General features: G+C 69.4%; 40 protein-coding genes (1 of these 40 cut by a window edge). 11 read left to right on the top strand and 29 right to left on the bottom strand.

The annotated features are described in order from the left end of the window. Positions 1–158: 158 nt before the first annotated feature. The 12 genes from AB0B96_RS32540 to AB0B96_RS32485 form a co-directional block, all read right to left on the bottom strand. On the bottom strand, positions 159–1,667 hold the full coding sequence (locus tag AB0B96_RS32540) for a S1 family peptidase (RefSeq protein ID WP_350945726.1): 1,509 nt from the start codon (positions 1,665–1,667) through the stop codon (positions 159–161). Between the two features lie 257 nt (positions 1,668–1,924). Next, a complete protein-coding gene (locus tag AB0B96_RS32535; protein ID WP_350945725.1) occupies positions 1,925–3,460 on the bottom strand; it encodes a S1 family peptidase in 1,536 nt (511 codons plus the stop codon). A 169-nt stretch (positions 3,461–3,629) separates the two neighbouring features. Then, complete coding sequence (locus tag AB0B96_RS32530) at positions 3,630–5,132, bottom strand: S1 family peptidase (RefSeq protein WP_362904923.1); 1,503 nt, start codon at positions 5,130–5,132, stop codon at positions 3,630–3,632. A 374-nt stretch (positions 5,133–5,506) separates the two neighbouring features. Beyond that, on the bottom strand, positions 5,507–6,679 hold the full coding sequence (locus AB0B96_RS32525; protein ID WP_362904928.1) for a glycine C-acetyltransferase: 1,173 nt from the start codon (positions 6,677–6,679) through the stop codon (positions 5,507–5,509). Between the two features lie 61 nt (positions 6,680–6,740). Further along, positions 6,741–7,769 carry an L-threonine 3-dehydrogenase gene (tdh, locus tag AB0B96_RS32520; RefSeq protein WP_362904921.1) on the bottom strand — a complete coding sequence of 343 codons (1,029 nt, stop codon included), beginning with the start codon at positions 7,767–7,769 and terminating at the stop codon, positions 6,741–6,743. 425 nt (positions 7,770–8,194) lie between these two features. Then, the gene (locus tag AB0B96_RS32515; RefSeq protein ID WP_362904919.1) at positions 8,195–9,292 is read right to left on the bottom strand and encodes an SPFH domain-containing protein; all 1,098 of its coding nucleotides are present in this window, start codon (positions 9,290–9,292) and stop codon (positions 8,195–8,197) included. Positions 9,293–9,367: 75 nt separating this feature from the next. Beyond that, positions 9,368–9,805 (bottom strand): NfeD family protein, encoded by a 438-nt coding sequence (locus AB0B96_RS32510; protein ID WP_350945720.1) that lies wholly within the window; start codon positions 9,803–9,805, stop codon positions 9,368–9,370. A gap of 157 nt (positions 9,806–9,962) precedes the next feature. Then, positions 9,963–11,099 (bottom strand): fumarylacetoacetase, encoded by a 1,137-nt coding sequence (gene fahA, locus AB0B96_RS32505; RefSeq protein ID WP_350945719.1) that lies wholly within the window; start codon positions 11,097–11,099, stop codon positions 9,963–9,965. Then, positions 11,099–12,196 carry a hypothetical protein gene (locus AB0B96_RS32500; protein ID WP_362904916.1) on the bottom strand — a complete coding sequence of 366 codons (1,098 nt, stop codon included), beginning with the start codon at positions 12,194–12,196 and terminating at the stop codon, positions 11,099–11,101. Before AB0B96_RS32500 ends, fahA begins: the two co-directional genes overlap by 1 nt. A gap of 149 nt (positions 12,197–12,345) precedes the next feature. After that, entirely contained in the window at positions 12,346–13,515 is a 1,170-nt protein-coding gene (locus AB0B96_RS32495; protein WP_362904926.1) for a homogentisate 1,2-dioxygenase domain-containing protein, read from the bottom strand. Positions 13,516–13,742: 227 nt separating this feature from the next. After that, on the bottom strand, positions 13,743–14,195 hold the full coding sequence (locus AB0B96_RS32490) for a DUF1801 domain-containing protein (RefSeq protein WP_362904914.1): 453 nt from the start codon (positions 14,193–14,195) through the stop codon (positions 13,743–13,745). Positions 14,196–14,377: 182 nt separating this feature from the next. Next, positions 14,378–14,734 carry a VOC family protein gene (locus AB0B96_RS32485; protein WP_362904912.1) on the bottom strand — a complete coding sequence of 119 codons (357 nt, stop codon included), beginning with the start codon at positions 14,732–14,734 and terminating at the stop codon, positions 14,378–14,380. 178 nt (positions 14,735–14,912) lie between these two features. Between AB0B96_RS32485 and AB0B96_RS32480 the strand changes: the two genes are divergently transcribed. After that, positions 14,913–17,720: a LuxR C-terminal-related transcriptional regulator gene (locus AB0B96_RS32480; RefSeq protein WP_362904910.1), complete on the top strand. Its 2,808-nt coding sequence runs from the start codon at positions 14,913–14,915 to the stop codon at positions 17,718–17,720. Positions 17,721–17,758: 38 nt separating this feature from the next. Here AB0B96_RS32480 and nhaA read toward each other — a convergent pair whose 3' ends face one another. The 3 genes from nhaA to AB0B96_RS32465 form a co-directional block, all read right to left on the bottom strand. Next, the gene (gene nhaA / locus AB0B96_RS32475) at positions 17,759–19,072 is read right to left on the bottom strand and encodes a Na+/H+ antiporter NhaA (RefSeq protein ID WP_362904908.1); all 1,314 of its coding nucleotides are present in this window, start codon (positions 19,070–19,072) and stop codon (positions 17,759–17,761) included. Positions 19,073–19,333: 261 nt separating this feature from the next. Beyond that, complete coding sequence (locus AB0B96_RS32470) at positions 19,334–20,146, bottom strand: SAM-dependent methyltransferase (RefSeq protein WP_362904906.1); 813 nt, start codon at positions 20,144–20,146, stop codon at positions 19,334–19,336. 124 nt (positions 20,147–20,270) lie between these two features. Next, positions 20,271–20,903, bottom strand: coding sequence for a helix-turn-helix domain-containing protein (locus AB0B96_RS32465; protein ID WP_362904904.1), 633 nt, complete (start codon positions 20,901–20,903; stop codon positions 20,271–20,273). A gap of 234 nt (positions 20,904–21,137) precedes the next feature. Here AB0B96_RS32465 and AB0B96_RS32460 point away from each other — a divergent pair, with 234 nt between their 5' ends. Beyond that, on the top strand, positions 21,138–21,503 hold the full coding sequence (locus AB0B96_RS32460) for a response regulator (RefSeq protein ID WP_362904903.1): 366 nt from the start codon (positions 21,138–21,140) through the stop codon (positions 21,501–21,503). 95 nt (positions 21,504–21,598) lie between these two features. On the opposite strand, the gene AB0B96_RS32455 is transcribed toward AB0B96_RS32460, so the two are convergent. Continuing rightward, positions 21,599–22,258, bottom strand: a complete 660-nt coding sequence (locus tag AB0B96_RS32455) for a response regulator transcription factor (protein WP_362904901.1) — start codon at positions 22,256–22,258, stop codon at positions 21,599–21,601. 175 nt (positions 22,259–22,433) lie between these two features. On the opposite strand from AB0B96_RS32455, the gene AB0B96_RS32450 reads away from it, so the two are divergent. Continuing rightward, positions 22,434–24,290 (top strand): DUF4118 domain-containing protein, encoded by a 1,857-nt coding sequence (locus AB0B96_RS32450; RefSeq protein WP_362904899.1) that lies wholly within the window; start codon positions 22,434–22,436, stop codon positions 24,288–24,290. Between the two features lie 87 nt (positions 24,291–24,377). Here AB0B96_RS32450 and AB0B96_RS32445 read toward each other — a convergent pair whose 3' ends face one another. After that, the gene (locus AB0B96_RS32445; RefSeq protein WP_362904897.1) at positions 24,378–25,124 is read right to left on the bottom strand and encodes a HAMP domain-containing sensor histidine kinase; all 747 of its coding nucleotides are present in this window, start codon (positions 25,122–25,124) and stop codon (positions 24,378–24,380) included. A gap of 482 nt (positions 25,125–25,606) precedes the next feature. Between AB0B96_RS32445 and AB0B96_RS32440 the strand changes: the two genes are divergently transcribed. After that, positions 25,607–26,917, top strand: coding sequence for a hypothetical protein (locus AB0B96_RS32440; RefSeq protein WP_362904895.1), 1,311 nt, complete (start codon positions 25,607–25,609; stop codon positions 26,915–26,917). 22 nt (positions 26,918–26,939) lie between these two features. Here AB0B96_RS32440 and AB0B96_RS32435 read toward each other — a convergent pair whose 3' ends face one another. From AB0B96_RS32435 to AB0B96_RS32415, 5 genes are all read right to left on the bottom strand, one after another. After that, on the bottom strand, positions 26,940–28,616 hold the full coding sequence (locus AB0B96_RS32435; protein ID WP_362904893.1) for a hypothetical protein: 1,677 nt from the start codon (positions 28,614–28,616) through the stop codon (positions 26,940–26,942). A gap of 601 nt (positions 28,617–29,217) precedes the next feature. Beyond that, the gene (locus AB0B96_RS32430) at positions 29,218–29,433 is read right to left on the bottom strand and encodes an EF-hand domain-containing protein (RefSeq protein WP_362904891.1); all 216 of its coding nucleotides are present in this window, start codon (positions 29,431–29,433) and stop codon (positions 29,218–29,220) included. Positions 29,434–29,716: 283 nt separating this feature from the next. Then, complete coding sequence (locus AB0B96_RS32425; protein WP_350945704.1) at positions 29,717–30,073, bottom strand: four-helix bundle copper-binding protein; 357 nt, start codon at positions 30,071–30,073, stop codon at positions 29,717–29,719. Between the two features lie 329 nt (positions 30,074–30,402). Continuing rightward, entirely contained in the window at positions 30,403–32,679 is a 2,277-nt protein-coding gene (gene secD / locus AB0B96_RS32420) for a protein translocase subunit SecD (protein WP_362904888.1), read from the bottom strand. A 209-nt stretch (positions 32,680–32,888) separates the two neighbouring features. After that, positions 32,889–33,278: a hypothetical protein gene (locus AB0B96_RS32415; RefSeq protein WP_362904886.1), complete on the bottom strand. Its 390-nt coding sequence runs from the start codon at positions 33,276–33,278 to the stop codon at positions 32,889–32,891. Between the two features lie 116 nt (positions 33,279–33,394). Here AB0B96_RS32415 and AB0B96_RS32410 point away from each other — a divergent pair, with 116 nt between their 5' ends. Continuing rightward, positions 33,395–35,056: an alpha-amylase family protein gene (locus AB0B96_RS32410; RefSeq protein ID WP_362904884.1), complete on the top strand. Its 1,662-nt coding sequence runs from the start codon at positions 33,395–33,397 to the stop codon at positions 35,054–35,056. A gap of 139 nt (positions 35,057–35,195) precedes the next feature. Here AB0B96_RS32410 and AB0B96_RS32405 read toward each other — a convergent pair whose 3' ends face one another. Beyond that, positions 35,196–35,837, bottom strand: a complete 642-nt coding sequence (locus tag AB0B96_RS32405) for a TetR/AcrR family transcriptional regulator (protein WP_362904882.1) — start codon at positions 35,835–35,837, stop codon at positions 35,196–35,198. A gap of 77 nt (positions 35,838–35,914) precedes the next feature. On the opposite strand from AB0B96_RS32405, the gene AB0B96_RS32400 reads away from it, so the two are divergent. Next, positions 35,915–36,649, top strand: a complete 735-nt coding sequence (locus tag AB0B96_RS32400) for an SDR family oxidoreductase (protein WP_362904880.1) — start codon at positions 35,915–35,917, stop codon at positions 36,647–36,649. Between the two features lie 79 nt (positions 36,650–36,728). Here the strand turns inward: AB0B96_RS32400 and AB0B96_RS32395 are convergent, their stop codons facing one another. Continuing rightward, on the bottom strand, positions 36,729–37,385 hold the full coding sequence (locus AB0B96_RS32395; protein ID WP_362904878.1) for a TetR/AcrR family transcriptional regulator: 657 nt from the start codon (positions 37,383–37,385) through the stop codon (positions 36,729–36,731). Positions 37,386–37,443: 58 nt separating this feature from the next. On the opposite strand from AB0B96_RS32395, the gene AB0B96_RS32390 reads away from it, so the two are divergent. Both AB0B96_RS32390 and AB0B96_RS32385 read left to right on the top strand, forming a co-directional pair. Further along, a complete protein-coding gene (locus AB0B96_RS32390) occupies positions 37,444–38,274 on the top strand; it encodes an SDR family NAD(P)-dependent oxidoreductase (protein WP_362904876.1) in 831 nt (276 codons plus the stop codon). A gap of 255 nt (positions 38,275–38,529) precedes the next feature. After that, a complete protein-coding gene (locus AB0B96_RS32385) occupies positions 38,530–38,853 on the top strand; it encodes a nuclear transport factor 2 family protein (RefSeq protein WP_362904874.1) in 324 nt (107 codons plus the stop codon). Positions 38,854–38,912: 59 nt separating this feature from the next. Here the strand turns inward: AB0B96_RS32385 and AB0B96_RS32380 are convergent, their stop codons facing one another. Then, the gene (locus tag AB0B96_RS32380; RefSeq protein ID WP_362904872.1) at positions 38,913–39,329 is read right to left on the bottom strand and encodes a VOC family protein; all 417 of its coding nucleotides are present in this window, start codon (positions 39,327–39,329) and stop codon (positions 38,913–38,915) included. A gap of 668 nt (positions 39,330–39,997) precedes the next feature. On the opposite strand from AB0B96_RS32380, the gene AB0B96_RS32375 reads away from it, so the two are divergent. Then, positions 39,998–40,216, top strand: a complete 219-nt coding sequence (locus AB0B96_RS32375; protein ID WP_362904870.1) for a helix-hairpin-helix domain-containing protein — start codon at positions 39,998–40,000, stop codon at positions 40,214–40,216. A gap of 81 nt (positions 40,217–40,297) precedes the next feature. Here the strand turns inward: AB0B96_RS32375 and AB0B96_RS32370 are convergent, their stop codons facing one another. Further along, the gene (locus AB0B96_RS32370; protein WP_362904868.1) at positions 40,298–41,806 is read right to left on the bottom strand and encodes a glycosyltransferase family 39 protein; all 1,509 of its coding nucleotides are present in this window, start codon (positions 41,804–41,806) and stop codon (positions 40,298–40,300) included. Positions 41,807–42,133: 327 nt separating this feature from the next. On the opposite strand from AB0B96_RS32370, the gene AB0B96_RS32365 reads away from it, so the two are divergent. Next, entirely contained in the window at positions 42,134–43,594 is a 1,461-nt protein-coding gene (locus AB0B96_RS32365; protein ID WP_362904866.1) for a serine/threonine-protein kinase, read from the top strand. Between the two features lie 148 nt (positions 43,595–43,742). Here the strand turns inward: AB0B96_RS32365 and AB0B96_RS32360 are convergent, their stop codons facing one another. Beyond that, a complete protein-coding gene (locus tag AB0B96_RS32360; protein WP_362904864.1) occupies positions 43,743–44,471 on the bottom strand; it encodes a hypothetical protein in 729 nt (242 codons plus the stop codon). A 512-nt stretch (positions 44,472–44,983) separates the two neighbouring features. Here AB0B96_RS32360 and AB0B96_RS32355 point away from each other — a divergent pair. After that, the gene (locus tag AB0B96_RS32355; RefSeq protein ID WP_362904862.1) at positions 44,984–45,502 is read left to right on the top strand and encodes an FBP domain-containing protein; all 519 of its coding nucleotides are present in this window, start codon (positions 44,984–44,986) and stop codon (positions 45,500–45,502) included. Between the two features lie 128 nt (positions 45,503–45,630). Here AB0B96_RS32355 and AB0B96_RS32350 read toward each other — a convergent pair whose 3' ends face one another. Then, positions 45,631–46,428 (bottom strand): ABC transporter permease, encoded by a 798-nt coding sequence (locus AB0B96_RS32350; protein ID WP_362904860.1) that lies wholly within the window; start codon positions 46,426–46,428, stop codon positions 45,631–45,633. After that, positions 46,425–47,094 carry the 3' portion of an ATP-binding cassette domain-containing protein gene (locus AB0B96_RS32345; protein WP_362904858.1) on the bottom strand. It continues 224 nt past the right edge of the window, so the window shows 670 of its 894 coding nt (coding positions 225–894); its start codon lies beyond the right edge, outside the window; it ends in the stop codon at positions 46,425–46,427. Before AB0B96_RS32345 ends, AB0B96_RS32350 begins: the two co-directional genes overlap by 4 nt.

The raw sequence follows: 47,094 nt of genomic DNA, 5'->3' as shown, positions 1-47,094 counted from the left end.
CATCCCCCGCCCCTCTTCCCCCCCCCCCCGGCTCCCGAGATTGCCGGGGGCGTTTAGGGCGTTGCCGCCCGCCCCCCTCCCCACCCCGCCCTATACTCCGCCCTGTTTCCGGCTTGTTTCGTCATCCACAGCCCGGAATCACCTTCTTGGGACGCGGGTTATGGCGCGTTGTATCCCAGGGTGTAGGCGCCGGAGCCGCTGAAGGAGACTATGCGGTATCGGTAGTAGCCGGCCGTGCCGGTATAAGTGATCTTCTCGTTGGGGGTCGGGCTTTCCGAGGTGGCGACGGTGACCCAGCTCTGGTTGTTCCACTTCTGCAGGTAGAGGTCGAAGTCGACGCTGCCGCTGCCGGCCAGGCAGGCGGAGTGAATGCCGTCGGCGGTCGACTGGTAGTAGCGGTTGTTCGGCTGATAGACGGACTGACCATTGGCCAGCGTGCCGGTGACGGTCCTCGAATAGCCGGTGCACGTGCCAGGGGCCGCCGGTGGCGGTGGGGGCGGGGTGGATCCGCTGCTGGTCGTCAGGGTCAGGCCGTAGGTGGTGAGGATCTCGCCGATCGGCTGGAAGTAGGTGACGCCGCCGGAGTTGCAGTCGCCGGAGCCGCCGGAGGTGACGCCCTGGGCCTGGTCGATGGAGATGAAGGAGCCGCCGGAGTCGCCGGGTTCGGCGCAGACGTTGGTCCGGGTCAGTCCGGAGACGGTGCCCTGGGGGTAGGTGACGCTGGCGTTGAGTTGCTGGATGGTTCCGCAGTGCCAGCCGGTGGTGGAGCCGGACCGGCAGACCGACGCCCCCTCGATGGCCACTCTGGAGCCGGCGACGTTCACCGTCTCGCCCGCGCCGTTGCTCACCCACGGCCTGGGGGTCCAGTTGTTGTTCACGGCGACCCAGGCGAAGTCGCTGTCCGGGAAGGTCGACCCCTGGAAGACACCTTGGTCGGCTTGGTTGAAGCCAGTGGTGGTGGCGCCCTTGGCGCCGCAGTGACCGGCGCTGACGAAAGCGTTCTGGGTCCCCTTGGTCACGGAGAACCCGATCGAACAGCGCTCCGAGGCGCCGATGTAGTAAGCGTTGCCGCCCACCAGGTCGGACAGGAGCTGGGGTCGTTCGATGGATGACACCACCCGCACCGCGACCGGGTCCACGTCGCTGGCCTCGATGGCGTCCTGGGTCGTTGACGGCACATCGGACAGGACGACGACCTGGTTGGTCCGCACGTTGACATAGCGCACCGGCCCGCCCGAGTGGGCGGACAGGGCCGTCTCGACCGTCTGGAGGGTCGAGTTGAGTTGCGCCAACGACCGGCCGACGATCTCGGCGCGGGCACCCCTGGTGACGATCTGGGGAGTGTGTTCTTTATCGGTGGTGGCCACCACGAGATTCTGTGCGAGGTCTCCGGTGAACCAGGAACCGCCGAAGTCGGCGCCGAGTTCTTCGCGGAGTTGTGCCTCGACCGGCGCCAGGCGGGTCTCGTTGAGCAGTCGGGCCTGGGCCTGCTCCGCGGTGAGATGGAGGTCGCGTTGCATGGCCGCGAGCATTCCCGGCGGTGGTTTCATCGTGGTCGCGGTGGTTGCGACGCCGGTCGTCAGGGGCCGGGCGGCGGCAGGGACGGCCGTCGCGGTAAAAGTGGTCGCCAGGACGCATCCCATGATGGCGGCATATCTGCGGGGCATCGGTCTCTCCTCGACCTTGACTATCCAAGAAAGAGGGGGGAGCGCCTCACACCATCGGTTGATCATGCGGTGCGGGCAGCACAACCTTAATTCAGCTGTTGTCGGTCGCGGCCACGGAAGCCACACGCCACGCGGGTGCGACTCCGGCGATGCTCGCCGGAGCATTCCGGGGCCCGGCGAGGGACACCGTCGATCGGGTCCTCGACCGTCCCGGACCTCCCGCCACCCCGTCGATGCCGTAGACCTCGGCGGTCGGGTCACCGGGAAAAGGTCGGAGCGGCAGGAGGTGAGACTTGGGCGCGTTGCGGCATCCTGTATTCCAGGCTGTAAGGGCCGGAGCCGCTGGAGGAGACCACGCGGTATCGGTAGTAACCGGCCGTGCCGGTGTAGTCGATCCTCTCGTCGGGGTGCGGGCTTTCCGAGGCGGCGACGGTGACCCAGGCCCGGTTGTTCCACTTCTGCAAATAGAGATCGAAATCGGTGTTGTCGTTGGCGTTCAGGCAACCGGAGTGGACGCCGCCGAAGGCCGAGTAATAGCGACGACCGCGCGGTTGATAGGCGGAACTACCTACGGTCAGCGAGTCCTCGGCGATGCGCGGGTAGCCGGTGCAGGTGTTCGCGCCCGTGCCAGACGGGTTGGCGGTGGTCGTCAGGGTCAGGCCGTAGGTGGTGAGGATCTCGCCGATCGGCTGGAAGTAGGTGACGCCGCCGGAGGCGCAGTCGCCGGAGCCGCCGGAGGTGACACCCTGGGCCTGGTCGATGGAGATGAAGGAGCCGCCGGAGTCGCCGGGTTCGGCGCAGACGTTGGTCCGGGTCAGTCCGGAGACGGTGCCCTGGGAGTAGGTGACGCTGGTGTTGAGTTGCTGGATGGTTCCGCAGTGCCAGCCGGTGGTGGAGCCGGACCGGCAGACCGACGCCCCCTCGATGGCCACTCTGGAGCCGGCGACGTCCACCGTCTCGCCCGCGCCGTTGCTCACCCACGGCCTGGGCGTCCAGCCGTCGTTCACGGAAACCCAGGCGAAGTCGCTGTCCGGGAAGGTCGACCCCTGGAAGACACCCTGCAACACCCGGTTGAAGCCGGTGGTGGCCTTGCCCTGCGCACCGCAGTGACCGGCGCTGACGAAAGCGTTCTGGGTCCCCTTGGTCACGGAGAACCCGACCGAGCAGCGGGACGTGGTGCCGATGTAGTAGGCGTCGCCGCCCACCACGTCGTAAAGGAGCCGTGGGCTCTCGGCGGAGTGCACCGCCTGCACGGCGTTCGCGCCCACACCGCTGGCCTCTATCTCATCCTCAGTGGCTAAAAGATCCGAGGTGAGGATGACGATCCTGTTGCTCTTCACATCGATGAAGCGCACTTTTCCCCCGGCAGTGGACAGAGACGCGTCAGTGATCGCCAAGGCCTTGTGGAGGTCCGGGAGCGACCGGGTGACCACCTCACCCCGTGCGCCCGCGGCGATGATGTCGGGAAGATCGGCGGGGGTGGTGGTGGTTACCACGAGGGTCTGCGCGACGGTTCCGGTGAACCAGGAACCGCCGAAACGGTCACCGAGCTTCGCGCGGAGTTGTGCCTCGACCGGCGCCAGGCGGGTCTCGTTGAGCAGTCGGGCCTGGGCCTGCTCCGCGGTGAGATGGAGGTCGCGTTGCATGGCCGCGAGCATTCCCGGCGGTGGTTTCATCGTGGTCGCGGTGGTTGCGACGCCGGTCGTCAGGGGCCGGGCGGCGGCAGGGACGGCCGTCGCGGTAAAGGTGGTCGCCAGGACGCATCCCATGATGGCGGCATGTCTGCGGGGCATCGGTCTCTCCTCGACCTTGACTGTCCAAGAAAGGGGGAGAGCGCCCCATACCACTGGCTCATCGTGCTACGTGGGCAACACGTAACCTTAATTCAGCCGATGCCGGTCACAGCCACATAAGCCATACGCCACGCCGGACAACGATTTCCAGCGAAGGCCACCGGGCAGGTCACGGTGCCTTGTACCCCAGAAGGTAGGCGCCGGAGCCGCTGGAGGAGATTACGCGGTATCGGTAGTAACCGGCCGTGCCGGTGTAGTCGATCTTCTCGTTGGAGGTCGGCCCATTGGAGGCGGCGACGGTGACCCAGGCCTGGCCCTCCTGCTTCTGCAGATAGAGGTCGAAGTCGGTGCCGATGGTACCGGCCAGGCAGGCGAAGTGGGGGCCGTCGGCGGTCGACCGGTGATAGATCGCCTGGTGAGCGGGCTTCCCAGCGATCAGCCGGCCGTCGGCGGTGTGCGGGTAGCCGGTGCAGGTGCCCGTGCTCGGAGGCGGAGGATTGCCATTGGTGGTCACCAGGGACAGGCCGTAGGTGGTGAGGATCTCGTTGACCGGCTGGAAGTAGGTGACGCCGCCGGAGGCGCAGTCGCCGGAGCCGCCGGAGGTGACACCCTGGGCCTGGTCGATGGAGATGAAGGAGCCGCCGGAGTCGCCGGGTTCGGCGCAGACGTTGGTCCGGGTCAGTCCGGAGACGGTGCCCTGGGGGTAGGCGATGCTGGCGTTGAGTTGCCGGATGGTTCCGCAGTGCCAGCCGGTGGTGGAGCCGGACCGGCAGACCGACGCCCCCTCGATGGCCACTCTGGAGCCGGCGACGTCCACCGTCTCGCCCGCGCCGCTGCTCACCCACGGCCTGGGGGTCCAGTCGCCGTTCACCGCGATCCAAGAGAAGTCGCGGGACGGGAACAGCGATGCCTGGAAGATCCCCTGAGGGCCCCGGTCGACGTTGGCGCTGGTGGTCATCCCCACCGTGCCACAGTGACCGGCACTGACGAAACCGTTCTGAAGACCGCGGACCACGGAGAAGCCGATCGAGCAACGGGTTGTGGCACCGACGTAATAAGCCTCGCCACCCACCAGATCGGAAAGGGGCTGGGGCCGCTCAGCGGAGGAGAGCACCCGCACCGCGCTCGAATTCACGCCGGCGGCCTTGAGGACGGCCCTGGTCGTCGACGGCACATCGGACAGGACGACGACCTGGTTGGCCCGCACGTCGACGTAACGCACATGCCCTCCAGCGAACGGGTGAGTGGACAGGATCTCGTCCGTCTGCTTCTTGATCACGTTGAGTTGCGCCAGCGACAGGCCGACCACCTTGCCCCTGGCGCCCTCGGCGAGGATATGGGGAAGATCGGCGGGGGTGGTGGTGGCCACTACAAGAGTCTGCGCGACGGGTTCGGTAAGCCACGAACCAGCGAAACGGTCACCGAGTCTTCTATGGAGCCGCGCCTCGATCTCCGTCAGGCGGGTCTCGTTGAGCAGTCGGGCCTGGGCCTGCTCCGCGGTGAGATGGAGATCGCGCTGCATGGCCGCGAGCATTCCCGTTGGTGGTTTCGTCGCGGACACGGTGGCCGAGGCGTCGGACGTCAGGTGCCAGGCGACGGCGGGGGCGGTCGTCGCGGTAAGGGCGGTGACCGCCAGGACACATCCCATGATGGTGGCATGTCTGCGGGGCATCGGTCTCTCCTCGACCTTGACTGTCCAAGAAAGGGGGAGAGCGCCCCATACCACTGGCGCATCGTGCTACGCGGGCAACACATAACCTTAATTCAGCCGATGCCGGTCACAGCCATGAAAGCCACACGCCACGCGGACGACGATTTTCAGCGAAGAGCACATGAGCGTTCCTCGCGTTCGCCTGAACACACCATGCCCGGACTCCCGTTCGGGGTGCCCGGCGGGGAACTCGCCGGGCACCCCGGTAGACGAACGTGTGGTGGAGGGGGCCGGGCGCGCCACCCCGGGTCCGGGGCCGGGTGCGGTGTTTTTACCCGCGGGCCGCGGAGAACACCCGTCAGCGGGTGTTCGCCGGTGAGCTCCACCGCGGGTGTTCAGCCACGGGCGGTGGCGAAGGCCTCCAGCGCGCGGTCGACGTCCTCGGACGAGTGGGCCGCCGAGAGCTGGACCCGGATGCGGGCCTCGCCCTTCGGGACGACGGGGTAGGAGAAGCCGATCACGTAGACGCCCAGCTCCAGCAGGCGTTCGGCCATCGCGGCGGCCTCGGCGGCGTCGCCGATCATCACCGGGACGATGGGGTGGTCACCGGGCAGGATGTCGAATCCGGCCTCGATCATGCCGATGCGGAACCGCTCGGTGTTGGCGCGCAGCCGCGTCCGTGCCTCGTCCGAGCCGCTGATCAGGTCGAGGACGCGCAGCGAGGCGGCGGCGATCACCGGGGCGAGGGAGTTGGAGAACAGGTAGGGGCGCGAACGCTGGCGGAGCAGCTCGCAGATCTCCCCGCGCGCCGCCACGTAGCCGCCGCTCGCCCCGCCGAGCGCCTTGCCGAGCGTGCCGGTGAGGATGTCGACCCTGTCCCGTACGCCGTGCAGCTCGGGGGTGCCCCCGCCGTTGTCGCCGACGAAACCGACGGCGTGCGAGTCGTCGACCATCACCATCGCCCCGTACCGCTCCGCCAGGGCGCAGATCTCGTCCAGCGGCGCGACGTAGCCGTCCATGGAGAAGACACCGTCGGTGACGATCAGCCTGCGCCGGGCGTCGGCGGACTCCTTGAGCCGCGCCTCCAGCTCGGTCATGTCACGGTTGGCGTAGCGCAGGCGCCGGGCCTTGGACAGGCGGATGCCGTCGATGACGCTCGCGTGGTTGAGCGCGTCGGAGATCACCGCGTCCCGGTCGTCGAGCAGGGTCTCGAACACGCCGCCGTTGGCGTCGAAGCACGAGCTGTACAGGACGGTGTCCTCCTGGCCGAGGAAGTCCGACAGCCGCGCCTCCAGCTCCTTGTGCACCTCCTGGGTGCCGCAGATGAAGCGGACGGACGCCATGCCGAAGCCCCAGCGGTCGAGGGCCTCCTTGGCGGCGGCGACCACCTCGGGATGGTCGGCCAGACCCAGGTAGTTGTTGGCGCAGAAGTTCAGCACCTCACCGCCGCCGGCCACGGCGATGTCGGCGCGCTGCGGGGTGGTGATGACCCGTTCGGGCTTGAGCAGCCCGGCTTCCGCGATCTCGTTCAGGGTCGTACGGAAGTCGTCGCGCAGGTTGTCGAACATCAGGCCGTCCAATCCGAGGTGATCTTTCCGGTTCCGCCGAGGTCGCGGCGGGGGCCGGGCATCAGGCCGTCCAATCCAGGATGACCTTGCCGGTCCTGCCTCCGGCGGCGGTGTCGAAGGCCGCGTCGAAGTCGCGGTAGGAGAAGCGGTCGGTGATCACGGGGGTGAGGTCGAGGCCCTTCTCCAGGAGTACGGACATGGCGTACCACGTCTCGTACATCTCCCGGCCGTAGACGCCCTTGATGGTGATCATCGAGGTCACGACCGTCGCGAAGTCGACGGCGAACTCCTCGGCGGGCAGGCCGAGCATGGCGATCTTCCCGCCGTGCGACATGGAGGCGATCATGTCGCGGAGCGCCTTCGGGTTGCCGGACATCTCCAGGCCCACGTCGAAGCCCTCGCGCATGCCCAGCCCGTCCATGCCCTCTTGTATGGAGGTCTCCGCGACGTTCAGGGCGAGGGCGACCCCGAGCTTGCGGGCCAGCTCCAGCCGCTCGGGGCTGACGTCGGTGACGACCACGTTGCGGGCGCCCACGTGGGTGGCGACCGCGGCGGCCATCAGCCCGATCGGCCCGGCGCCGGAGATCAGCACGTCCTCGCCGACCATCGGGAACGTGAGGGCGGTGTGCACCGCGTTGCCGAACGGGTCGAAGATCGCGGCCACGTCGAGGTCGACCGGGACCCGGTGCACCCAGACGTTGGAGGCGGGGAGCGTCAGATATTCGGCGAAGGCGCCGTCGCGGTTCACCCCCAGTCCGATCGTGCTGCGGCACAGGTGCCGCCGACCGGCCATGCAGTTGCGGCACTTGCCGCAGACGAGGTGCCCCTCGCCGCTCACCAGGTCGCCGCGGGTGATGTCCTCCACGCCGGGCGCCACCTCGACGACCTCGCCGCAGAACTCGTGGCCGATGACGAGCGGCGTGTTCAGCGTCTGCCGGGCCCACGCGTCGAAACTCCGGATGTGCAGATCCGTGCCGCAGATCCCGGTGCGCAACACCTTGATCAGCACCTCGCCGGGTCCGACGGACGGCTCCGGCACGTCGACGAGCCACAGACCGGGCTCGGCCCTCTCCTTGACCAGTGCCTTCATCGCGGATTCCCCCTCGGTTTCGACCATACGCACTGTGCCCGGTCGCCTTCGGGGGTGTCCATCGCGGTTTTCTTAACCCCGCCCACAGCGTTGCTTCACGCCCGGGTCCCGGGGGGATACCCAGACATTTCTCCCTAAACCGGCCGAACAAACGGGTACGACCGCGAGATCTCGACGGGAGCACCGGTCAGGTCGTCTCCTTCAGGCCCCAGCCGATGATCACCGAGGACAACCTGGTCGTCGAGATCGACACGGTCCCGTACTTCCAGGTCACCGACCCCCGCGACGACCCGGTGCCGGGCGCGGATGCCCGCGCCGACGAACACCGGTCGTGATCGTTGCCCTACGAACCTCGGCCATGAAAAAGGTCCTCCCGCCCGGGTCACCGGGCAGGAGGACCGGGAAGAGAAACCCTCCTCCGGAGGTCAGGGGCGGTGCTCCTCCTGGAGGTGACGCTCCTGCTGCGACTCCGTCTCCGCTCCGAGGAGGCCGTTGCCGGGGAGAGGCGCCGGAGGCGCGTTGAGCTGGCGGGGACCGAGATCGGTCTCGGCGGCCTCGGCGACCGCGTCGGCGGCCGCCTGCTCGGCCTGCTTCCGCTCCTCGGCCGCCGCCTCGTTCACCCTGGGGGTCTCGCGGACGGCCGACGACTGCGGCAGCGCCTCGGTGAACGCCTTGGAGACGCCCTGGATGGCGGTGGTGACCTCGCTGGGGATGACCCAGAACGTGTTGTTCGGGCCCTTGGCCAGCTCGGGCAGGACCTGCAGATACTGGTACGCCAGCAGCTTGGGGTCGGGGTCGTTGCGGTGCACGGCCTGGAAGACCTCGTCGATGGCCTGCGACTGACCCTCGGCCTTGAGAATCGCGGCGCTCCGGTCACCCTCGGCCCGCAGGATCGCGCTCTGCTTGTCACCCTCGGCGGTCAGGATCTGCGACTGCCGCTGGCCCTCGGCGTTGAGGATCGCGGCGCGCTTGTCCCGCTCGGCGCGCATCTGCTTCTCCATCGCCTCCTTGATGCTCTTCGGCGGGTCGATGGCCTTGATCTCCACCCGGTTGACCCGGATGCCCCACTTGCCGGTCGCCTCGTCGAGCACACCGCGCAGCTGGCTGTTGATCGTGTCACGCGAGGTGAGCGTCATCTCCAGGTCGAGCGAGCCGACGACGTTACGCAGCGTGGTGACCGTGAGCTGCTCCACGGCCTGGATGTAGTTGGCGATCTCGTACGCGGCGGCCCGGGGATCGGTGACCTGGAAGTACAGGACCGTGTCGATCTCGACGACCAGGTTGTCCTCGGTGATCACCGGCTGGGGCCTGAAGGAGACGACCTGCTCACGCAGGTCGATCATCGGATAGACCCGGTCGATGTAGGGGATCACGAAGTTCAGGCCGGGCTTCAGCGTGCTGTGATAGCGGCCGAGTCGTTCCACGTTGCGGGCTCGCGCCTGGGGGACGATGCGCACCGAACGGATCACGGTGAACACCGCCAACAAAGCGATGAGCAGTCCGGCTACGAGTAGAGCATCCATGGCGTCACTCCCGACGTGGATTTATTTATGGCGGCACTCCCGCGGTCTGGCTGTACGGGCAGAGGGGTCGTGGCGTCACTCTCGTGGATACACGAGTGCGGTCGCGCCTTCGATCTCGATGACGTCGACGGTCGCTCCGGCGGGGATCACCAGAGTCTCGTCGTAGGCCCTGGCGGACCACTCCTCGCCGCCGATCCGAACCCGGCCGTCCCTGCCGGTCACCTCGCTCAGGACGTAGGCGGACCTGCCCACGATCGCCTGGATCCCGAAGCGCTGGCTCCGGGGTTGCAGCTTGGCGATGTGGCGCTGGGCGACGGGACGGACCAAGGTCACTCCGGCGGCCATGGAGGCGACGAACACCACGAGTTGGAGTGGGATCGGCAGCCCCAGCGCGGCGGCGACGGAGGTGATGAGGGCGGCGCCCCCGAGCAGGCCGAGAGCGGTGGTGAGGGTGAGTATCTCTGCGACACCAAGCGCCACAGCCAAGATCAACCAGATGACCCAATACTCCATGCTCCGACCCTCCTGTCCTACTTGTACAACGTTCCGGACGTCAGGTAGGTTCCTTTGCTCACCGTATGCCTTTCGCCATATCGCGGACAGGCCCGGTTCTCCCCGCAGGCCGCCGACTTCGAGCGCCTCGGCTCATCCCTTCCCTCGAATCGCCGGGTTACCGCGCGGGCTCGATCCTTCCGGAGACCTCACCCAGAGTGATGACGGTCCCGCCGGGTCCCGGAGCGGTCGCGGTGATCGTGACGGTGTCCCCGTCCTCCAGGAAGGTCCTGGCGGAGCCGTCGGGCAGCTTCAGCGGCTCGGTCCCGTTCCAGGTCAGCTCGATCAGCGAGCCGCGCTCGCCCGGCCCGGAGCCGGAGACCGTACCGCTCGCGTAGAGATCGCCGGTGCGCAGGGCGGCGCCGTTGACGGTCATGTGGGCGAGCATCTGGTCGGGCGTCCAGTACATGTCCCGGTACGGGGGACGGGAGACGACCTCGCCGTTCACGGAGACCTCCATCCGCAGGTCGAGCCCCCACGGCTCCTCGCGGCGCAGGTAGTCGAGCGGCTCGGGATCCTGCCGCCTGCCCTCGACGCGCGCCTCCGACAGGGCCGCGAGCGGGGTGATCCACGGAGACATCGAGGTGGCGAAGGACTTGCCGAGGAACGGGCCCAGCGGGACGTACTCCCACGCCTGGATGTCGCGGGCACTCCAGTCGTTGACCAGGGTCACGCCGAACACGTGGTCCTCGAACCGTCCTGCCCGCTCCCCGAGGGCGGTCGGCGCGCCGACGACGAATCCCAGCTCCGCCTCGATGTCCAGCTTGGCGGAGGGGCCGAAGACCCCCGCGCCGCGCTGCCCGGAAGGTCGGGTGACCGGGGTCCCGGACACCACGACCGTCCCCGCCCTGCCGTGGTAGCCGACCGGCAGGTGACGCCAGTTCGGCTTGAGCGGCTCCTCGTCGGGGCGGAACATCCGGCCCAGGTTGGAGGCGTGCTCCAGCGAGCAGTAGAAGTCGACGTAGTCGGCCACCTCGATCGGCAGGTGCAGGGTGACCTGGTCGAGGGGTATGAGGTGCGGCTCCACCACCACGTGGTCGGTGCTCAGCTTGTTCTGGATCAGGGTCCGGGTGTCCCGCCACGCGGCCGGGCCCCTGGACATGAAGGCGTTGAGCGATCCGGTGGCGAACACCTCGTCGTGCAGCGCCCCGGCCAGGTCGACCACGTGGTCTCCGTACCGGACGCCGACGCGAGGGGTCTCTCCCTCATGACGGGAGAAGACTCCGTAGGGCAGGTTCTCCAGGTCCCAACCCATTACACGTTCTCCTCTGTTGTGTCGGGGGCGGCCATGCCGTGGGCCGCTCCGCCGGTGGTCGCTGTATCGGGGATGGTCGTTCCGGGGATGGCCGTGCCGGTGCCGGTGCCGGTGCCGGTGCCGGTGCCGGTGGTGGCGGTGGTGGTGTTGTGGGGCGCCGTGCCGGCGGGGGCGGGCGGGCGCCGGGCGATCAGGCCCAGGGCGACCAGGTCCTCGATCGGGGTGTGCGTGTCGCACGACCCGTACGACACCAGCAGCTCCCTGGCGCGTGCCGAGGTGTCGTCGGGCACGGCCTGTGCCAGCCGTACCAGCTCGCCGACGTCGGTGAGCTTCAGCACCGGCACCGGGTCGCGGTCCTCCACGGCCGCGCAGACCGCGAGGACCAGGTTGAGGAATCCGTGCCGGTCGACGCCGAGCGCGGGATCGAAGTGGCGGACCGCGTTGTGCAACCCCGCGGTCGCCTTGAACGGCACGCCGTGCCTCGCGCAGTGCGCGATGAGGGCGCCCAGGTCCGCGGCGCTGGGAAAGGCGCCCGCGGTCAGCCCGCCGCAGCGGAACTTCAGACCGGGGCCCTCGCCGTCGCGCGGCAGGGAGGTCAGGGAGGCGAGGGAGGCATGGTCGCCGGCGGACACCTCGACGAACAGCCGGGCGTCGCCGGGCAGCCGTCCGGCCAGTCGCTCCCACACCGCTCCGGGGGTCTCGCCCGGCGCCTGCCGCACCTCGACCAGCTCGACGGCGACGTCCTCCAACGGCGGTAGGTCGGGGGTGTCGAGGATCAGACCGAGCCGGATGGGAAAGGTGAGGTGGTCGCGGAGCTCCCCCAGGCGTCCGGCCGGGCAGAGGAACCGGTGGGTGAGCACCGGGTCGTTGCCCGCCAGGTCGTTCCTGTGGCGTTCCAGGGCCTCCGCCATCGGCAGCCCGGTCGGCGGGAACAGCCCCGCGTCGTCGACGAGCTCCCGGAAGAGCGTCGCCGTTCCCATGCCCACACCGCTCATACCTGTGCCGCTCACACCTGTGCCGTCCACGCCCGTACCGCTCGCGTCCCTACCGTCCACGCCGGCGCCCGTTCCCGTTCCCGTGCTCGCGTCTACGCTCATGGTTCTGCCCCTACCCCGTGGCGGGTCGGAGGTCGCGCTCGGACCGGAGACCGTATCCGTGTTCGTGGTCACGTCCGGGGACGCTCCCGCGTTCGTGTCCCGGCCTCGGGCCGTGTCCGGAGGCGGCTCCGGGTCCGGGGCCGCGTTCGTCAACGGGCCCACGTCCACGCGTACGCGGGGTCCTCCACGGAAAGCCCGGCGCGACCCAGGTCGAGGGGGCGGAAGGTGTCGACCATCACGGCCAGCTCGCTCGTCTGCGTGTGGCCCTGCCGGACCGCCTCGATGACGGCTTCGACGGCGCCCGGCTGCGGCCCGTGCGTGAACCCCGCCGGGTGCAGGGAGACCGAGCCGACGTCGATGCCCGATCCCTTGCGCGCCGTGTAGTCGCCGCCCGCGTAGAACATCAGCTCGTCGGAGTCGACGTTGTGGTGGTTGTACGGGATCGGGATCGCGTCGGGGTGGAAGTCGAGCGGCCGGGGGCAGAACGAGCAGATCACGAAGTTGGGACCCTCGAAGGTCTGGTGCACCGGCGGCGGGGCGTGGGTGCGCTTCACGATCGGCTCGAAGTCGTTGATGTTGAACGCGTACGGGTAGAGGCAGCCGTCCCAGCCGACCACGTCGAACGGGTGGTCGCGGTAGACCAGCCGGGTGAGCCCGCCGCGCGTGCGGACGAGCACCGGCACCTCCTCGCCCTCGGTGATCAGGGGCTCCTGCGGGGTGCGCAGGTCGCGCTCGGAGTAGGGGGCGTGCTCCAGGAACTGGCCGTATTTGGACAGGTAGCGCTTGGGCGGCCGGATGTGACCGGCCGCCTCGATGGTGAACGCCGTGACGAGGCCCCTCGGCACCCACCGGTGGATCGTCCCGGTGGGGACGACGACGTAGTCACCCTCCCCGGCCTCGATCGCCCCGTATGTCGACTCGAACCTGACCTGCCCGCTCGCGATGTAGACGCACTCGTCGCCCATGGAGTTGCGGTAGAGCCCGCTGGGTTCCTCGCTCGCGGCGTACGACATGCGGACGTCGGCGTTCCCCGCGATCAGCCCGCGCCCGGAGACGAGGTCCCCCTGGGGCTTGAGGTCCTGGGTACGCAGGTGGCGGGGGGAGAGCGGCACGTTGGGGGTGAGGTTTCGCGACTCGTCGGGCTCGACGGCCTCGGCCTTGACGATCGCCGTGGGGAGGTGGCGGTGGTAGAGCAGCGACGAGTCGCTGGAGAACCCCTCCTCGCCCATCAGTTCCTCGGCGTACAGCCCGCCGTCGGGCCGCCGGAACTGCACGTGCCGCTTGCGGGGGATCTCCCCTACGACCCGGTAGTACGGCATCCGCTTCTCCCAGCTCTGTCCGTTTATAGGACGCATACGTCCTTTATACGAACAACCATCTGTCAGGGGGATGGGAGATGTCAAACGTCGTCCCAGGGTGTCCGTCCCGTAGGAATCCCACCTCTGCCGGCGCCGCCCCGGTGACCTACGCGAGCCGACGCCGTTCGAGCGAGGTGATGTGCGGACCCGACCCGGCGCGATTCGGGGCGCACATTCCCGGGCGAGCCTCAGCTCACCGCCTGCTTCACCAGCGCGCTGATCCGCGCCTCCACCTCGGCCGTCACCTCGGTCAGGGCGAAACCGGCGGCCCACATCGCGCCGTCGTCCAGGTTCGCCTGGTCGCTGAACCCGAGCGTCGCGTAGCGTGTCTTGAACTTGGCCGCGCTCTGGAAGTGGCACACGATTTTGCCGTTCAGCGCGTAGGCGGGCATCCCGTACCAGAGCTTCGGCGCGAGGGCCGGGGCGTCGGCGGTGATGACGGCATGGACGCGCTGGGCCAGGATCCGGTCCGATTCCTGCATTTCGGCGATCTTCGCGAGCACGTCCCGCTGGTCCTGCGCCGCCTTGTCCGCGCGTGAGCTGCGGCGCGCCGCCGTCTTCCGCTCCTGGGCATGGTCCTTCATCGCGGCCCGCTCCTCGGCGGTGAATCCCTCGTACGTGCTGCCTTCGGTGCTGCTCATGGCGGATCTCCTCCTGGAGGATCTTGATTTTCTGGATTTCGAGAAGGGACCTTGTGGTCCTCGGTCGTGATGACGTCGTCGAGGTCGTCTCGCCGCCCGCCTCGGCGGATCCTTCGAGCGAGGTGGGTTCGTGGTCTTGTCGGCGGCCGCCAAGCGGCGGGCATGGCAGGGGCAGGCGGCGATCAACGGTCCTGCAGAAGCCCCAGGACGTTGCCGTCGAGGTCGACGACGGTGGCCACCAGGCGTCCGCCGCCGACCTCGTGCGCGGCCTCCCGGACGATGGCCCCCGCGGCGATCACCTCGGCCAGCTTCGCCTCGATGTCCGGTACGTGCCAGTAGGCCACCGGCGAGGTCATGCCCTGCGGTCCACCGCCCGGCACCAGCCCGATGTGCTGGCCCTCGACCTCGAAGCCGACGTAGTAGGACGAGTCAACCTGGGGCGGGACACCGAGCAGGGCCGCATACACCGTCTTGGCCTTGGCCAGGTCGGACACCGGGTGCAGCACGGTCTTGATTCCCTGGGCGGAAGAGCCGGTCATGGTCACTCCTGTGGTCGTGGGCCTCGTCGACCCGCTGTTCGCGTGTTCACAGCTTCGCCTCCGGCCTGCCCGGCCGACATCCGTGGTGACCACGGAACCGCCCACGGATCGACGGCACGGATCGCGCCCGGTGGCCACCACGGATGAGAGCACGGAGGGGGTGCGGCAATATGTGACAGTGATTGCAGCAGCGGACATATCGCCCCGGGAAGCCGAAGTGCTGGAGCTGGTCGGGGCCCATCTCAGCAACGCCGAGATCGGGGCACGGCTGCACATCTCGGTGCGCACCGTGGAGAGTCACGTCTCCTCGCTGCTGCGCAAGCTGGAGGTGCCGGATCGGCGGGCGCTCGCCCGCCGCGCGTCCGAGCCGATCGGCGTCGGCCCGTCTCACCCGGCACCGGTTCTGCCGGCCCCGTTGACCTCGTTCGTCGGCCGGGTGAGCGAGCGGGCCGAGCTGGCCGAGCTGATCAAGGAACACCGTCAGGTGACCGCGGTCGGTTCCGGCGGGGTGGGCAAGACGCGGCTGGCGTTGGCGGTGGCCGCGGAAGCGGCCGGCGAGTACGCCGACGGGGTGTGGTTCGTCGACCTGGTTCCGGTCACCGATCCGGACCTGATCGCCACGGCGGTCGCCGGGGCGCTCGGCCTCGGTGAGCAGCCCGGCCGCGACATGACCGAATCCGTGCTCGCCGCACTGGCCGACCGCCATGCGCTGCTGGTGCTGGACAACTGCGAGCACATGGTGGACGGGGTGACGCTGTTTCTCGAGCGGCTGCTGGCGGCGTGCCCTCGGATGACGGTGCTGGCGACCAGCCAGGCACGGCTGATGGTGCCGTTCGAACGGGTGTATCCGGTCCCGCCGCTGTCGCTGTCCGTCGACGGTGAGTCAGACGCGGTCGCGTTGTTCAGGGAACGGGCGGCGGCGGTGGGCCGGTCACTGGATCCCGCGCTGCGCGATCAGATCGCCTCGATCTGTGAGCGGCTGGATGGGATGGCGCTGGCGATCGAACTGGCCGCCGCCCGGTGTTCCACGCTCGGGCTGGACGGCATCAACGCCGCCCTGTCCCATCCGCTGCGGATGCTGACCGGTGGCTCCCGTGCCGACGAGCGGCACCGTTCGGTGCGGGGGGCGCTGGACTGGAGCCATGCTTTGCTGGAACCGGCCGACCGGGCGCTGCTGCGCCGGGTGTCGGTGTTCGTGGCACCGTTCACCGCTGCCGCGGCGGCGGAGGCGGCCGGGGGCGAGGAAGGCATCGTCGCCGAGGGACTGGCCCGCCTGGCCGAACAGAGCCTGCTGGTGGTGACGGGGTCCCCGGGCGGGACCAAGTACCGGGCGTTGGAGACCATCCGTCAGTACGGGGTGGAGCGGCTGGCCGAGGCCGGTGAGCTGGTCGACGCCCGATCCCGGCACGTTCGCTGGTGCCTGACCAAGGCCGCCGAGCTGGCGGTGGTGCGAGCCGACTGGCGGGCCCGATTCGACGCGGTGGTGGACGATCTACGCGCCGCCCTGGCGTGGGCGGCCGACCGGCCGGAACAGCGCGCGGACGCGTACCGCCTCGCTCGGTTCATGGCGGAGCTGACCTTCGTCCGTCACCTGATCGGCGAGTCCCAGGGGCGCTACGAGCAGGCCGCCGCGCTCGCCGACGACCCCGCCGCCGGGGCATCGATGCTCCGGCACGCCGCGGCCGTGGCCGGCTGCCGGATGCACGGCGATGACATGTACCGCCTGCACCGTGCGGCCGCGGAGGCCGCCGACCGGGCCGGTGACACCGCCGGCGCCGCCCGTGACCTGGCGACCGCCGCCGCCGGCGCCTACCGGTTCTCCGGAAAGTTCGTCAGGAAGCTGCCACCGGAAGAGGTGATCACGCTCATCACCCGGGCGCGGGAGCTGGGCGGCGACGACCCGGCCGCCCAGGGCGCGGTGGCGTTGGCCGAGGCCGGACGGGCGCTCACCGAGATCGGTGCCGCACCGGGCGTGAACGACAACGCGATTCCCATGGCGATCGCACGCGCCGAACGAGCGGTCGAACTCGCTCACCGCACGGGTGACCCGCTCGCCGAGTCCGCCGCGCTCGATACGCTCACCTGTGCTCGGAGCTGGGCCGGCGACCCGTTCGCCGCCGCCGACTCGGCCCGGCGCCGGATCATGCTGCTCTCGTCCACACCGGACACCCCGGCCGGTACCCACGAGCTGATCGAGGCACTTGGTGAGGTCACCGAGGCCGGCCTCGGCACCGGCGACCTGCCGGGGGCCCGCCGGTGGGCGCGGCGACTCGCGGATCATCCGCTGCTGGCGGAAGTCGGCCATCGTGCCACGAGCTGGCTCCTTGTGGCCGACGCGATGGCGGGCAACGTCGAGGAGGTGGTCACCGGCAGCGTCCGGTTCCTCGACGCGTGGCAGCAGGCCGGCAGCCCCGCCAGGTCCGTCCTCGGCCCGTCGGCGGCCGCGGTGGCGATGATCCACGGCCTACGCGACGACCAGGACGCCTGGCGTGAATGGAGCGCGGTCCTGAATCGTCTCGACCCCTCACCGGGCAATACCCACGGCTACGGGGCGGTCTTCGACGCGATGCTCCTGCTCCACCGTGGGCGGGCACCGCAGGCGCTGGAGCGGCTGGCGCCTGAGCCCGGCGAGGTATGGCAGTGGGTCACCTGGATCTGGCTGCACTGGTATGTGGCGCTGAGTGCCGAAGCCGCCGTACTCGCCGGGAGCTCCGATGCCCGCGACCGTCTGGCCGAGGCTCGGACCGTCGTGGCCGGCAACCCGGTCGCCACCGCCATCGTGGAACGGGCCCAGGCGCTGCTCGACGACGACCGGGAGCGGTTGCTCGCCACGGCGGACGCGTTTGACGCCGCCGGCTGTCGCTATCAGTCGGCGCGGACCCTGGTGCTCGTCGGCGGCGGCCACGCCGCCCGTGGCGCGGCCGCGCTGGCCGACCTCGGTTTCGCCCCGATGGCCCCACCGGACGCGCCCCGGAGCCGTTTTTGAGTACGGCCTTCCGGGGTGTCATCGGCAGGCGCGTCCTCTCAGGGCTGCTGGTAGGCGTCGGGGATGCCGTCACCGTCACGGTCGACGGTCTCGACCTCGTGGATGCGCCGGTAGGTGCGATTGCGCATGCGGAGGATGAGTGTCGCGAGCAGGGCCGCGACGAGGGAGCCCGTGAGGACCGCCACCTTGACGTGGGCGTCACTCTCGCTGCCGGCCCCGAACGCCAGCTCCCCGATGAGGAGGGAGACGGTGAAGCCGATGCCGGCGAGTATCGCGAGCCCGGCCACGTCCACCCAGCTCAGGCTCTCGTCCAGGTCGGCGTGGGTGAAGCGGGACACCAGCCAGGTCGCGGCCATGATCCCGATGGGCTTGCCGACCACGAGCCCGATGACGATGCCCACCGCGATCGGGTCGGTGAGGGCGGAGGCGAGGCCGCTCAGGCCGCCGATGGCCACCCCCGCCGACATGAACGCGAAAATCGGCACGGCCACCCCGGCCGAGATCGGTCGCATGCGGTGCTCGAAGTGCTCGGCCAGGCCGGGTCCGGCGCCGGGACCCCCGGCCCGCTCGCTGCGGACGACCGGCACGGTGAAGGCGAGCAGCACCCCGGCGACGGTGGCGTGCACACCCGAGGCGTGCATCAGCGCCCAGGTCGCGGTGGCGAGCGGTAGCAGCAGCCACCAGGCGCGCACCCGGCGCCGCACCAGCAGGGCGAAGATCGCCAGCGGCACCAGCATGCCCAGCAGGGGCAGCAGCGACAGGTGCGCGGTGTAGAAGAGCGCGATGATGGCGATGGCGAGCAGGTCGTCGACCACGGCCAGGGTGAGCAGGAAGGTGCGCAGCGCCGTGGGCAGGAACCGGCCGACGACCGCGAGCACGGCCAGCGCGAAGGCGATGTCGGTGGCCGTCGGGATCGCCCAGCCCTTGCCCGCGTAGTCGGCCGCGTCGCTGGAGAGGGTGACGAGCAGATACAGCCCGGCCGGGACGATCACACCGCCGAACGCCGCCGCGACCGGCACCGCCGCCCGCCGCACCTGGCGCAGGTCGCCGGCGACGAACTCGCGTTTGAGCTCCAGCCCGGCCACGAAGAAGAAGATCGCCAACAGCCCGTCGGCGGCCCAGGTGGCGAGGGTCAGATCCAGGTGCAGGGCCGCGGGCCCGATCCTGATGGCGCGCAGCGCCTCGTAGGCGCCCGACCAGGGGGAGTTCGCCCAGATCATCGCGACTACCGCGCCGACCAGCAGCAGCGCTCCGCCGACGGTCTCCCCGCGCAGGATGTCGGCGATGCGGCGGGCCTCGTCCCACGAGCCGCGGCTGAACAGGCGAGGCGTGCCGGGAGAGGTGTTGCCCATGTGAGCTCCGCTTCAGGGGTCGGGTCGGACACTGCCGACCAGACTTCCCGGCGCACCGCCGTTCACCATACCCGTGGGTTCGGCGGAACCCGGCGGAGGGTGCCACGTGTCAGGGCCGCCCGTGGCGCGGTCGCCCGTCGTCCGGCGGCCCCGAGGGGCACGGAAGGTGCCACGTGTCAGGGCCGCCCGTGGCGCGGTCGTCCGCGGTCCGGCGGCCCTGAGGGGCAGGGCGTGCTCAGGGCTCGCTTGGGCAGGGCGTGCTCAGGGCTTGCGTCCCACGGCGCAGAACTCGTCCACCTCGCGGAGGCCGCCGACGATCGACGGCCCCGGACGCCAGAGCGGGCACGAGACCACGCCGGGTTCCACCACTTCCAGCCCTTCGAAGTAGCTCTCGATCTGCTCGGGACTGCGGAGGGTGTACGGGACCGAGCCGGCCTCGTTCCAGATGGCGATGGCCTTCTCGAACTCCACGCCCCGGATCACGTTGGTGCCGTCGGCCACCGCCAGGTAGCTGCCGGAGGGCAGGGCGGCGAGCAGGCGGCGGGTGATCGCCCGTCCCTCGTCGATGTCGGTGATGTGACCCAGGATGTTCATCAGCATCAGCCCGACGGGCCTGTCGAAGTCCAGGGTGTTCCCGGCGGCCTCCAGGATCCTGTCGGGGTCGCGCAGGTCGGAGTCGATGTACTCGGTCGCACCCTCGGAGGTGCCCGTCAGCAGGGCGCGGGCGTGCGTGAGCACCATGGGGTCGTTGTCGACGTAGACGATGCGCGCGTCCGGGGCGACCCGCTGGGCGACCTGGTGGGTGTTGTCGACGGTGGGCAACCCGGTGCCGATGTCGAGAAACTGGCGGATGCCGCCCTCACCGGCCATGTACTCGACGGCGCGGGAGAGGAACGCTCTGGACGAGCGGGCGATATCGACGATGTCAGGAAAAATCCCGACGAACTGGTCGCCGATTTCGCGGTCGATGGCGTAGTTGTCCTTGCCGCCGAGCCAGTAGTTCCAGATGCGGGCGGAGTGGGCCACGCTGGAGTTGATCGTGGAGGCATCGTGCGGGGAGGTCTCGTCGGACACGGCCTGCTCTTTCTCTGATGCAAGGGAAGGAAGATCCTATTTTGCCATCTTGCCGGTTCTGTGCCGTTCTTGTCCGCATTTGTCTATTTATTTGATTGTTTAGCTGACCTGAGATGAGGAAACCTCAGGTCAGCGAGGCGGACAGCTCCTCGGCGGCGGCGACGACCCGGGGCCCCACGGTGTCCGGATCGAGCCGGGTGAAGGCGACCACGCCCACCGACGCCTCCAGCCAGGGGAGACCGGTCACCGGGGCGGCGATGCCTCTCGCCCCCTCCTGGAGCTGGCCCTCGGAGAGCAGATAGCCGGTGTGGCCCTCGCGCAGGGCGAGGATGGCCAGTCCCGCCGCACCCCGGCTCAGCGGGTGGCGGGAGCCCTCGCGATAGGCGACGTGCATGTTCGTCCAGGAGGGTTCGACCACCGCCACGGCGAGGCCGTCGTCGCCTTCGGCCACCGTGAGGTGCGCGGTCGCCCCCACCTCCTCGGCCAGCCCGCGCAGGGCGGGGAGAGCGCCCTCCCGCAGCAGCGGTTGCACGGCACGGGCCAGGACGAGGACCCCGAAGCCCAGGTGGACGCGTCCGCCACCGTCCCTGCGGACGAAGCCCTCGTTCTGGAGGCTGGTGAGCAGCCGGTACACCGCCGGGCGGCTCAGCTCCAGCTCCGCCGCCAGCTCCGTGGGGGTGTGACCCCGCCGTCCGTCGGCGAGCAGGCGCAGCAGGCGCAGGCCGCGCTCCAGGGTCTGCGAGGATTCGGCCGGCATCTAGGAGGCCCACTGGGCTGGAAGCATGTCCCGATTATCGCTCGGTATCCGGGATGACCGTTGGACGGGAACCACGCTGCGATCATCGCCGCCACCCCGGTGCGGGCCGGAGGTTCCTTGCGGGACGGGCATCCCGGCAGGAGGCGGGAGCCGGTCGACCGTAGAAGCACTCCCGCACCGGATTTGCCCGCTAGCTGCAATGTCAGGGAGTCCTCCCCCTGACATCCTTGATGTGTGGCCATACGCTGTCTCATCGTCGACGACAACGATCACTTCCGCAGTGCCGCCCGCGCGCTGCTCGAAGGGGAGGGGATCGCTGTGGTCGGCATGGCAGCAGAGAGCGGCGACGCCCTCCGGCAGGTCGACGACGCCCGGCCGGATGTCGCGCTCGTCGACATCGATCTCGGTGAGGAGAACGGCTTCGAGGTGGCTCAGCAGCTTGTGAACGGTCGCCGCCGCCCTCCGCACGTCATCCTGATCTCGACGTACGAGGAAAGGGACTTCGAAGAGATGATCGCGGGCAGTCCCGCCGTCGCGTTCCTCTCGAAATCAGCCCTTTCCGGGGCGGCGATCCGGGAGATCCTCCAAGAGGCCCGCTAAGGAGAGGACCTCTGCGGTCTCTGCGGTACGGAGACGCGGAGGCATGGTCACAGGTGACGTCGTGCTTTGTGGCCGACGTCCTCGCCGATGACCTCTCAGCGGGAGTCGAGGAAGGTGAGCACGGCGAGAACGCGGCGGTGGTCGTCCTCCGTCCCCGGGATCTGCATCCTGGACAGGATGCTGTGCACGTGCTTCTCGACTGTCCCCTCGGTGATCCAGAGCTTGTGTGCGATGCCGGAATTGGAGCGCCCCTCGGCCATCAGGGACAGGACCTCCATCTCACGCGTCGTGAGAAGTTCCAGCGGGTCGTCCCTGCGATGGGACCTGATGAGCTCCTTCACGAGGCTCGGATCGACGACCGAGCCGCCCTGGGCGATGCGCTCAAGCGTCTCCACGAAGTCCTCCACGCCGGTGACCCGGCTCTTGAGCAGGTAGCCGACCCGATGTCCCGTCGCGAGAAGCTCCATCGCCTCCTCCACCTCGACATGTGCCGACAGCAGGAGGATCCCCGTCTCGGGAAACTCCTCGTGGATCACCCGCGCCGCGTCAAGGCCCTCGTTGGTGTGGGTCGGAGGCATCCGGATGTCGAGAATGACGAGATCGGGTCGGTGCAGCCGGACGAGGGCGAGGATCCCCTCCGCGTCTCCGGCCTGGCCGACGACCTCCAGGCCCGACCGCGCCATGAGGCTCGCCATCCCCTCGCGGAAAAGCACGTCGTCGTCCGCCAGCGCTATCCTTATTCGATCTTCGCTCACCGCTCTCGCCTCTTCTCCGCTGTCTCCCCGCCGCATTCTTGTTACAGAAATGGTCATACGAGATCAAAGGATTTATTCCTTTGTCGCTCCGGGTAGCCGTCTATGCGCGGCCAGACCGGAATTCGACCGTACAGGAGCCGTCACTCCTCTCCGACATGCGAGTATCTTAGTCTCTATGCCGGAAAGGCTGTTGTCGGTGTTGCTGCGCACAAAGCGTCCACCCCTTTCGGCGGGGATCATCTGTGTCGTCCTGAGTGTCGCGGCGGGAGCCCTGCTGTCTATTCTCATGGAGAACGTGGCTCCGGGTATTTCGCTGGGAGGGATCTATCTTCTCGGTGTTCTGCTGATCTCGCTTGAGTGGGGGCTGGGACTGGGACTGGTGACCGTGGTCGCCAGCGCCGCCGCCTTCGACTACTTCAACCTTCCGCCCCCGGGGAGCTTCGCGCTCGAGACGCGCTGGCTCTGGGCCCCGCTCCCGATCTTCATCGTCGTCGCGCTGGCGACCAGCGCGATCGCGGCACTGGCACGCTCGCTGGGGATCCGGGCGGAGCAACGTCGTCGCGAGGCGGACCTCTCCACCCGGCTGGCCCACATCCTGTTGCGCGCGGAGAATCTGCGGGCGGCGCTGCCACCGGCCTCGCGTCTGCTGGCGGAGGCCATGGAGGCGCCGAACGCGGAGATCCGGCTCGGGGCGGTGCCCGCGGAGGAGGGAGGGGAGGCGATACCGCTCATGGAGAACGACGTCAGGACCGGCACGCTGCTCCTGCCCGCCCGCCTTCCCGAAGCCGTACGAAGGCGCCTGCGTGAGCGGATGGTGCCTTCCCTGGAGGCGCTGCTGCTGGCGGCCCGTGATCGCGAGAACACCGGGATCGCCCTGGCGGCGAACCGTGACAAGCTCCGCCGGATCGCGGAGGAGCAGATGGCGCTGCGGCGCGTCGCGACACTCGCGGCGCAGGGCATCTCCTCGACGGAGCTGTTCAGCGCGGTCGCCTTCGAGGTCGGCTCCCTCATGGAGGCGGAGCACGCGGCGATCACTCGCTACGACCCCGGCCACGTGACGGTGGTGGGCTCGTGGAGCCGGCAGGACTGCCTGGAGAAGACGCTGCCCATCGGCTCGGAGTGGCCGCTCGACGAGGTGAGCCTCACGGCCATCATGCTGAGGACGGGGCGTCCGGCACGAAGGACCGACTACGTGAAGGGCGACGGGCCGATCGCGCAGTGGTCGAAGGCGGGAGGGATCGTCGCGGGGATGGGTGCTCCCGTGATCGTCGACGGGAGCCTGTGGGGCGGGCTGCTCATCTTCTCCACCACCTCGCAGACGAAGTTCGAGGAGATGGAGGAACGCCTGGCGGACTTCGCCGAACTGGTCGGTACGGCCATCATGAAAGCCCAGACCCGCGCCGATCTCGCCGCCTCCCGTGCCCGGGTCGTCGCCGCGTCCGACGAGACCCGCCGCCGCATCGAGCGCGACCTGCACGACGGAGCCCAGCAGCGCCTGGTCTCGCTCGGGCTCGAACTGCGCGCCATGGAGGCATGCGTTCCCCCGTCGATGACGGAGCTGAGGAAGCAGATCTCCCACACGGTCCACGGACTGACCGGGGTCGTGAACGATCTGCAGGAGCTCTCACGCGGTATCCACCCGGCGATCCTCTCGAAGGGCGGGCTCGTGCCCGCGCTGAAGACGCTCGCGCGCCGCTCCGCCGTTCCCGTCGATCTCGAACTCGCCTCCGTCCCGCGCCTGCCGGAGCGCGTCGAAGCGGCCGTCTACTACACGGCGGCGGAGGCGCTCACCAATGTGGTGAAGCACGCGAACGCCTCCGTGGTGTACGTCACCCTGGGCATGAACGGATCGGGTATCCGGCTCTCGGTCCGCGACAACGGAAGCGGGGGAGCCGACTACGGCAAGGGGTCGGGGCTCATCGGGCTCAGGGACCGCGTCGAGACGCTCGGCGGCAAGCTGAAGGTCGTGAGCAAGGAGGGGGAGGGGACAGCGCTCTCGGTGACGGTGCCGGTGGTGACGACGCCTTCATGACGACGCCTTCATGACGACGCCTTCATGACGGTGCCGAAGGGCGAACGCGGCTCGCCGGTGACGGGCGGAGGGAGATCGGGCCCGGCGTCAGAGGTGTTCGGACACCTGGTGATCGGCGAGCGGAAGGCGGAGGACGAAACGCGCGCCGCCCATGGCGGAGTCCTCCACGTCGATGGTTCCCCGATGGGCCGTGGCGATGTCACGGGCGATCGTGAGGCCGAGTCCGGTGCCTCCCCGGGTGCGGCAGCGTGCCGTGTCCAGGCGGGTGAACCGCTCGAAGATCCTTTCACGGTCGGCGGCGGCGATGCCGTCACCGTCGTCGGCGACCGCGAGCTCGCCGTACCGGCCGTTCTTGCGCACCTCGATCAGCACCGCGTTCCTGGCATGGCGCTGGGCGTTGTCCAGGAGATTGGTGAGGAGGCGGGTGATCTCCACGTCGACGACGTTCGCCCGCACGCCGGGGACGAGCCGCAGCCGTACGGGGACGCCCTTTTCGTGCCGCGAGACCGCGGCGCGGACCATTTCCGCCAGATCCACGTTGACGAACGAGTCGGGAGGGTTCGCCCCCACCTTGGCCAGCACCAGCAGGTCGGTGACGATCGTCTGGAGTCGGCCGACGCCCTCCAGCGCGTCGTCCAGAAGCTCGTCCAACTCCGTCTCGTCGGGGTGTAGCCGTGCTTCTTCCAGGAGTGTCCGAAGCCCGGCGATCGGCGTGAAAAGCTCGTGCGAGGCGTCGGACACGAAGCGGCGCTGCTGGGTCAATGAATGATCGATTCTGCTTCTGGCGCTTTCCAGCCGGTTCAACAGATTGCCGGTCGCCAGTGCGAGATGCATGATCTCATCTGCCCCTGGAAGGCCGTGGAATCCGTTGCTCAGATCCTTGGCAGGCGGCGACATGAGAGTCCGTTTCGGTATGCGTCGAGGAGTGCTCTTTCGTCGACGGCGGTGGAGTCTCTCACCCACGGCTTGACGGCCGGGGGAGTCCTCCCGCTCTGGACAGTTACCCACGTCATCATCATTACCGGGCTCGTCGCTCGCCGTCTGCGCTGGCAGCCTCCGTTCGGCACCCCATGCCACCGGGCTCCGGGCATTCCCGCTAGCCGTAATACCCGGGTCCTCTCGCGGGGACGTTCCGCCGCGCGAGGCCGAGATCGGTCCACGCCGGTGCGACGGGGGTGTCCGGTGTGATGGCTGGTATGGGTTCGACGGGATATATCGGAATGCTGATGATTCCCTGACCGGGGCTGTCGGGTCCACCGTGATCTGGGTAAAGTGCGGGTCGATCGTTTTGTCCAGTTTGCCGGGGAGTTCAGACCATGCGACTTACACTGCGCCGGGCCCTCGCCACGGGCGCCACGCTCGCGCTCGTCGGTGTCATGACCCCCGCGGCCGCGTACTCGCAGGACGATCCCCGCAGTTGTAACGACACGATGGGACCCGACACCCCGGCCTACGTCGTCTGCCACTGGCTGGCCAAGCCCGAAGAGGCCCTCGGGGTCGCGCTGTTCTGGGGGGCCGACGACAACGCCAACCTCAAGGAGGCGACCCCGAGCGACGGCAAGTTCATCGACTGCTCGGCCGCCGGCTCGGTCTGCCCGGAGCCGCCCGGTGGCGGTGCCGAGGGCGACGAGAACTCCCCCTTCCCCGAAGGGGCCGGAGAGGGTGGCCTTCCCGAGTGTGAGGAAGGGCAGCCGTGCTCGGTCGACGGACACGGTGAGGGCGGCGACGGCACGCCCTCCAGAGCCGAGCAGACCGGCGCCTCCACCGCCAAGAACGTCCAGGACCCCGCGGTCGCGGCCGCGGCGCTCACCCCCGCCGGCCAGGCGATCACCGCGGCGAAGGCCCTGCAGCTGAGGGTCTGGATCGACACCGAACTGGCCGACGACTGGAAGGCGGGCACCGAGACCTTCACCGCCGCCGTCAAGCGCATCGGCGCGCTGGCCGCGCGCCCCGAGGTCGCGGGCATCCGGTTCACCTCCCAGCTGGGCTACAACACCACCTTCACCACGAACGAGGAGGTCGCCGCGTTCGTCACCGCGGCCTCCGACGCCCTCCGCCAGGCCGCGCCCGGCAAGCGGCTGGGCATCCACACGGTGGTGCCCGAGCTCGCCTGCGGCGCGAACGACACCTGCAAGGCCGAGATGCGCAAGCGGTACCCGCTGCTCACCCCCGAGAAGATCGAGTCTCCCCTGATCGCGGGCCGCGTCGACCAGATCTCCCTGGACACCGGCCTGCTGTACGGCGGCTACGACGCCTGGAAGATCAACGCCGAGCAGGCCCACCTCAACCAGTGGATCCAGGTCCGCGCCCGGTCGTGGGACGTTCTCGCCCAGGTCGCCGCCGAGGAGACCGGGATCGTCGGCGAGGTGACCGCGGAGAAGGTCGTCTCCCGGCTCTCGGTGCCCGTCAAGGACAACGCCGCCCAGCAGGTGAACGTGTGGACGAGCGTCCAGGACGCCCAGGGCACCATGAAGAGGCTGACCGCCTGGGACCAGCTGAAGAAGCTCGCCCCGATCCAGCGCCGCCTCGCCGCCGTCTACAACCCGGCCAACCCCGAGACGGACATGGCCGCCGACCTCAAGAAGCTCTCCGAGGTCTTCGGCCAGATCTATCTCAAGACCGCCTGACGCGTCGCGGCCCTTTCCCGCGTCACGTTCTCCCGAGATCGGCGAGATGCTCCATGGCGGTGAGGTCGATCTCCATCGCGCTCGTCCCGGGAGGCAGGCCCAGCGCCTGAACCGTACCGGGGCGCAGCTGGCCCGCATGGCCCAGCACGGCCTCGCCGACGAGGAGCTCCAGGCAGCGTCCCGGCAGCCAGGGCGCGTACTCGGTGGGCCGGGTGACCAGCCCGGCCCCCATGACGTGCGCCGCCGTACGCGCGGCGTCGACCGCGCGGGCCCACGACGACTCGCCGGTGAGGGCGGCGGCGAGGTGCCTGGGCTGGGCGGGAATCGCGGACGCCAGCGCGTCGAGCTGGGCGCCGGTGGGGCGGCGGTCCGCGCGGGGGCGAGGCGGAGGGGCGTCGCTCGTGAGGGGGGCGAAGACCACTCCCTGCTCGAAGAGCGCGGGGACGAGGTTTCCCCGTTTGAGGTTCAGGCCGAGCGTCGTGAGCAGTCCGGGGAGAAGCGTGGTGCGCAGCGACGGCTCGTGCGGGCTGATCGGGTTCGTGAGCGTGAGCGTGGCGCGGCGCGGATCGTCGGGTGCCAGGCCGAAGGCGTCCCAGGCGGCGTCGCAGACGAAGGGGAAACCGGGCGTCTCGACGTATCCCGCTCTCGCCAGCGCGTGCCCGATCCGCCGCCGCAGGTCCTGTGACCGGGGCAGCCCTCCACCGGCCTCCCGTCTTCGGGTGCTCCCTGCGCGGTGACCGCCGCGCGCCAACGGGATGATCTCCATGTCGGGCACGGCCCGCGCGGCGGGAACGGCCCGCGTCATCGCCGTGTTCGTGACCCTGTCCAGGGGAAGGAGCATGGGCCGCGACCTGCCGGGGGCGAACCCGTCCATCTGAAGGGGAAAGCGGATGTCGCCGTCGACGACGTCGCGCATGTCCTTCAGCCCGTGCCGGAGCATCAGCGTGCGCTCGATGCCCATGCCGAAGGCGAAGGCGCCGTATCTGTGCGGGTCGATACCGCAGGCGGCCAGCACCCGGGGATGGACCATGCCGCACCCGCCCCACCCGATCCATCCCTCTCCGCCGCACGTCCCGCACGGATCCGAGGTGGCCCCTTCCCGGAGCGCCCTCGCCGGGTCCTCCTTCGGGAGGTCACGGCAGACGGCGCACTCCACGTCCACCTCGGCCGACGGGTCGGCGTAGGCGAACCGGCGGGCGCGGAGCCGGATCGCCGTGCCCCTGCCGAACATGGAGACGGCGAAGTGGTCGAGGGTCTTCTTCAGGTCGACCATGGTGAGGCCCACGTCGACGGCGAGGCCCTCGACCTGGTTGAACACCGGGCTGTGGGTGACGTCGGCCGCCTCGGGGCGGAAGACGCGGCCCGTGCAGATCACCCGGAGGGGCGGGGGCGTGCCGAGCATCGCCCTCACCTGCACCGGTGAGGTGTGCGTACGCAGCAGGAGGCCCGACCTCCGGCCGGAGCCCGCGGGGTTCTCGATGTGGAAGGCGCGTTCCGGGGCGCGGGCGGGGTGGCCGTCGTCCATGTTGAGTGCGTCGAAGGCGAACCACTCGGCCTCGACCTCGGGCCCCTCGACGACGTGATAGCCGAGGTCGAGGAAGAGATCGGTCATCTGCTCGGCCATGATCGTCACCGGATGCCTGGCCCCACGCGAGTCATGCGGCGCACTCCCCGCGCTGCCGCTGGATGCGCTCCTCATTACTGCTTCTGCCCTCTTCCTCTGTGAGGCTTCCCGGCAGGGCCGGCTCTTGAGGCGGTCGGGCGAGAGCCGCCGGATCGCTTTTGGCCGGGATGTGACGGGAAGCGAGCGGAAGCGCGGATCGTGGCGACCGGACGACCTCACGCGTGAGACGCGAGATCACCTTCTGGAAAGGGATGGGCGTGCGAAAACCACTCGGGAACATCGGTGTTCACACGTCAACCCGAGCCTTCGCTACGCCTTGCGCTCATATGACTACCCAAAGTTATTGCCAGGTCAATGGCGCGTCAACATGCCACCAGGTCGGCGACGGGAACGGCGGTGAAGGCGGGGGGAAGGCCGGCGCGGGGCCGAGGGGGGAGGGCCGGGGTGAGACGGGAGGGCGGGGGTGGAAACGGCGGGACCGGATCCGATCGGGGTGCCCCTGCCCGGATGGGGTGGGGCCTCGATCGGATCCGGTTCGCCGGCCGATCCGGGGTCCGGTGCCCGGGTCGGCTCCGGATCGGCTCCGGGATGCCGGGGCCGACTCGGCCTGAGGCGTCCGGGGCGGGCCCGAGTGCTCAGGTCGGTTCGGTGAGGTGTTCGGATCGGGGGTGGAAGGTCAGCTCGGCCGGGTCTGGGCGAGGTAGCCGGCGAACTCCTCCAGGGAGATGAGGCCGTCGCCGTCCTGGTCGATCCTGGCGACGGCCGCAGCGGCCGCCTCCGGGGTGATCGGCTGGCCGAGCACCTCCATGAGTCTCGTCAGTTCGGGGATCGAGATGAGGCCGTCACCGTCAACATCAACGATCTTGAAAGTTGTCGCGTAGTCGTCCGCCACGATTGCATCCGCCTTCGGCAGCAGGGAAATCAGACGCCAAGCACACTAGCGGGATTCGAGGCGCGTCTTCCGCTGGAAAGCGGAGTATTCACGCGGAAAGGGGCGCCGCCGATTCGATCGGCGGCGCCCCCTTCGAGACCGCGTCCCATCACGTCGTGCCGCGTTCCGACGGCGTCATACCTGCGGCGTGGACGCAGGTATGGGCGCCGGTACGGACATCGGCCGCGCGGGTGATGCGGATGTCGATGTCGGACGGCCCGGTAAGGGCAGGGAGGGGGAAGGTTCAGGCCCGTGCGCCGGCCATGGCCTGGCACGCCTCGGCGCATGCCCGGCAGGCGTTGGCGCACTCCTTCAGCATCGCGTCGCCGTTCATGGACATGCACGCCTCGGCGCACTTGCTCGCGACCTTCGCGCACATCGCGGCCATCTCCATCGCCATCGGCGACTGGCGCATCATCATGTCCGCGCACATACGGGTTATGTCGGAGCAGTCCATGAGCGGGGCCATCATCGCCATGTCGGCGTGCTGACCCCCCTGCCTCAGGCAGTAGGACATGGTCTGCTCGCAACGGCTGTGGCTCTCCATGCAGGCATCGATGCACTTCTGCATCTGAGGGCTCATCTTCACCGCGTGACTCATACTTTCTCCCCGTTTTCGTGACCGGCATCGTTTTGACGGCCAAAGGTGTCGCAACAGGGTTGTGCCCCTGCCGAATACCTCTGCTCGCCGGGGAGTTCCGCCTTTAGCCGCAGATGGAAATAGTTTTGTGTATGAATTCACCCTTAATTTGTAGGATTAACGGGAAAAGGAGGGCGACGGCCCGAGCATCGTGCTCGGACCGCCGCCCGGCCTCCGTTTTCCGTTCCCTGGCCTCCGGCCTCCGTTCCCTGGCCTCCGCCGTCTGCTCCCGGTCGGATCGCCCCGGTTGGGGCGCCGCTGTCGGATACGCCGCTGTCGGATCGCCGTTGTCAGACCACCGCGCCCGAACCCTCGCGAGGCCGGGCCGGCCCCTTCCGCTTGGGCGCGGGCGGAGTGCCGGGGCTGCGCTTCTCCAGTTCGATGGCGATCGGTCCCGCGACCAGCGCGGAGGAGAGCGTGCCGACGACGATTCCGATCAGCAGCGCCACCGCGAAGTCGGTGAGCGAGTCACCGCCGAGCACCGCGAGCGCGGCCAGGATGAACAATGCGCCCAGGCCGGTGTTGACCGTACGGGGGATCGTCTGCAGGATCGAGGTGTTCGTCACCTCGGCGAACGAGGCCTTCGGCCGCGCTCCCCACAGTTCGCGGACCCGGTCGAAGACCACCACCTTGTCGTTGACCGAGTAGCCGATCACGGTGAGCATCGAGGCGAGGAACACCCCGTCCACCGGCTTGCCCATCCACGCGAACGCGCCGATCACGATCGCCGCGTCGGCGGCGAGGGCGAGCACCGCCGCCAGCCCGAACGTCCAGCGGAACCGGAAGGCGAGATAGGCGAGCTGCGCGGCGAGCGCGACCCCCAGCGCGATCAGCGCGTTGCGGCGCAACTCGTCCCCGAGGCTCGGCCCGATGAGCTCGTCGCGCTCCTTGGTGACCTGCGCGCCCTGGCTCTCCAGCGCGTTCTCGATCCGCACCACCTCGGCGGGGCTGATCTGTCCGGTCCTTACGGAGATGTCGTCGCCGGAGGTCTGCACCACCGCGTTGGGGAATCCGGCCTCGCTGACGAGCGCGCGGGCGGCGTCGGCGGTCATCGGGGTGCTCGAGGAGTACTCCACGAGCCTGCCCCCGGTGAACTCCACGCCGAAGTTGATCCCGCGCACCGCCACTCCCGCCACGGAGGCGGTCACCAGCACGCACGTGACCAGGAGATACAGCGCGCGGCGGCCCATCAGGTCCGGCTTGTGCGTGTTCAGCCAGGTGCGGACGCGGCCGATGCTGGACAGGCCGGTCATCCTGGGCCGTGCGGCCACGCCCTGGAGGGACACTGCCCACTGGGCGATGACGCGGGTGATGACCATCGCGGTGATCAGCGAGGCGATCACGCCGATGCTCAGCGTGACGCCGAAACCGCGTACAGGGCCGGACGCCAGGAAGAACAGGAGTCCGGCGGCGAGCAGCGTGGTGATGTTGGAGTCGGCCACCGCGCTCCAGGCGTTGCGGAAGCCCTTCTCCAGCGAGCCCCGCAGCCCCGGCTCCGCCTCGTACTCCTCGCGGGCCCGCTCGAAGACCAGCACGTTGGCGTCGACCGCCATGCCGATCGCGAGCACGAAGCCCGCCAGTCCCGGCAGGGTGAGTGTGGCGCCGAGCCCCACGAGCGCCGCGTACGAGATCAGCGCGTAGCAGGCGAGGGCGAAGGCGGCGATGAGGCCCACCAGCCGGTAGATCACGATGATGAACAGCGCGGTGAGGATGATGCCGATGACCGCGGCCTGGGCGCTCGCGGTGATCGCGGCGGCGCCGAGCGTCGGGCCGACGGTCCGCTGCTCGACGATCTCGACGGGCACCGGCAGCGAGCCGCCCTTGATCAGCAGAGCGAGGTCCGCGGCCTCCTCCGCGGTGAAGGTGCCGGTGATCTGGGTGGAACCTCCGGCTAGGCCGACGTTGCAGCCCACGCTCTCGTTCACCTGGGGTGAGACGATCACCTTGGAGTCGAGCACGATGGCGACCCTGCGCTTGGGGTCGCCCGGCTGGTTGCAGGCGGCCTGGCCGGTCAGCTCGGCCCACTCCGCCCGTCCGTTGTCGCGGAAGTCGACGGTGACGAACCAGCCGCTGCCCTGCTGTGCGTCGATCCCCGCCTGGGCGTCGCTGACGCCGTCACCGGTGAGCGCGGCCGGTCCCACGTGCAGCGGGCTGCCGTCCTCGTCGGGCAGGATCAGCTCGCCGTCCTTGGGCTTGGTCTCGTCGGCGGGGTTGGGGACGGCGATGACGGGGTGGAAGGTGAGCTGCGCGGTCTTGCCGATGACCTCGGCGGCCTTGGTCGGGTCCTGCACGCCCGGCAGTTCCACGATGATGCGCCGCTCGCCGGAGCGGGCCAGCGGCGCGTCCGCGACGCCCAGGCCGTCGGCCCGGCGGCGGAGCACCTCAAGGGTGCGGTCGGTGGCCGCCGCGTCGGCCTTGACGGTCGGTGAGTCCTGGGTCTCCAGTACGAGCTGGGTACCGCCGCGCAGGTCGAGACCGAGGCGCGGCGACATGGTCAAAGCGATGAACAGCGAGGTGGCGATGACGGCGAACGCCGCCACCGCGCGTACCACCGGGGCACGCGACATGGAAGCCTCCACAGGCTGGGAAATTGTCCTCGGGAATGCCGGAGGTGCCTTTTCGTGGACGTCGGCATGTCTCGCGTACGGGAGCAGCGCTTTCCAGGCGCGACGGCCTTTCGGAAGGACGACCTTCGAAAGGGCGGCCTTCGGCTCCTCAGGGGAAGGAAAGGCGTTCTCCCGGTACGGCGAAAGGCCCGGAGGGGCTCCGGGACGATTCAGCCGACGGTGGAGGCGGGCGGTGCGCGCCCCGGCCTGACGAGCAGGGCCGCGAGCGGGCGGGTGTCGTCGTCGCGGGCCGGACGGGTGCTCCGGCCGGTGGCGAGGGAGAGGTGCCGGAGGTCGGACGGCGGGGTCGCGAGCGGATGGCCGCCCCCGCCCCCCAGCAGGCCGATCCCCGCGACGGAGAGACCGGAGACGAGGGCGTTCCTGTGCCCGACGTCGGAGACCGGTCGGGAGGGCCGCTGGTGCTCGCCGGAGACCTGGGCGACGGTGGAGTGCCGCAGGAGGACGGCGGCGCCGCCCCCGCTCAGCCCTCCGGAGACGAGCATCGGCAGCAGGAGGGCGAGCAGCCAGCCGAAGGGCGCGCCGCGCCTCAGCTGTCGCATGATCTCCTCCTGGCCATCCGTCCACCGTAACGTGTCGGAGGCCCCGCGATCTCATCGACGTCGACCCAGTGTCGGCGTTGTCTCATAAAAAGGTCAAGGGAGGGTAGTGCGGACGCATGCGCCTCACCTATACAGCTGATCTGTGGTGGAAGAACGCCGTCGTCTACTGCCTGGACGTGGAGACCTACAAGGACGGGAACGGTGACGGCATCGGTGATTTCCGGGGCCTGACCCAGGAGATCGACCATCTGGACCGGCTCGGGGTGACCTGCATCTGGTTGATGCCGTTCTATGCCACCCCCAGCCGCGACGACGGTTACGACGTCAGCGACTTCTACGCGATCGATCCCCGGCTGGGCACCCTTGGCGACTTCGTGGAGTTCATGCGCACCGCCAGGGACCGGGGGATGCGGGTGATCGCCGATCTGGTGGTCAACCACACCTCCGACGAGCACCCCTGGTTCAAGGAGGCCCGCTCCAGCCGCGACTCCGCCAAGCGCGACTGGTACATCTGGCAGGACGAGCCCGACCCCGTCGATCCCAAGGCGATCGTCTTCCCCGACAAGGAGGACAGCCTCTGGGAGCTGGACAAGAAGACCGGCCAGTACTACTACCACAGCTTCTACAAGACCCAGCCCGACCTGAACACGGCGAACCCGCAGGTCCGCGACGAGATCGCGCGCATCGTGGGCTTCTGGATGGAGCTCGGCCTGTCGGGCTTCCGGGTGGACGCGGTGCCGTTCCTGATCGAGGAGATCAGCGGCGACCCGCACGAGTTCCTCGCCGACCTGCGCGCCTTCATGAACCGCCGCGACGGCTCCTCGATCCTGCTGGGCGAGGTGAACCTGCCCTACCCGGAGTTGCTGAAGTACTTCGGCGACTCGGGGAACGGCGACGAGGTCACCATGTGCTTCGACTTCATCGCCATGCAACGCTTCTACCTGTCGATGGCCCGCCAGAACCCCGAAGCCCTCGCCGACGCGCTGCGCGACCGGCCGGACCCGCCCGACGACTCCCAGTGGGCGATGTTCGTCCGCAACCACGACGAGCTGACCCTGGACAAGCTCACCGAGGCGCAGAAGCACGAGGTCTTCGACGCCTTCGGCCCCGACAAGAACATGCAGCTGTACGACCGGGGCCTGCGCCGTCGCGTTCCGCCGATGCTCGGCGGCGACATGCGGCGGATCAAACTGGCCTACAGCGTGCTGTTCTCCCTGCCGGGCACACCGGTGCTCTTCTACGGCGAGGAGATCGGCCTCGGTGAGAACCTGAAGGCCGAGGGCCGGATGGCGGTCCGGGTCCCGATGCAGTGGTCGGCGAAGGGCGGCTTCTCGCCCAACCCCAAGACCAAGGTCTCCGCGCCCGCCGGCAAGTTCGGCCCGCGCAACGTCAACGTCGAGGACCAGCGCCGCGACCCGGACTCGCTGCTGAAGTGGATCATGCTGCTGATCGAGCGCTACCGGGAGTCGCCCGAGCTGGCCTGGGGGAAGTACGAGATCCTGGACGCCGGTGACACGGCGGTGCTGGCCCACCGGGCCGACGCCGAGCGCGGCACCGTGGTCGCCGTCCACAACTTCGCCGACCGCGAGGCGAAGGTGGATCTCGTGCTCGAAGGTCTCGGCGACCGCGACAAGCTGGTCGACCTGCTGGTGGACGGCACCCTCGATCTGCCCGCCGACGGCCGGGTGAAGTTCACCCTGGAGCCGTACGGCACCCGCTGGCTCCGTACCTCCCTCCGTGACGCGGCGCCGGAGGAGACCTCGGTCAAGAGCGAGTGACCCGACCGGGAGACCACCTCGGACCACGTCCGGGGTGGCCGTCCTGCGGGACGGCCCGCTCGCCGTCCTGCGGGCCGTCCCGGTCCCCGGCTTGCTCGCCGTTCTGCGGGCCGGCTCGCTCGCTGTCCCGTTTCCCGTCCTATTTCCCTTTCCGCTCGACCTCCCGCTCCCCGTGGCGCTCTCCGCCGCGTTCCCCTTCCCGTCCCCCGGGCCAGGCGAGCATCGCGAGCTCGGCGATCCGTTCCAGCTCCTGCCGGGTCGCGCCGTCGCGGGACTGGGTGGACATGCCCTGGATCGTGGCCGCGTAGAACATGGCCAGGGCTCCGACGTCGGTGTCCTGGGGTAGCAGGCCCGCCGCCACGTCCGAGGCGATGCGTGCCGCGATCGCCGACTTGGCGCCCTCCCTGATCTCGCGCATCGTCTCCCGCACGTCGGCCGACTCCGGGCCGACGTTGACCGCCGCACTGATGACCAGGCAGCCGGGCGGATGGCTGGGGTCCGCGTAGTCGATCGCGGCCTGACGCAGCATCCTGGCGATCGCCGCCCGCGCGGTCGGCTCCTCGGCGAGTGCCGCCGGGGCGAAGTCATGCGTTCGGTAGCGCGCGACGACCTCGTCGAACAGGCGTCGCTTGTCGCCGAAGGCGGCGTACAGGCTGGGCGGCCGGATGCCCATCGCGGTGGTGAGGGAGGCGATGGAGGTGGCCTCGTAGCCGTGCCGCCAGAACTCCAGCATCGCCGTCTCCAGCGCGGCGTCACGGTCGAAGGCTCGTTTCCTGCTCACCGGAGCATTGTATAGCGATCGCTAAAAAACCCTGCTACGGTTCCGTTTTGTAGCGATCGCTAAAAATGGGAGGCGATGTGAGAACCGCGTTGGTGACGGGCGCGAGCAGGGGAATCGGCAGGGCGATCGCCCTGCGGCTCGGACGCGAGAAGGTGCGGGTGGCCGTCCACTACGCCAGGGACGAGGCGGCGGCGGGGGACGTCGTGACGGCGATCGCCGAGGCCGGGGGAGAGGCCTTCCCGGTCAGGGCGGAGCTCGGTGTGGAGGGGGACGTGGAGACGCTCTTCACCGCCCTGGAGAAGGAGGTGGAAGGGCTCGACATCCTCGTCAACAATGCGGGGATCGTCATTCGCGCGGGCATCGCGGAGACCACGCCCGAGGCGTACGACAGGATGTTCGCCATCAACGTCAGGGCGCCGTTCTTCATCATCCAGCGGGCACTGCCACTCCTGCGCGACGGCGGGCGCATCGTCAACATCAGCTCCGGTGTGACCAGGATCGCCTCCCCCGATATCGCCGCCTACGTCGCGACGAAGGGGGCGATAGAAACGCTGAACCGGACGCTGGCCAAGAAACTCGGTCCGCGCGGGATCACGGTGAACTCGGTCTCGCCGGGCCTCACCGACACCGACATGAACGCGGGCTGGCTGCGGGGCAACCTCGAAGCCGAGGGTTACGCGGCCGAACTGACGGCCCTCGGCAGGGTCGGCGTAGCGGAGGACATCGCCGACGTCGTCGCCTTCGTCGTCTCCGACGACGCCCGCTGGGTGACCGGCACCACCATCGACGCCACCGGTGGCGCCGTCCTCTGAGCTCCGCCCGGCCCCACGTGCGGGGCCGCGCGTCCAGAGCGACGAGGTCGTGCGGCCCCTCTGAGGAACACCGCGTGCTCTAGCGGGCCAGGCGGTCCAGCAGCTCGCCGAGCAGCGCGCGTTCGCCAGGGGTGAGGTCGCCCGGGTCGTTGCCGACCAGCGCACGCAACGTCAGTGCGGCGCTCGCACGGGTCGCGGGGGCGTCGGCGGAGGGCGTGTGCAGGACTCCGGCCAGCGCGGCCTCGCGGACGCGTCCGGACAGCCTGAAGTCCGGCTCCGGCTGGCTGATCAAGGTGAGCGTGATGCCGACGTTGGCGGCAAGCACCTGTTCGGCGGCTTCGTCTGCCGGCACCTTGAGCAGGCCCTGGGCGGCGGCGGCGGTCAACCGCTCGCGCAACGCGGCGTGCGCGGGAGCGGTGACGGCGCAGGGCTTTCCCGGCTCGGCGCGGCCGTAAAGCAGCCCGTAGAACGACGGGTGCTCCAGCCCGAACCGCACGTGCCTGTCCCAGCCCTCGCGCAGGTCGTCCAGCGGGTCGCCAGAGCTCTCGACCGCGGTGTACTGGGTGAAGCCGTGGTTCAGTACGGCGTCGATCAGGCCCTGCTTGCTGCCGAAGTGGTGGTACAGCGTCGGGGCCTGCACCCCGGCGCGTTCGCACACCGCCCTCGTGGACACCGTGCCGCCGCCCTCCAGCAACTCCGCCGCGACGAGCAGGAGTCGATCCCGTGCGTTCTGCATGCTTGCTACAGTAGCTTATATAGCGCTACATTGCCCGCTATAGCGAGAGGAGAAGTCCATGAGGACTTGGTTCGTCACTGGCGGGACACCCGGAGGGTTCGGCCTGGTCTATGCCGAGGCTGCACTGAAACAGGGCGATCAGGTGGTGGTGACAGCACGTCGGCCCTCTGAACTGCAGGAATGGGCTGAACCGCACGGCGACCGTGTGCTGGTTCTCCAGCTCGATGTCACCGATGCCGAGCAGGTGCGTGCGGCGGTCAAGACGGCAGAGGAGCGGTTCGGCGGGATCGACGTGCTCGTCAACAACGCGGGCCGTGGCTGGTTCGGCTCGGTCGAGGGGGCCCCCGACGAGACGATCCGCCGCACGTTCGACCTCAACCTGTTCGCCGTGGTCGAGGTGATACGCGCGGTCCTGCCTGGTATGCGGGCACGCGGCGACGGCTGGATCGTGAACATGTCGTCGGTGGCAGGCCTCGTCGGCGCACAGGGTTTCGGCTACTACTCGGCGGCGAAGTTCGCGCTCGAAGGACTGTCGGAGACACTGCGCCATGAAATTGAGCCGTTCGGTGTGCGCGTGCTCGTCGTAGAGCCGGGAGCGTTCCGCACCAAGGCTTTCGCCGGCTTCCAGAACGAGCCCGTCAACGAGACCGTCGACGCCTACGTGCCGCTGGTCGAGGGCGTCAAGGCGGCGTTCGTGGAACATGACGGCAAGCAAGAAGGTGACCCTGAACGCGGAGTGCAGGCCGTGATCAGCGCGATGAACGCACCCGTTCCGCCGCAACGGATCGTGCTCGGCAACTCTGGCTACGACGTCGTTGTTGCGATGCACGAGAACGCACTCGTGGAGCTGCGCGCGAACGAAAAGCTCTCGCGCGGTGCGGACTTCTAAGCCTGTTGCCAGAACGTGAGGAGCCTCGTCGGGGTGGGTTGAGTTACCACACAACCGACCCGACGAAGCCTTCATCAGTATGCGCCCCGCGCATGTCTATGCCGACTTGACCCCTGCTCGGCACCTCGAGCCGGTCACCGCGCTGCACGGCGTGCGGCGGGTCGCCGCCCGCATCGTCATTGTGCTGCTGAGGTGCTGCAGGGACGTACCAGGACGCGCCCGCGTCCTGGCACCCGAGAAGACCGGAGAGCAGAAATGGACGACATCACCCTTCCCAAGGCTGTCGAGAACTTCATCGCGGCCACCAACGCGCACGACGCCAACGCGCTGGCCGCGGTCTTCGGCGACGGGGCCACCGTGCGCGATGACGGGACGACCTACGCCGGCGAGGCCGAGATCCGCGAGTGGATCCAGGGGCACCTGATCAACCCCAAGATCGTGATCACGCCGACCTCGTTCGCGGGCGACCGTCTGGTGGCCTCCGGGGACGGTGAGTTCCCCGGAGGGCCTCTGTCCTTCGCGTTCGTGTTCGGCATCAAAAACGACCAGGTCACCGACCTCGCGATCGACCCCGTCTGACTCGTCACCCCGGCATCCGTCATGCTCTGGCTCCGCCATTTTGAATTGTCAGACAGGCCTTAGCGGGCTTCCTGGGGGTCGGCGGCCTCTCCCAGCTCGGTGAAGAGCGTGAGCTGGAGCCCGGCCGGACCCTCAAGGCGGGAGTTGAGCGAGTTCCACGGGGTCCGGACGGGTTCGGCGATCACCGTGGCGCCGGCCCCGGCCAGCTCGGCGGTGACGGCGGGCGAGTCGTCCACCTCGAACGCCACCCGGATGTGCCCGGCCACCCTCCGCCCCACCTCGACCCGGTCGATGAACTCCGCCTGCGACGGGTCGGCGATCTCCAGGGTGGCCCGCCCCGCCTCCAGGATCGTCACCCGGCCGTCGGGCGAGGAGTACGCGGCCCGCTCGGGCAGGCCGAGCACGTCGCGGTAGAAGCGCAACGCCTCGTCGTAGTCGTCGGCGGTGACGACCAGGCGCAGCTCTCGAACGGTCATGACGGCTCCCAGGGTGATCGCGGATCTCTCGACCACGACAGCACGACCACCGGCGTCCGGCATTCCCGCGGCCCGGGTCGTTGGCCGGTGTTTCGCCTTCTCGCCGGGGCGTAACGCCTTGTGGCGCTCCCCCCGAGGCGGCGTGCCCCGGTTTGCCGCGCCCCGTCGCGGGGGTCGGTCGGCCCGGATGTGAGGACATCTCCCGATGCGCATATGCTGCGCATCGTCGTTTTCATGTCAGGCAGTGCCTAAAAGGGGCCAAGCGTCCAGAGGGAGAAGCTCACCGTGTACAAGGAGTTCGCGATCGAGGCCGTGGTCTGGGTGATCCCCGTCGTAGTGCTGCTCGGACTCGCTTTCATGATCACTGCCTGACCCGGAATCCCGGCGCGGACCTCACCGCCGACGCCGGGATCCTCGAGGAGCTCCGACGCGCCCGGTTCCGTGGGAACGGTTCCTCCAAGGTCGCCGGATGCCCGCGATCGTTCAACGCTCGTGATCACTCGACGCCCGGTACGCGCCTCGCCGGTTTTGTCGTAGGAGCATGCCAAACTTGCGCCACCGTGCCGCGGGTTTCCACGGCACGGGGTCCCCGGCATGCCGGGTCCCCACGGCGCGGTGTTCTCCCGCGTCGCAGGGCGACCGGCCGCCCGTTCCCCCGAGGAGACGTCATGACGACCCCAGGCCAGGGCGACGTTCCCACCGACATCCCCGCCGGCATCGGACGTCCCGCGGGCCGGGCTCTCGCCGCGGCCGGTTACACGACGCTCGTCCAGGTGGCCGCCACGACCGAGAAGGATCTCCTGCGGCTGCACGGCGTGGGCCCCAGGGCGATCCGCCTGCTGCGCGAGGCCCTCGCCGAACGCGGGCTCGCCCTGCCCGCCCGGTAAGCCCATCCGGAGGGCCCGAGCCCCGGGAAGCCTGGAGGACCCGAGCCGCAGGAAAGACGGCCGGTTCGCCGCCGGGGGAGGTCAGCTGTGGTGCCGCATCTCGGGCCAGAGTCGCGGCCAGGGCAGCAGCGGGTCACGGCAGACGAGGACGGGCAGGTTCTGCTCCTCGTTGGACAGGCCGACGCCGTTGTCGATCCTGCCGCGCTCCTCGCAGGTGGTGAACGCGCGGGCGTAGCCGCCGGGGGAGTCGGTCACCACCACGGCGACCCGGGCGGACGCGGGCGGCGGGCCGCGCCAGTAGAGCTCGTTGTGCCCGCTGTGGACCTCGGGAAGGCCGTACTGGTCGGCGTAGCGGTCCAGCGCCCCGGCCTCGCCGTAGTTGTCGGTGAGGAGCACGGCCCGTGCGCGCTCCTCGGGCGTGAGCCCGTCGACCACCGCCGCGACCCGCGCGGCGAACTCCGGCCATCCGATCGACTCGCGCGCCACCTCGTTGATCCCGGCGACCGGGGTGCCCTCCAGGGCCGAGGGAGGGATCACCGGCAGCGCGATGACGACGGAGGTGACCGCGTTGACCGCGAGCGCGCCGGCGACCAGTACGCGCCGCCCCCCACCTGAGGACATCCACCGGACGACCGGGCCGCACCCCGCCGCGAAGAGCAGCACGAGCAGGCCCGCCACGTAGTCGGGGCGCCCGCCGGAGTAGAGCGTCAGCGCGCAGGCCAGTGGATAGGCGAGGGCGAGGCAGCGCAGGCGGGGTTCTCGCCACAGCCGTACGGCGCCGACCACCTGGAGGACCGCCTGCGGCGGGCCGAGCAGCAGGAGCTGCAGCGGCAGGAAGGCGAGACGGTTGTCGGCGCCCTCGTCCGCCTCCAGCGCCCCGGCCATCACCAGCTGCGGCCAGCCGTGGGTCGCCTGGTAGACCAGGTTGGGCGCGGCGATCACGAGCGCGAGCAGCGCGCCGAGCCAGAGCCCACGCTCCCGCAGCACGTCGCGCGGCCCCGCCACCAGCACACCCACCCCCAGGCTGACCAGGAACAACACGATCAGCTGCCGGTTGTACGTCGCCACCCCCGCGACGGCGCCCACAGCGAGCCACCAGCGGCCGTCGCCACGCAGCGCCCGTACGGCGAACAGCGCCGCCGCGACCCAGAACGGAAGATCGACACCCAGGGTGAGCAGGGAGTGCCCGCCGATCAGAAGCAGGCTCGTGGTGGCGATTCCCGCCGCGGCGACGATCTGCGTCCCGCGGTCGCCGCCGAGCTCCCGGGCCAGGAGGGCGACCAGGACGACGGTGAGCGACGCGATCAGGGCGGGAACGACGCGCAGGGCGACCACGGTGTCGCCGAACACGGCGACCGAGGCCCGCGCGATCAGCGGGGTGAGCGGCGGGGTGTCGAAGTATCCGAGGGCGGGGTGTTCGCCCAGCATCCGGAAGTACAGCTCGTCCCGGTGGTAGCCGTAGCGTGGGCTCGCGACCAGCAGCACGGCGAACGCGGCGAGTGCGACCGCGCCGACGGGCCGCCCGGCGAAGGGGGCGGCCGGTGCGGTCGTGCCTGGGGTGCGCGGGGCGGAGGGGGAGGTGGCGGGCACCCGTTCATCATCGGCTTTCGACGCCGGTGACGCGAGGGGGTTTTCGGTTCGCCCGCCGTTCGATGCGGGAGGTGATTCCGAGCCGCTCGGCATTCGGGGCGGGGGCGATCCCGGGGCGCCTGTTATCCAGGACGGGGAACGACCCCGAGTCGCCTGTTATGATCACCGCGGAAAGCCCGGCGGAGGATGCTCACAAAGAACATCGATTTACGCGACGTGAAACCGATGAACGATTCGAGGGACTGTGCGCCGATGATTCCGGAGAACGATTCGAGGAACCGTGCTGAGATGATTCCGATCGAAGGATGACAAGGGGGGCGGAGACCGATGGACAACGCGGGGTGGGCGGTCGATGTTCCCCAAGGATATCGCGTCGGTGAATGGCGGGTCGGCAGGCCCGTCGCCACGGGGAGTTGGGGGAGCGTCTATGTGGGGGTTCGGGACGGGGAGGACTCGACGCCCTCGGCGTTGAAGTTTCTGCCCACGGGGACGGTCACCCGACGGCAGTTGAAACATCTCATGGAAATGACGCAGCGGGAAATACGTCTGCACAGCAGGCTCCAGCATTCCCGGCTGATTCGATTACACGAAACGCTTGTCGTCGACGACCAGGATAATCCCGATCTCGACGGCGCGTGTGTTCTGGTGATGGACCTGGCGGAACGGTCGCTCGCCGATCTGATTCGAGCGGGGGAACCCGTTCCCGACGCGCCGAGGCTGATCGCCGAGATCTGCGAGGGAATAGCGTACATGCACGCCGAGAAATGGGTGCATGGAGATCTCAAGCCCAACAACGTGCTCATGATGGCCGACGGTTCGATACGTCTCGCCGACTTCGGCCTGACCACCGAGATAGACGGGACCCACGGCTATCTTCCCCCGATGGGCTCGGTGGACCACGTGCCTCCCGAACGCTGGGGCGAGCCCGTGACCGAACGGGGACACGCCGTGCGCTTCTCGGCCGACGTCTGGGCGCTGGGCGTGATGGCGTGCCAGCTGCTCACCGGCCATCTTCCCTTCAGCGCCCCGACCGCCCGCGCGCGCTACGTCGCCGCCGTCGAGTACGCGGCAGGAGAGCGCCCCCTGACGCTCCCGGTCTCGCTTCCCGAGACCTGGCGTTCCTGGGTGAGTGACTGCCTCGCCCCTGACGCGAGGCTCCGGCCCAGTGCGGCCCGCCAGCTCTACCGGGCGCGGGTGCTGGCCGGTACCACCGAGGCCCCGCCGCGGCGCACGGGCATCCGGTTGGCGGGGATGGTGGCCGCGGCCTTTCTGGTACTGGCCGGCGCGTCGGGGGCCGGGATGGTCGACGCGTCCGTGGCCGATCCGTTCGGGCGCTGGTTGCGTGCCGATTCCGACATTCCCCGGGAGTATCGCGCTCTGATCGTCGAAGCCGGCACCATGTGCGACGAGCCGGGCCTGAGCCCGGCGCTGGTCGCCGCGATACTGAAGACGGAGAGCGGCTTCGACGCGCGACTGCACGACGTGGAGAAAGACGAGTACGGCCTCGCGCGCTGGACGCCGTCGGTGCTGCAGTACTACCTGCCCGCCGACCGCCGAGGCGTCATTCTCACCCCGCCCCTGTCGCCGGAGGACACCATCCCCGCCGTCGGCCGCTATCTGTGCGTACGTCTCCCCCTGCTGGCCGGGGTGCCCGGAGATCCAGGCCTCCTGGGAGCCGCGGCCTTCCGCTCCTCCGACGGGGTGATCCGGGAGGAGAACGGGGTTCCCGAACGGTTCCGGTCGTTCGTCGAACGGGTGCGGAAGCACCGGGCCGAATACCAGCCGTGATCGCGTGGAGGGGCGCCGCGGGCGTCGGCCGTGATCGCGTGGAAAGGCGTCGGACGTCAGCCGTGATCGGGCGGAGGGGACGTCCGTGATCGCGCGGAGGGGGCGTCGGCCGTGATCGCGGGGAGGGGGCGCCGGGCGTCAGCCGTGATCACAGGCTCAGTCGCTGCAGGTGCTCCTCCCGCACCAGATCGAAGCGCAGCGCGACGGAGACCAGCGCGGCGCGTTGCCAGTCGGCCTTGCGTGAACCGGCCGACGGTTTGACGCGCAGTTTCTTACGCGCCAGATAGTCGATGTGGAAGTTGACCGCCGCGCGGGTCAGCCCCTCGCAGCCGGGCACCTCGCGCAGCAGTTCCAACACCTCCGGCACCGTCGGGATGACCGAGGAGGCGCAGTCGCGAAGGCGCGGTTCGCAGAGCGCGACCAGCACGAGGAAGTATTTCGCCGTCTCGTCCAGGGAGAAGCTGGAGATCGTCGGCTCGCCGACCGTCAGGCTCTCGGGTGTGTCGGGGTCGATGAAACTGTGCTGCGAGGCGAACACCAGGAAGGAACAGGCGCCGCCCGCCACCGGAAGCACCACGCGGGCGAACTCGAACGGCACGGGCGCCGCGACCCGCCGCGGAGCCACCTTGAGGAACTCCCCTCCGCCTTCGGGATTCTCCACGACCAGGGTGGAATTCCGGCTCAGGTTGGTGAGCAGCCAGTAATCCTCCATGGCATGGATGACCCCGGCCCGCCTGGAGATCTCCGGATGATCCAGCGGAAAGTCGACGGGGACGCTCGCCGTCCCGCGACCAAAAACGATCTCGTGGCCTGGGGAAAGCTCGATGACGGCCGGTTCGGCGCCAGAGCCTTCGGCCTGTAAGAGGATCGTTCGCATCCACCCGCCCTAACAGCACCCTGGAAGCTTCCAGGTTCCCTGGTCCTCAGCCTATGCCGAATGCTGTTCTCGTCCGCACTGGATTTACCGGGGCTCAGCGCGTTGACGGCCGCTGTTCGGCGAGGGCCGAAAACGGCATGAGGTTCCCTCGGGGAACGGAACACCTCGTCCGAGTCAGGACCGTTGAAGCGGTGGCCGGCCCATGGGGACCGGCCACCGTCTCTTTCCCGTCGCCTTTCGGCCGCCGAGCCGAGGAAAAATCCCTCGACGTCCTCCGGGACGTGCTGAGACACTGGCCGCTGCCCGAAGGGCCGAGAGCACCTCGGCCCGGCCGAGCCCTGCCCCGGCCCGCCCATCCAGGTCTGACCTGGTCCGATCGGTCGGCGGACTGGCCTAACCTGTCCTGGTCGCGCATGACCTGACCAATCGCGGGCCGGTGGAGGCGCCGAGCGCGGCGCCGACGGAGGCGGGGCGCGGGGGGATTTTCCGATGATCGTGGTAACGGTAGGTGAATGATGAATCCGGTCGGCGAGAAAGAGATACGCAGAGCCTTCGTCAACTGCTCCAAGGGGGAGGCGAGCAGGATCAACCTGCCCAGGGGCCTGCCCGAGCTCCCCTGGGCCGACCTCGACTTCCTCGGCTGGCGCGATCCCGGTGCTCCCGACCGGGGCTACCTGGTCACCGAGCGGCAGGGCGAGCTCGTCGGCGTCACCCTGCGCGTCGCGCAGGATGTGCGCAGGGGTTTCACCAAGAGCACCGTGTGCTCGATCTGCGTGACCCCCCACTCCGGCAGCGGGGTCGCCCTGTTCGTCGCGCCCAGGGTCGGCGCCGCGGGCCGCCAGGGCAACACGGTCGGCACCTACATCTGCGCCGACCTCGCCTGCTCCCTCTACATGCGGGGCATCAAGCGGTCGGAGGCCGGCGTGCGGTTCGAGGAGACGCTCACCATGGAGGAGCGGATCGCGAGGACCACCGTCAACCTGGACGACTTCCTGGACAAGGTCTTCGACGGAGACCTGCGTTCGGCGTGACCTGATCGCGGTCCGCACGAGGGCGGGTCAGGACAGACAGCCGGAGCAGGCCGCGCCGGTGCCTGGCCGACAAGAAGATGGTTGCGCTTCCCTGAGATCGGGGCGGCGACGGAGTCGGCTGGGAGCGATCAGGCGAGGTCGCGGCGCATCGGCTGGAGCAGCGCGGCCGTGCTCGCCAGCGCGGTGTATCCGAGCAGGATCAACGTCCCGGCCATCGGAGACAACAACTGGACGGGGTCGCTGGACAGTTGCCGGGCCATGGCGTCGGCCACGGCGGTGAAGTCGGTCAGTGCCGCGGTCGCGCCACCGGGTAGCCAGGGGTACAGGTTGCGGACACCGGGGATCATGATGAGCAGCAGCTCCGCCCCGTACAGGTAGCCGATCACCACGCACAACGCCGCGATCTGTTGGCGAATCAGCGCGCCCATGCCCACGCCGAGCACTGTGTAGGCGACCATCGCGACCGCCAGGCGGCCCAGCAGCTCGATGACGGTCCCGGCGGGCAGCCCCAGGCTGATGCCGCGGGCCGCGGCGGCGCCGAACAACGCCACAGCAGCGGTGCCCGACAGGACGAGCCCGTAGATCATGCCCGCCAGACCGTAGGTGATGAGCTTGGCGGCCAGCACCCGCCAGCGCTCCGGCGCGAACAGGAACGTGAAGTTGATGGTCCGGTGCCGGTATTCCGAGGTCACGGCCAGGGTGCCGATCGCGGCGGGGATGAAGGCGGTGAAGCTGAGGAAGCCGACAACGGCTCGCACTCCGGCTTCGGTGTGCAGCCCTGGCATCGGGGGGTCGAAGTTCTCCGGTCCGACGAGGGCAAGCAGTCCGATCAGGCCGCCGCCGAGGAGGGCGGCCACGAGTAGGGTGCCCAGCCACATCCGGGTGGCGAGCAGCCTGCGGAGCTCCGCGTGGATGAGGGGCTTCATGCGTTCGTCCGTTCGCCGGTCAGTTCGAGGAAGATCTCCTCCAGGCTGCGGTGTTCGGTGGTCAGGCCGTGGACGCGCAACCCGTGAGCGGCGGCCAGATCGGCGATCTGGGCCGGGTCGAGACCGTGGACGCGTAGGTTCTGCGGGCCGGTCGCGTCCACCTGGTGGGCCTGGCGTGACAGGATCGGCCGCAGTTCGGCGGCGTCGGGCGTGCGTACCAGCACGGCTTGCGTCGTATCGGACAGCTCACGCAGGGAGCCTGCGGCCAGCAACCGCCCCTGCCTGATGACCACCACGTCGTCGACGACCTGCTGGACCTCGCTGAGCACGTGGCTGGAGACCAGGATGGTGCGGCCCTCATCGGCCAGATCGCGCAGGAAGGACCGCAGCCACGCGATGCCCTCGGGGTCCAGGCCGTTGCTCGGCTCGTCCAGCAGCAAGACGTGGGGGTCGCCCAGCAGAGCGGTGGCCAGGTTGAGCCGCTGCCGCATGCCGGTGGAGAAACCGCCCGTCCTGCGCCCGGCGGCCCCGGCCAGGCCCAGAAGGCTGAGCAGGTCCTCGACCCGGCCACTGGGGTATCCGCCCATCGCGGCGTAGATTCGCAGGTGGTCCCTTGCCGAGTGGTGCGGATGGAAGGAGGCGGCGTCGAAGACCGCGCCTACCACG

Source organism: Streptosporangium sp. NPDC049046 (genome assembly GCF_040649155.1).
Classification (GTDB): Bacteria; Actinomycetota; Actinomycetes; order Streptosporangiales; family Streptosporangiaceae; genus Streptosporangium.
Note: the sequence above shows the minus strand (reverse complement) of the source record. Positions and strands in the feature narration are given on the sequence as shown.

Excerpts from the sequence above, each read along its gene's own strand:
- AB0B96_RS32510 (WP_350945720.1), bottom strand. The coding sequence starts at position 9,805 with ATGGAGTATTGGGTCATCTGGTTGATCTTGGCTGTGGCGCTTGGTGTC.
- AB0B96_RS32390 (WP_362904876.1), top strand. The coding sequence starts at position 37,444 with ATGAGGACTTGGTTCGTCACTGGCGGGACACCCGGAGGGTTCGGCCTG.
- AB0B96_RS32535 (WP_350945725.1), bottom strand. The coding sequence starts at position 3,460 with ATGCCCCGCAGACATGCCGCCATCATGGGATGCGTCCTGGCGACCACC.
- AB0B96_RS32525 (WP_362904928.1), bottom strand. The coding sequence starts at position 6,679 with ATGTTCGACAACCTGCGCGACGACTTCCGTACGACCCTGAACGAGATC.
- secD (WP_362904888.1), bottom strand. The coding sequence starts at position 32,679 with ATGTCGCGTGCCCCGGTGGTACGCGCGGTGGCGGCGTTCGCCGTCATC.
- AB0B96_RS32350 (WP_362904860.1), bottom strand. The coding sequence starts at position 46,428 with ATGAAGCCCCTCATCCACGCGGAGCTCCGCAGGCTGCTCGCCACCCGG.
- AB0B96_RS32375 (WP_362904870.1), top strand. The coding sequence starts at position 39,998 with ATGACGACCCCAGGCCAGGGCGACGTTCCCACCGACATCCCCGCCGGC.
- AB0B96_RS32495 (WP_362904926.1), bottom strand. The coding sequence starts at position 13,515 with ATGCCGTACTACCGGGTCGTAGGGGAGATCCCCCGCAAGCGGCACGTG.
- AB0B96_RS32500 (WP_362904916.1), bottom strand. The coding sequence starts at position 12,196 with ATGAGCGTAGACGCGAGCACGGGAACGGGAACGGGCGCCGGCGTGGAC.
- AB0B96_RS32440 (WP_362904895.1), top strand. The coding sequence starts at position 25,607 with ATGCGACTTACACTGCGCCGGGCCCTCGCCACGGGCGCCACGCTCGCG.
- AB0B96_RS32540 (WP_350945726.1), bottom strand. The coding sequence starts at position 1,667 with ATGCCCCGCAGATATGCCGCCATCATGGGATGCGTCCTGGCGACCACT.
- AB0B96_RS32380 (WP_362904872.1), bottom strand. The coding sequence starts at position 39,329 with ATGACCGTTCGAGAGCTGCGCCTGGTCGTCACCGCCGACGACTACGAC.
- AB0B96_RS32490 (WP_362904914.1), bottom strand. The coding sequence starts at position 14,195 with ATGAGCAGCACCGAAGGCAGCACGTACGAGGGATTCACCGCCGAGGAG.
- AB0B96_RS32465 (WP_362904904.1), bottom strand. The coding sequence starts at position 20,903 with ATGCCGGCCGAATCCTCGCAGACCCTGGAGCGCGGCCTGCGCCTGCTG.
- tdh (WP_362904921.1), bottom strand. The coding sequence starts at position 7,769 with ATGAAGGCACTGGTCAAGGAGAGGGCCGAGCCCGGTCTGTGGCTCGTC.
- AB0B96_RS32435 (WP_362904893.1), bottom strand. The coding sequence starts at position 28,616 with ATGAGGAGCGCATCCAGCGGCAGCGCGGGGAGTGCGCCGCATGACTCG.
- AB0B96_RS32415 (WP_362904886.1), bottom strand. The coding sequence starts at position 33,278 with ATGCGACAGCTGAGGCGCGGCGCGCCCTTCGGCTGGCTGCTCGCCCTC.
- AB0B96_RS32530 (WP_362904923.1), bottom strand. The coding sequence starts at position 5,132 with ATGCCCCGCAGACATGCCACCATCATGGGATGTGTCCTGGCGGTCACC.
- AB0B96_RS32355 (WP_362904862.1), top strand. The coding sequence starts at position 44,984 with ATGATGAATCCGGTCGGCGAGAAAGAGATACGCAGAGCCTTCGTCAAC.
- AB0B96_RS32450 (WP_362904899.1), top strand. The coding sequence starts at position 22,434 with ATGCCGGAAAGGCTGTTGTCGGTGTTGCTGCGCACAAAGCGTCCACCC.
- AB0B96_RS32445 (WP_362904897.1), bottom strand. The coding sequence starts at position 25,124 with ATGCATCTCGCACTGGCGACCGGCAATCTGTTGAACCGGCTGGAAAGC.
- nhaA (WP_362904908.1), bottom strand. The coding sequence starts at position 19,072 with ATGGGCAACACCTCTCCCGGCACGCCTCGCCTGTTCAGCCGCGGCTCG.
- fahA (WP_350945719.1), bottom strand. The coding sequence starts at position 11,099 with ATGGGTTGGGACCTGGAGAACCTGCCCTACGGAGTCTTCTCCCGTCAT.
- AB0B96_RS32365 (WP_362904866.1), top strand. The coding sequence starts at position 42,134 with ATGGACAACGCGGGGTGGGCGGTCGATGTTCCCCAAGGATATCGCGTC.
- AB0B96_RS32410 (WP_362904884.1), top strand. The coding sequence starts at position 33,395 with ATGCGCCTCACCTATACAGCTGATCTGTGGTGGAAGAACGCCGTCGTC.
- AB0B96_RS32515 (WP_362904919.1), bottom strand. The coding sequence starts at position 9,292 with ATGGATGCTCTACTCGTAGCCGGACTGCTCATCGCTTTGTTGGCGGTG.
- AB0B96_RS32485 (WP_362904912.1), bottom strand. The coding sequence starts at position 14,734 with ATGACCGGCTCTTCCGCCCAGGGAATCAAGACCGTGCTGCACCCGGTG.
- AB0B96_RS32385 (WP_362904874.1), top strand. The coding sequence starts at position 38,530 with ATGGACGACATCACCCTTCCCAAGGCTGTCGAGAACTTCATCGCGGCC.
- AB0B96_RS32425 (WP_350945704.1), bottom strand. The coding sequence starts at position 30,073 with ATGAGTCACGCGGTGAAGATGAGCCCTCAGATGCAGAAGTGCATCGAT.
- AB0B96_RS32360 (WP_362904864.1), bottom strand. The coding sequence starts at position 44,471 with ATGCGAACGATCCTCTTACAGGCCGAAGGCTCTGGCGCCGAACCGGCC.
- AB0B96_RS32395 (WP_362904878.1), bottom strand. The coding sequence starts at position 37,385 with ATGCAGAACGCACGGGATCGACTCCTGCTCGTCGCGGCGGAGTTGCTG.